41 protein-coding genes are annotated in these 42,437 nt (G+C 72.4%); 15 read left to right on the top strand and 26 right to left on the bottom strand.

Annotation, left to right across the window (positions count from 1 at the left end; translation table 11 throughout):
- Positions 1-144 precede the first annotated feature (144 nt).
- The 4 genes from ACFWGZ_RS13100 to ACFWGZ_RS13085 are packed head-to-tail and all read right to left on the bottom strand — an operon-like array spanning position 145 to position 3,488.
- On the bottom strand, positions 145-660 hold the full coding sequence (locus tag ACFWGZ_RS13100; RefSeq protein WP_382451701.1) for a hypothetical protein: 516 nt from the start codon (positions 658-660) through the stop codon (positions 145-147).
- Positions 653-1,750, bottom strand: a complete 1,098-nt coding sequence (locus tag ACFWGZ_RS13095; RefSeq protein WP_382451700.1) for a hypothetical protein — start codon at positions 1,748-1,750, stop codon at positions 653-655. Before ACFWGZ_RS13095 ends, ACFWGZ_RS13100 begins: the two co-directional genes overlap by 8 nt.
- A 17-nt stretch (positions 1,751-1,767) precedes the next feature.
- A complete protein-coding gene (locus tag ACFWGZ_RS13090) occupies positions 1,768-2,154 on the bottom strand; it encodes a FixH family protein (protein WP_382451699.1) in 387 nt (128 codons plus the stop codon).
- Positions 2,151-3,488: a hypothetical protein gene (locus ACFWGZ_RS13085; RefSeq protein WP_382451698.1), complete on the bottom strand. Its 1,338-nt coding sequence runs from the start codon at positions 3,486-3,488 to the stop codon at positions 2,151-2,153. Before ACFWGZ_RS13085 ends, ACFWGZ_RS13090 begins: the two co-directional genes overlap by 4 nt.
- Positions 3,489-3,624: 136 nt before the next feature.
- On the opposite strand from ACFWGZ_RS13085, the gene ACFWGZ_RS13080 reads away from it, so the two are divergent.
- Together ACFWGZ_RS13080 and ACFWGZ_RS13075 are read left to right on the top strand one after the other, a co-directional pair.
- The gene (locus tag ACFWGZ_RS13080; protein WP_382451697.1) at positions 3,625-4,758 is read left to right on the top strand and encodes a sensor histidine kinase; all 1,134 of its coding nucleotides are present in this window, start codon (positions 3,625-3,627) and stop codon (positions 4,756-4,758) included.
- Positions 4,755-5,420 (top strand): response regulator, encoded by a 666-nt coding sequence (locus ACFWGZ_RS13075; protein ID WP_382451696.1) that lies wholly within the window; start codon positions 4,755-4,757, stop codon positions 5,418-5,420. The genes ACFWGZ_RS13080 and ACFWGZ_RS13075 overlap by 4 nt, the downstream gene beginning before the upstream one ends.
- Positions 5,421-5,487: 67 nt before the next feature.
- On the opposite strand, the gene ACFWGZ_RS13070 is transcribed toward ACFWGZ_RS13075, so the two are convergent.
- Both ACFWGZ_RS13070 and ACFWGZ_RS13065 read right to left on the bottom strand, forming a co-directional pair.
- Positions 5,488-6,849 carry an oxygenase MpaB family protein gene (locus tag ACFWGZ_RS13070; RefSeq protein WP_382451695.1) on the bottom strand — a complete coding sequence of 454 codons (1,362 nt, stop codon included), beginning with the start codon at positions 6,847-6,849 and terminating at the stop codon, positions 5,488-5,490.
- Between the two features lie 82 nt (positions 6,850-6,931).
- Entirely contained in the window at positions 6,932-9,037 is a 2,106-nt protein-coding gene (locus ACFWGZ_RS13065; protein WP_382451694.1) for a discoidin domain-containing protein, read from the bottom strand.
- 183 nt (positions 9,038-9,220) lie between these two features.
- On the opposite strand from ACFWGZ_RS13065, the gene ACFWGZ_RS13060 reads away from it, so the two are divergent.
- Positions 9,221-10,129, top strand: a complete 909-nt coding sequence (locus tag ACFWGZ_RS13060) for a DUF1996 domain-containing protein (RefSeq protein WP_382451693.1) — start codon at positions 9,221-9,223, stop codon at positions 10,127-10,129.
- A gap of 82 nt (positions 10,130-10,211) precedes the next feature.
- On the opposite strand, the gene ACFWGZ_RS13055 is transcribed toward ACFWGZ_RS13060, so the two are convergent.
- The 3 genes from ACFWGZ_RS13055 to ACFWGZ_RS13045 all read right to left on the bottom strand — a co-directional run bounded on the left by ACFWGZ_RS13055 (position 10,212) and on the right by ACFWGZ_RS13045 (position 16,688).
- Positions 10,212-12,407, bottom strand: coding sequence for a discoidin domain-containing protein (locus tag ACFWGZ_RS13055; RefSeq protein ID WP_382451692.1), 2,196 nt, complete (start codon positions 12,405-12,407; stop codon positions 10,212-10,214).
- A gap of 92 nt (positions 12,408-12,499) precedes the next feature.
- Complete coding sequence (locus tag ACFWGZ_RS13050) at positions 12,500-13,513, bottom strand: LacI family DNA-binding transcriptional regulator (RefSeq protein WP_382451691.1); 1,014 nt, start codon at positions 13,511-13,513, stop codon at positions 12,500-12,502.
- Between the two features lie 40 nt (positions 13,514-13,553).
- Complete coding sequence (locus ACFWGZ_RS13045) at positions 13,554-16,688, bottom strand: LamG-like jellyroll fold domain-containing protein (protein ID WP_382451690.1); 3,135 nt, start codon at positions 16,686-16,688, stop codon at positions 13,554-13,556.
- Positions 16,689-16,946: 258 nt separating this feature from the next.
- On the opposite strand from ACFWGZ_RS13045, the gene ACFWGZ_RS13040 reads away from it, so the two are divergent.
- Positions 16,947-19,592, top strand: coding sequence for an AAA family ATPase (locus ACFWGZ_RS13040; RefSeq protein WP_382451689.1), 2,646 nt, complete (start codon positions 16,947-16,949; stop codon positions 19,590-19,592).
- Here ACFWGZ_RS13040 and ACFWGZ_RS13035 read toward each other — a convergent pair.
- From ACFWGZ_RS13035 to ACFWGZ_RS13020, 4 genes are read right to left on the bottom strand one after another with little or no spacing between them, the layout of a single operon-like run.
- Complete coding sequence (locus ACFWGZ_RS13035) at positions 19,585-19,959, bottom strand: ester cyclase (protein WP_382451688.1); 375 nt, start codon at positions 19,957-19,959, stop codon at positions 19,585-19,587. The two genes, ACFWGZ_RS13040 and ACFWGZ_RS13035, sit on opposite strands and share 8 nt — an antisense overlap.
- Positions 19,956-20,378 (bottom strand): Dabb family protein, encoded by a 423-nt coding sequence (locus tag ACFWGZ_RS13030; RefSeq protein WP_382451687.1) that lies wholly within the window; start codon positions 20,376-20,378, stop codon positions 19,956-19,958. Before ACFWGZ_RS13030 ends, ACFWGZ_RS13035 begins: the two co-directional genes overlap by 4 nt.
- Complete coding sequence (locus ACFWGZ_RS13025) at positions 20,375-21,493, bottom strand: MFS transporter (protein ID WP_382451686.1); 1,119 nt, start codon at positions 21,491-21,493, stop codon at positions 20,375-20,377. Before ACFWGZ_RS13025 ends, ACFWGZ_RS13030 begins: the two co-directional genes overlap by 4 nt.
- A gap of 45 nt (positions 21,494-21,538) precedes the next feature.
- On the bottom strand, positions 21,539-22,567 hold the full coding sequence (locus tag ACFWGZ_RS13020) for a TDT family transporter (RefSeq protein WP_382451685.1): 1,029 nt from the start codon (positions 22,565-22,567) through the stop codon (positions 21,539-21,541).
- Between the two features lie 70 nt (positions 22,568-22,637).
- On the opposite strand from ACFWGZ_RS13020, the gene ACFWGZ_RS13015 reads away from it, so the two are divergent.
- Entirely contained in the window at positions 22,638-23,567 is a 930-nt protein-coding gene (locus ACFWGZ_RS13015; RefSeq protein ID WP_382451684.1) for a LysR family transcriptional regulator, read from the top strand.
- Positions 23,551-23,913, top strand: a complete 363-nt coding sequence (locus ACFWGZ_RS13010) for an HNH endonuclease (protein ID WP_382451683.1) — start codon at positions 23,551-23,553, stop codon at positions 23,911-23,913. The genes ACFWGZ_RS13015 and ACFWGZ_RS13010 overlap by 17 nt, the downstream gene beginning before the upstream one ends.
- Positions 23,914-24,003: 90 nt before the next feature.
- Here the strand turns inward: ACFWGZ_RS13010 and ACFWGZ_RS13005 are convergent, their stop codons facing one another.
- The 4 genes from ACFWGZ_RS13005 to ACFWGZ_RS12990 form a co-directional block, all read right to left on the bottom strand.
- Complete coding sequence (locus tag ACFWGZ_RS13005; protein WP_382451682.1) at positions 24,004-24,648, bottom strand: hypothetical protein; 645 nt, start codon at positions 24,646-24,648, stop codon at positions 24,004-24,006.
- The gene (locus ACFWGZ_RS13000) at positions 24,645-24,929 is read right to left on the bottom strand and encodes a hypothetical protein (RefSeq protein ID WP_382451681.1); all 285 of its coding nucleotides are present in this window, start codon (positions 24,927-24,929) and stop codon (positions 24,645-24,647) included. The genes ACFWGZ_RS13005 and ACFWGZ_RS13000 overlap by 4 nt, the downstream gene beginning before the upstream one ends.
- 82 nt (positions 24,930-25,011) lie before the next feature.
- Positions 25,012-25,458 (bottom strand): hypothetical protein, encoded by a 447-nt coding sequence (locus ACFWGZ_RS12995; RefSeq protein ID WP_382451680.1) that lies wholly within the window; start codon positions 25,456-25,458, stop codon positions 25,012-25,014.
- Positions 25,459-25,532: 74 nt separating this feature from the next.
- Positions 25,533-26,294, bottom strand: a complete 762-nt coding sequence (locus ACFWGZ_RS12990) for a hypothetical protein (RefSeq protein ID WP_382451679.1) — start codon at positions 26,292-26,294, stop codon at positions 25,533-25,535.
- 292 nt (positions 26,295-26,586) lie between these two features.
- On the opposite strand from ACFWGZ_RS12990, the gene ACFWGZ_RS12985 reads away from it, so the two are divergent.
- Entirely contained in the window at positions 26,587-27,990 is a 1,404-nt protein-coding gene (locus ACFWGZ_RS12985) for a YdiU family protein (RefSeq protein WP_382451678.1), read from the top strand.
- The gene (tsaA, locus tag ACFWGZ_RS12980; RefSeq protein ID WP_382451677.1) at positions 27,990-28,385 is read left to right on the top strand and encodes a tRNA (N6-threonylcarbamoyladenosine(37)-N6)-methyltransferase TrmO; all 396 of its coding nucleotides are present in this window, start codon (positions 27,990-27,992) and stop codon (positions 28,383-28,385) included. Before ACFWGZ_RS12985 ends, tsaA begins: the two co-directional genes overlap by 1 nt.
- 18 nt (positions 28,386-28,403) lie before the next feature.
- Here the strand turns inward: tsaA and ACFWGZ_RS12975 are convergent, their stop codons facing one another.
- The gene (locus tag ACFWGZ_RS12975; RefSeq protein WP_382451676.1) at positions 28,404-30,965 is read right to left on the bottom strand and encodes an ABC transporter substrate-binding protein; all 2,562 of its coding nucleotides are present in this window, start codon (positions 30,963-30,965) and stop codon (positions 28,404-28,406) included.
- Between the two features lie 156 nt (positions 30,966-31,121).
- Here ACFWGZ_RS12975 and ACFWGZ_RS12970 point away from each other — a divergent pair, with 156 nt between their 5' ends.
- Positions 31,122-31,295: a hypothetical protein gene (locus ACFWGZ_RS12970; protein WP_382451675.1), complete on the top strand. Its 174-nt coding sequence runs from the start codon at positions 31,122-31,124 to the stop codon at positions 31,293-31,295.
- Between the two features lie 68 nt (positions 31,296-31,363).
- Complete coding sequence (locus tag ACFWGZ_RS12965) at positions 31,364-31,555, top strand: DUF3040 domain-containing protein (RefSeq protein WP_382451674.1); 192 nt, start codon at positions 31,364-31,366, stop codon at positions 31,553-31,555.
- Here ACFWGZ_RS12965 and ACFWGZ_RS12960 read toward each other — a convergent pair.
- The 5 genes from ACFWGZ_RS12960 to ACFWGZ_RS12940 are packed head-to-tail and all read right to left on the bottom strand — an operon-like array spanning position 31,480 to position 36,166.
- The gene (locus ACFWGZ_RS12960) at positions 31,480-32,568 is read right to left on the bottom strand and encodes a pyridoxal-phosphate dependent enzyme (protein ID WP_382451673.1); all 1,089 of its coding nucleotides are present in this window, start codon (positions 32,566-32,568) and stop codon (positions 31,480-31,482) included. The genes ACFWGZ_RS12965 and ACFWGZ_RS12960 overlap by 76 nt on opposite strands.
- The gene (locus ACFWGZ_RS12955) at positions 32,565-33,359 is read right to left on the bottom strand and encodes a Rossmann-like domain-containing protein (RefSeq protein ID WP_382451672.1); all 795 of its coding nucleotides are present in this window, start codon (positions 33,357-33,359) and stop codon (positions 32,565-32,567) included. The genes ACFWGZ_RS12960 and ACFWGZ_RS12955 overlap by 4 nt, the downstream gene beginning before the upstream one ends.
- Positions 33,356-34,141, bottom strand: a complete 786-nt coding sequence (locus tag ACFWGZ_RS12950; RefSeq protein WP_382451671.1) for an ABC transporter ATP-binding protein — start codon at positions 34,139-34,141, stop codon at positions 33,356-33,358. The genes ACFWGZ_RS12955 and ACFWGZ_RS12950 overlap by 4 nt, the downstream gene beginning before the upstream one ends.
- Positions 34,138-35,196: a FecCD family ABC transporter permease gene (locus ACFWGZ_RS12945; RefSeq protein ID WP_382451670.1), complete on the bottom strand. Its 1,059-nt coding sequence runs from the start codon at positions 35,194-35,196 to the stop codon at positions 34,138-34,140. The genes ACFWGZ_RS12950 and ACFWGZ_RS12945 overlap by 4 nt, the downstream gene beginning before the upstream one ends.
- On the bottom strand, positions 35,189-36,166 hold the full coding sequence (locus ACFWGZ_RS12940; RefSeq protein WP_382451669.1) for an ABC transporter substrate-binding protein: 978 nt from the start codon (positions 36,164-36,166) through the stop codon (positions 35,189-35,191). The genes ACFWGZ_RS12945 and ACFWGZ_RS12940 overlap by 8 nt, the downstream gene beginning before the upstream one ends.
- Before the next feature lie 115 nt (positions 36,167-36,281).
- Between ACFWGZ_RS12940 and ACFWGZ_RS12935 the strand changes: the two genes are divergently transcribed.
- Positions 36,282-37,460, top strand: a complete 1,179-nt coding sequence (locus tag ACFWGZ_RS12935; RefSeq protein ID WP_382451702.1) for an MFS transporter — start codon at positions 36,282-36,284, stop codon at positions 37,458-37,460.
- Positions 37,457-38,179, top strand: a complete 723-nt coding sequence (locus ACFWGZ_RS12930; protein WP_382451668.1) for a TauD/TfdA family dioxygenase — start codon at positions 37,457-37,459, stop codon at positions 38,177-38,179. Before ACFWGZ_RS12935 ends, ACFWGZ_RS12930 begins: the two co-directional genes overlap by 4 nt.
- Here ACFWGZ_RS12930 and ACFWGZ_RS12925 read toward each other — a convergent pair.
- From ACFWGZ_RS12925 to ACFWGZ_RS12915, 3 genes are read right to left on the bottom strand one after another with little or no spacing between them, the layout of a single operon-like run.
- Complete coding sequence (locus ACFWGZ_RS12925; RefSeq protein ID WP_382451667.1) at positions 38,176-38,730, bottom strand: hemerythrin domain-containing protein; 555 nt, start codon at positions 38,728-38,730, stop codon at positions 38,176-38,178. The genes ACFWGZ_RS12930 and ACFWGZ_RS12925 overlap by 4 nt on opposite strands.
- 15 nt (positions 38,731-38,745) lie before the next feature.
- Positions 38,746-39,408: a hypothetical protein gene (locus ACFWGZ_RS12920; RefSeq protein ID WP_382451666.1), complete on the bottom strand. Its 663-nt coding sequence runs from the start codon at positions 39,406-39,408 to the stop codon at positions 38,746-38,748.
- A 1-nt stretch (position 39,409) separates the two neighbouring features.
- Positions 39,410-39,736, bottom strand: a complete 327-nt coding sequence (locus tag ACFWGZ_RS12915; RefSeq protein ID WP_382451665.1) for a plasmid stabilization protein — start codon at positions 39,734-39,736, stop codon at positions 39,410-39,412.
- Between the two features lie 80 nt (positions 39,737-39,816).
- Between ACFWGZ_RS12915 and ACFWGZ_RS12910 the strand changes: the two genes are divergently transcribed.
- The 3 genes from ACFWGZ_RS12910 to ACFWGZ_RS12900 are packed head-to-tail and all read left to right on the top strand — an operon-like array spanning position 39,817 to position 42,388.
- Complete coding sequence (locus ACFWGZ_RS12910) at positions 39,817-41,001, top strand: cytochrome P450 (RefSeq protein ID WP_382451664.1); 1,185 nt, start codon at positions 39,817-39,819, stop codon at positions 40,999-41,001.
- On the top strand, positions 40,998-41,792 hold the full coding sequence (locus ACFWGZ_RS12905; protein ID WP_382451663.1) for an SDR family oxidoreductase: 795 nt from the start codon (positions 40,998-41,000) through the stop codon (positions 41,790-41,792). Before ACFWGZ_RS12910 ends, ACFWGZ_RS12905 begins: the two co-directional genes overlap by 4 nt.
- Positions 41,792-42,388 carry a flavodoxin family protein gene (locus tag ACFWGZ_RS12900; RefSeq protein WP_382451662.1) on the top strand — a complete coding sequence of 199 codons (597 nt, stop codon included), beginning with the start codon at positions 41,792-41,794 and terminating at the stop codon, positions 42,386-42,388. Before ACFWGZ_RS12905 ends, ACFWGZ_RS12900 begins: the two co-directional genes overlap by 1 nt.
- Positions 42,389-42,437 lie beyond the last annotated feature (49 nt).

Genomic DNA, 42,437 nt, shown 5'->3' with positions numbered 1-42,437 from the left:
CCCATAAGACGGAATACGCGATTTCGCTCGTTCTCGTGGGCTGGGTTTTGTGTATAAGACACAGACCGCACTTTTTCGGCCCGGAATTCACCGGGTCTGGTGGTGGCTCCGGGGGTCCGCATCCCGCGGAGCCACCAGGTCCTCCTAGACGACCGCGCGCGTCCGGCGCCACGCGACCACGATCAGCGCGATCAGGCCGAACAGCGGGATCGTGCTGATCGCCCACGACAGCCCCATCGGCGGTCCGGGCTGTTCCATGACCTGCAGGTTCGCCAGCTCGCCGGTGGCCGGCCCGGAGGGACCGTCGATGTCGAACCGCAACGCCCAGGTGCCCGGCTCGGGCAGGGCCTGGATGTCGAGGCCCCACACCTCCCGCTTGCGGGGATGGCGGGCCAGCGGGTCGTCGTTGAACTCCTTGCCGCTGTGGATCAGGGTCAGCGTGCCCTTCTTGTCCTCCACGCCGCCTTCCGGCGCGAACGTGAAGTCCAGGGACTGCATGGCCTTGATCGGCCAGGTGCTGAAGCCGACCGTCAGGTCGTACGGGCCGGCCTCGACCTTCTCGGTGTGCACGACGTTCACCGGTTCGAAGGCGAGGGCGGGGGCGGTGAGGCCGAGCAGCAGCGCGACCGTGCCCGCGAGTCCCAGCAACGTCCTACGCATGGGTGTTCTCCTTGACCGGGGCGAGGTGGCGCAGCATCTGCCCGAACCGGCGGCCGAGCATCCCGGCCAGCGCGCCGAGCACGGCACCCGCGACGACGGTGGCGAGGTACCGCTGCATGGCCGGGAAGCCCGCGCCGTACACGAGGATGCGCTGCACCGGCGCCAGGCCCGTGATCATCACGCCGCCGACCAGGCCGGGAATCCACGCGGGCAGGCCGCGCAGCAGTTCCACGGCGATCGCGACGAGCAGCAGGCTCATCGGGATCATGTTGGGCAGACCGGGAATGCCGTCGACGTAGTCGCGCAACGGCAGGCCCGTCGCGGTCGCGTAGACCTCGGTCGCCCACGGCGAGAACCACCAGAAGAGCGCCTGCAGCGCCGCGACCACCACGCCGACGGCGAGCGCGCCGCCCCGGCGGTTCAGGACGTAGGCGCCCATGAACAGGATCATCACCGAGAAGAACGCGCTGCCGGCGTTGACCGTGTTGACCGGTCCGCCCGGCAGGGCGCGCAGGCCGAGCACGGTCACCATGCTGAACGTGAGCAGCGTGGCCGCGGCGCCCGCGACGCCGTAGGTGCCCCACCTCTGGTCCCGGGCGACGGCGAAGATCATGACGGCGCCGACCATGGTGATCGAGATCGACAGCAGCAGCCCGATGTGCGGCGGCGAGTCGATCACGGCGTCGAAGCCGTACAGGCCGTGCCACCACTGGTCCCACAGGCCGTACACCAGGAACAGCGCCGCGCCGGTGCCGGAGACCAGGTAGCCCACGGGGGCGGCGAAGGTGCGGCCGAACACGCCGACCGCGCGGCCGCCGACGACCGGGTCGACCTCCTTGGCGCGCTTGCTGTTCGCCGTCGTCACGAGCACGACGACCAGGCTCGCGAGGCCGGAGATGGCGCTGCCCGCGTACAGGAACAGGTGCGGCAGCGTGAAGAACGTGTCGGGACCGACGTCGGTGTGCCACTGGATGTCCCAGGTCAGCCCGATGAGCGAGGTGACGGCGCCGGCGAGCACGACGCTCGCGGGCACCAGTCCCCTCGGGACGGCGACCCTCGCCGACGGCGCGGCGACAGCTGTGATGTCCACTTGTGGTTCTCCCCCTCCTAGGTGAGCAGCAGCGGGATGACGACCCGCTCCGCGCTGAGTGACACCGTGATCTCCCACTGCCCGGCCATGGTCAGGCCGACGCCGCCGACCCGGTAGTGGCCGGGCTCGACCGGTGCCGCGGTGATCGGGGCCAGCGCGTGGCCCATCTGCGGCATCGCGGGCTCGACGGTCACCTCGCCGCTCGCGGCGTTGCCGGAGCGGTCGGTGACCACGAGGTCGAGGGTGGTGGTGCCGGATTTCGTGCTGCCAGGCGTCAGTTCGAACCGGAACCGGCCGCTCTCGGCGACCTGGGGCCGCACCTCGACGCCGCGCGGCCACAGCACGACCAGTGCGGCCACGAGCGCGACGGCGACGGCCAGGGCTCCCAGTGCTCGGCGCTTCACTTCGTCGTGGCTCCCTTCGGCGCCGGCACGTCGACCTCGCGCGGGACGGTGACGACGGAGTAGTTCCGTTCGACCTGGATCCACACGAGGTACTTGCCGGGCAACGGGAACGAGTACGTGAACGGCACGTCCGGCCCGTAGGCGGCGACGCTCTCGTCCGGTTGGCCGGGCATGCCCGGCACGGGCGGGATCATCGAGTGCACGTGCGCCCAGATCGGCGCGCCCACCGGGTTCGTGCCGGTGACGGGGCCGACGACGATCATGTGCCCGAGCATCCCGAGCCACGGCTGCAGGTCGCGTTCGCCGAACTTCGCCGTGATCGTGGTCGGCCGGCCCGCCTCACGGACCTCCGTGGTCACGTCGGCCTTCCCCGGCTCCGGCGCGGTTCCCGTGCCGGTGACGTCGACGGTGGCCCGCAGCAGCTGCACTCCCCCGCCGCGCCGGGCGATCTCGGCGGCGACGGCGTGCGCGCCCTGTTCCGGCGCCTTGAGCCGGGCCCGGTACTCGCCGGGCGCGGTGCGGACCGGGTGCAGGTGGCGGAGGGCGCCCGTCGGCGACACGACCACCAGGTGCACGAACGCGTTGTCGTGCACCAGGAGGTCGTCGACCGGCCGTCCGGACGAGCCGTCGGTGAGGCCGAGCACGAGGTCGGTGCCCTCCATCCGCGGCACCAGGTTCACCGGTGGCCGCGAGAAGTCCGTTGTGGACGTTCGCTCCCACGGGTTCGTGACGCTGTCGAACGTCGGGTCGAGCTGGGTGCCGGGTGCGGCGACCGGGGGGATGGAGGGCGACAGCAGCGCCGCCGTGGCCCCGACCGAGATCGCGGCCACCACGCCCGCCGTCGGCACGAGCGCGAGTCCGGGTCGGCCGGACACCGCGGCCAGCAACGCCAGCAGCAGCAACATCCCCGCGGCGATGAACCCGCCGTAGGTGGCGTTCTCCCACGGCGACGCCACGAGCGCCGGGACGACGAACGGGATGGTCGCCTCGTCGACCGCGAGCTCCCACGGGCCGGGCCGGTCGACCCGCACGACGGCGGGGTGGAACCCGGGCTCCTGCCCGAGGACGACCCTGGCCGAACTGGTCTGCGCGCCCACGGCCCGGGCGGTCAGCGTGATCTCGCCGGGCGGCGACCCGGCGTGCGTCACCACGTCGACGTGCACCGGGCCCGGCACCTCCGCGACCCGCCGGATGATCACCGTGAGGTCGCGGTCGCCGAGGCTCTGCGCGACGTGGAGGTCCGCGCCGGACTGGGCCCCGTCGGCCGCCGCCGGGCCGACGGCCCCGAGGACCGCGCCCAGCAGGAGCAGCAGAATCGCACCACTTCGCTTCATCGCGGCAGAACCTATCGATCACCGCCGGTCGTGCGCGTCACTGCGGGGGCTGAACTCCTCTCCCCCGCACGGGGGATCTCCGGCCCCTGCGGAGCGGGAGGAACTCGGGGCCGCGATCCGGCAGGATTGCCGTGCGATGGACTCGATCAGAATGCCCCTGAAGCACCAGTCGTGGCTGGTGGCCGCCGTGTGCATGGTCGCGGACGCCGGCTTCGTGGTGCTCGAGCACAAGACGCTGTGGCAGACCGCCCTGGTCCTGGGGCTGACGCTCGCCGTGGACGCGGCGCTGGCGGGCCCCGCGAAGTTCTCCGGCTGGGTGGCGGCGGCGCAGGCGGTGCTGCCGGTGCTGGTGCTGTTCGCGTTCGGCAGGAACGTCGACGCCAACGAGGCCGGCCTGCTGATCGCCGGGTACCGCGCGGGAGCGTGGTTGCGCGGCAGTCCCGCGTTCCTGTCGCTGGGCCTGCTGGTGGCGAGCCTGATGACGTGCTCGCTGTTCGTCGGCCACACCTTCGTGACGGCACTGCTGGTGGCGGCCAAGGCGGGCGTGCTGCCGTGGCTCGTCGGCCGCTACACCACCGCGCGCCGCGCGTACCTCGCCGAGTTGGAGAAGCGGTCGGAGATGGAACAGCGCGACGCCACGGCGGCCGTCACCAAGGCCGTGAGCGAGGAGCGCAGCGCGATAGCCCGCGACCTGCACGACGTGATCGTGCACCACGTCAGCGCGATAGGCCTGCACGCGGGCGCCGCCCGCCTGGGCCTGCCCTCCGGCGACACGCGCCTCGCGCTCTCCCTGCGCTCGGTGGAGATCGCGAGCCGCGCGGCCATGGTCGACCTGCGGCACCTGCTGGACCTGTTGCACGGAGCCAAGTCCGAGGGCGCCCGTCAGCCGGGCCTCGACAACCTGGACGAACTGCTCGACGGCGTCCGGTCGGCCGGCGTCCCCGCCCGGCTCGTGGTGAGCGGCCGGCAACGCGAGGTGCCGGAGTCGTTGGACATCACGGTCTACCGCATCATCCAGGAGATGCTGACCAACGCCCTGCGCCATGGCGACGCCTCCGGCGTGACAGTGACCCTGGAGTACGCTCCGGCGGCGCTGGTCGTCGCCGCCGAGAACCCGGCGGGAGCCCGCGACGGCACCGGTTCCGTGCGCAGGGGCCTGGTGGGCATCCGCAACAGGGCGTCGATGTTCGCCGGCACCACCTGCTCCGGCCTGGAACCGGACGGCAGGACGTGGCGCACGGCCGTCACGTTCCCCCTGGAGGCGTCATGACCCTGACGGTGCTGCTGGCCGACGACCACGCGATGCTGCGCTCGGGCATGCGCGCCATCTTCGACACCCAGCCGGACCTCGAGTGCGTGGCGGAGGTGGCGGACGGCCGCGCGGCCGTGACCGAGGTGGCGCGCCTGCGCCCGGACGTCGCGGTCCTTGACATCCGCATGCCGAAGCTGGACGGCCTGGGCGCCACCGAGCTGATCCTGACCGACCCGGCGAACCGCACGAAGGTGTTGCTGCTGACCACCTACGACTCGGACGAGTACGTGTACCGGGCGCTGAAGGCCGGGGCCTCGGGGTTCCTGCTGAAATCGCTGCCGCCGGAGGAGCTGATCTCCGCGGTCCGGGTGGCGGCCCGCGGCGACGCGCTGATCGACCCGTCGGTGACGCAGCGGCTGATCGCCCGGTTCGCGGTCAGCCTCGCGCCCCCCGCCTCACCGCCGGAGCTCGCGTTGCTGACGGCCCGGGAGCGGGAGGTGCTCCACCTGGTCGCGGCCGCCTACTCCAACGCGGAGATCGCGGCGCTGCTGCACGTCGGGGACGAGACGGTGAAGACGCACGTGTCCCGGGTGCTGGCGAAGCTGGGGTTGCGGGACCGGGTGCACGCGGTGGCGTTCGCGCACATGAACGGGCTGGTGCAGGCGCGGCCGATGCCGTGACGCCCCCCGGCGGGGACGGGTTCCCGGCAGGGACGGATTCCGGCGAAGCCGCCCCCGCCGGACCGGCCTAGATCCGGCCCAGCAGCTGCCGCGCCGCCGCGAAGTCCCGCTCCCCCACCAGGAACTCCCGCACCGCCTGCTCCAGCTCGTCGCCGAGGATGGTCCCGTCCCCGTCGTGGTCGAGCTCCCGCATGGCCGCGATCAGCTCGTGCCGCCGCGGCGAGTGGTCCAGCAGCCGGGCGTACTCGTCCTGCCGCACCTCGCCGTTGCCGTCGCGGTCGACCAGGCCGCGCACCACCGCGGCGACCGCCCCGACGCCGTCCTCCCGCGAGGGCACGCCGGGATAACGCCCGTCCGCCAGCGCCACGGCGTACGCGGCGGCGGTCACCGTGCCGTCCGAGGTCGTGCGGGTCGCCGCGCAGAGCTGCTCCCACCACGACCGGAACGCCTCGTGGACCTGGTCCTCGTCCTTCTCGTCCAGGTCGAAGTGGGTGCTGATCTCCCTGGCCATCGCCAGCAGGTCCGGCCAGCGCAGGTGGCCGTCGCCGTTCTGGTCCAGCACCGACTCGAAGAACGACTCGGGGGCGGTGGTGACGCGCGGGGCCGCGGCGGCCCTGATCGACGCGGCGGCCAGCGGCATGTAGCGCCACGGTTTCGGCAGCAGCTCGAAGGCCAGCCGGGTGGTCAGGTGCAGGCCGTCGACCAGCAGGCCCAGGCCCGGCACGGTGGTGAGGCGCAGGCGCTCGCGGTAGGCCGGGGGCAGCGTCACGGCGGTCGCCTGGACCGCGGCGGTCACCACGGCGTAGCGCAGCGGCGCCCAGACCAGGCCCGGCAGCGGCAGGGCCGCGGGAGGCGGCACGCGGTAGATGCTGCCGGACAACAGGTCGCGCACCGTCGCGTTGTCCTCCAGCACCTCGGCGACCACGTGGGCGAAGTAGGTCTCGAACTCCTCCGGCGTGGCCGGGAGGTCCTGCGGCGCCAGGCCGAACTCGTGGCCCAGGCGGCACCACTCGCGGTAGAAGCGCGCGGTCTCCTCGGACGACAGCGGTTCGCCGCCCAGGCGCTGCATGGTCAGCACGCCCTCGAACAGCGTCAGGTGCACCCACGCGCGGGCGGTCGTGTCGCCCGCGTCGTAGGACCGGCCGTAGCCGTCGGTGCCCTGCATGCGGCGGTGCAGCCGTTCGAGGCGGGCGAGCTCGCGGCGTTGTTCGGCCGCGCTGCCGTAGACGTAGGTGTGCAGGCTGTCCAGCGTGCGCAGCAACCTCCGCCACGGGCGCGCGTTGTAGACGGAGTACTCGGCCACGGCCGCGCCCACGGCGGGGTGCGCGGCCTGCAGCACCAGCGTCCGGTGCATCACCAGCAGGTACCGCCACTGACCGAGCCTGTCCCACGTGCTCGATCCCGGTCCCAGCGCCACTTCGACGGTCATTGCGCCGAAGGTAGTCACGGCGCCGGGGCCGGAGATCGGGATTCACCTCATGCGGTGGCGAAATCCACCCGGTAGCCGGACATCAGCGCCGGTACACGCCGAACTCGTACAACGAGTAGCCCCAGCCGGTCCCGCGCTGGGTGGCGTACATCCGCACGTACCTGCCGGTGGCCGTCACGTCGATGGAGTCCACGCCGCCGTTGCCGGACGTGGTGGCGTAGACCGGCCTCCAGGCGTTGCCGTCGTCCGACACCTGGATCTCGTACGCACGGCCGAACGCGCCCTCCCACACCAGTTGCACGTGCTGGAAGGTCGTGACGGCGCCGAGGTCGACGCGGATCCACTGCGGATCGGCCCAGTCCGCGGCCCAGCGCGAGGAGGCGTCGCCGTCCACCGCGTTCGACGGCGGGTAGGGCGCTCCGTCGCCGGTCTGCTGGTACGACGACGCGGTGACGGCCTTGCCCCGCGCCACGTCCACCCCGGCCGGCCGCGGCGCCACGACCCGCACGGACCGGGTCTCGATGCCGATGTTGCCGCGGCCGTCCTCGGCCATGACGTAGACCTTCCACACGCCGAGCCGATCGGGTGCGGTCACGGTCAGACGGCCGCCGTTCACCTGCACGGGCGCACCGGCCAGGCCGCCGCTGCCGTCGACGTACCTGCTGTTGAACGCCGCCGACCACGTCAGCGCGTCACCGTCCGGGTCGGACGCCGCCACGTCGATCGCCAGCGGCGCGCCCGCGGCGACCGTGGCCGGCACGGTCATCGAGGAGATCACCGGTGGCGTGTTGGCGGGCGTGGCACCGCCGAAAGCCCGTTGCACCGCGTAGAACGACAGCCGCTTCTTGCCCGCGGGGGTCAGGTTGAACCAGACGGCGCCGAAGTCGTACTCGGTGCCGTAGTGGAAGAGCGTGCCGCCGAAGGAGACGCCGGTGTGGCCCACGATGCAGTTCCACGCCTGGGTGTAGCCGTCGCGCTTCTGCACGTCGGTCGGTTCGAGAGGCACGCCGTTCGCGTCGTTAGGCACCTCCCACTCCCCCGCAGGGCCGGCCTCGGTGAGGATGTACGGCTTGGTGTAGCCGCCGTTAATCCAGTCCTGGCGCACTTTGCAGACGTTGCCGTAGGAGTTGACGGCGTAGAGGTCGAGGTCCGGCGTGTGCGCCTTGAGGTAGACCCACGCACCGGTCCACGCGTCCGTGCTCGTCACGGGGTGGTTCGCGTCGATGGCGTGGATCGCCCGTGCCGCTTCGTTGAGGTACTTGGCGCAGGCGATGCGCTGGTTCTCCAGCTCGGTGCCGGAGTAGCAGTTCTGCAGGCCGAGGAGGGACTCGTTGCCGACGTTCCACATGAGCACGCCGGGGTGGTCGCGGTAGGTGGTGACCCACTGCCGGATCTGGCCGAGCACGTCGGCCTTGTACCGGGTGTCGGTCACGTAGTCGACGCAGCCACCGGAACCGGGACCGCCACCGGGTTGCAGCCAGAAGCCGTTGATGACGCGCAGCCCCTGAGCCGCCGCCGCGTCCAGCAGCGGACGGGTCGAAGCGTCGGTGCCCCAGGTCCGCAGGGTGTTGGTGCCCATGGACTTGAGCTCGGGCATGTACCGCGCGGCGTCCGCGGCGGGCGGGCCCCAGGTCAGGCCCTTCACCGTCCACGGCTTGCCGTCCACCAGCAGCTGCCAGTTGCCCTGCGAACCCGTCACGTGGACTCCGCCGGGGGCCACCGCGCCCTGCTCGCCGAAGACCCGGAGCTCCCACAGCGAGACGCCGTACCCGTTGGCGCGCTGGGTGGTGTAGATGCGGACGTACCGGCCACTTCCGTTGACGTCGTAGCTCTGCCGGCCCCCGGTCGCGCGGGTCACCGAGCGGATCGTCTGCCAGGCGGAGCCGTCGGCCGAGACCTGGATCTCGAACGCCGTCGCATACGCGGATTCCCAGTCGAGCTCGACCCGCGTCACCGACGACGGCGCGCCGAGGTCGACGCGCAGCCACTGCGGATCGCTCCACGCGCTCGACCAGCGGGTGCCGCCGTCCCCGTCGACGGCGGCGGACGCGGGGGTGCCACCGTTCTCGGCCGACGACGCGACCGCCGGTCTGCCCCGGGAGAGCAGGGCGGGAGCGGCCTGCGCGGGGAGCACCGCCAGGCCGAGCAGCACGGCGACGACCGTGCCGATGGAGCGGACGCGGAGCATCGCGCCTCCTGCGACGAGTAGGGGTGTGTGCGTGGAGAGCGCTCTCACGACCCTGCCGGGGGACGTTACGACCAGACGTCGGCGGTGTCAAAAGAACCGGTCTTGACACCTCCAGGAGGGGACGGGACGCTGTCTGGGAGAGCGCTCTCCCAGCCGGTTCCCCACATCGGCAGGAGGACACAGGTGTCCCGGAAGCTCAGCTCACTGGCGGCCGCGGCCGCACTCGTGGCGGCGGTCGTCGCCGTCGCGAGCCAGTCGGCCCAGGCCGACGACCTCGTCACGCACCACGAGTTCCAGGCGAACTGCTCGGTCACGACCCACCTCCCGGACGACCCGATCGTCTTCCCGGGACTGCCGGGCGCGTCGCACATGCACACGTTCCTGGGCAACCCGTCCACGAACGCCCGCAGCACCAACGACTCCCTCAAGGCGGCGCAGACCAACTGCAAGACGCCGGACGACAAGTCCGCGTACTGGTTCCCATCGGTCTACAACGGCGACCAGATCGTGCCGCCGAACTTCCCGCAGGTCATCTACTACAAGTCCGGCATCCTGAGGTACCAGGACGTCGTGCCGTTCCCGCCGGGGCTGAGGTTCGTGGTCGGCAGCGCCGCGGCGACGCAGGAGCAGTTCCGCACGGCGCCCGGCGCGGTCGAGGGCTGGGAGTGCGGCGACAGCTCCCACAACTGGGACATCCCCGCGCACTGCCCGCCCGGCACCCAGCTCAACGTCCGCTACCAGGCGCCGAGCTGCTGGAACGGCCGCGACCTCGACTCGGCGAACCACCAGTCGCACATGGCCTACCCGGACCGCGCGAGCCTGGTCTGCCCGTCGTCGCACCCGGTCGCGGTGCCGATGATCGAGTTCAAGATGGCGTTCCCGGTGTCCGGTGACATGTCGCGCGTCCGGCTCGCCAGCGGCCGCGGCTACACCTGGCACTACGACTTCATGAACGCCTGGGACGCGCCCACGCAGGCAGCGCTGGTCCGCCACTGCATCAACGGCGGCCTGCAGTGCGACCCGCGCGGGTTCGACCTCTACAAGCCGGATCGAGGAGCGGCGCTGGGACCGGACTACCGGTTGCCGCGGTGACGTTCTCCTCCTCATGCACCCCGGGGCGGCGCGTGCCCCGGGGTGTCGAGTCGTCACACGAGAAGCAGCGGAACCGCCTCGATCACGGGTAGTTCACGACGTAGCGGACCTGGTTCGCCTGGTCCGCCTGACCGCCCGTGCCGTTGATGACGTTGGCGATCGTGCCCACTCCGCCCAGCGACACCGCGACCAGGTGCGTGAACCGCACGCCCGGCCGGTTCGGCGCCTCGAAGGCGTTGTCCGTCACGATGCTCGGGTCGGCCTGGTTGAAGGCGTAGACGCCGACGCCGAACGCCTGGTGCGTCGTCACCGGGTCGGCCACCTTGTAGCCCGCCCAGCCGCGCTGGGAGCCGTTCATCCACGCGGCCTGGTTCGGCGGGTCGTACGGCAGCTCGTTCTGGTACAGGTACACGCGGCCGCCGTTGGCGTTCCACACCAGGTTGTGCTGCTGGTAGTGCTCGACGAACAGCCCGTACGCGGTCACGTTCTCGCCGTTGACGACCACGCCGTTCTGGCCGGGGTTCGCCGTCCAGCTCACGCCCGCGCCGTGGTCGGCCCGCCACACCCAGGTGTGGTCGATGATCGTGTTGCGGCTGTTGACCCGCATGCTGACCGTCGCCTTGCCCGCCTGCGACCCGCCGACGCGCAGGTACACGTCGTGCAGCGACGTCGGGTTGGCCGAGTGGTCGGCGGTGGTCGCGTCACCGATCTCCAGCAGCACCGGGGAGTTCCGCACGCCGGCGTCGACCAGGAACCCGGCCAGCTTCACACCGTCCACATCGGACGTCGTGAGCGCGGCCTTCCCGGTGGTCGGGGTCAGCGTGGCGAGCCCGAGGCCCAGCACGACCGTGTTCGGGCGGGTGACCCTGATCGTGTCGTCGAGCTGGTGGATGCCCGGCGTGAGCAGCAGGTGCTTGCCCTGCGCCAGCGCGGAGTTGATCGTCGCGACCGGCGTGCCGGGTTTGACGACGAAGAAGTCCGCGAGCGAGATCGACGAACCGGGGTTGCCGTTCTCCCAGCTGGTGCCGCGAGAGTTGGTGCGCAGCGCCGGCACGAAGACCCGGTACGAACCGGAGCCGTCGACGTAGAGGTACGGCTTCTCCCGCGTCACCGGCGAGGTGTCGACCGTGGTGTGCGACGGGTTCGGGAAGTGGTCGGCCGGGGCGCCCTGCGTGCCCGCGAAGACCATGTTCCACACCGAGCCCGACCAGCCGCCCGCGAGGTTGCTGTTGCGGGTGAGGAACTGCTGCTGCGAGCCCGACACCACGACGCCGTCGATCTTGCTGTCGACGATCAGGCCGCCGCTGGCCCAGCCGTCGTAGCCGTTCCACAGGTGGGCCTGGCCGCGCAGGTGCATCCGCCGGTACGCGGTGGCCTGCGAGACCGCCCAGCGCTCGATCTGGTTGGCGGGCAGCGTGACCGAGAGGTTCTCGGCGCCGCGCCAGAAGTTCTGCGTGGCGTTGCCGAGGTTGTTGGGGTCGTTGCCCTGCTGCAGCCAGTCGGCCTCGACCCGGATGTGCCCGTTGATGTTGACGTCGTCCGGGTTGAGGCCCAGCCCGGCGATCTGCGTGTAGAAGCGCAGGTTGACGTCGGCGTTGTAGGTGCCGGGCTTGAACAGCACGGCGTGGCGCTGCGGCCCGAACTGGTTCGTCTTCATCTGCGCGGCGATCGAGTCGAGCCTCGACTGCATCTCCGCCTGCGACGAACCCGGCCCGTAGACGTGCACGTCGGGACCGAAGTCCGGGTTGCGCGGGTCGGTCGGCGGCACGGTGGTCGTGTCGCCCTCGGTGAACACGCCGAGCTCCCACAACGAGTAGCCGTAGCCGGTGCCGCGCTGGGTGCCCAGCACGCGCACGTACCGGCCGGAGCCGTTGACGTCGAGGTTCTGCGTGCCGCCGGTGCCGGTCGTGGTCGAGTACACGTTGCGCCACGACGACGGGTCGGCGGCGTTGTCGGTCACCTGGACCTGGAAGGCCTTGCCGTACGCGCCCTCCCAGGCCAGGGAGACGCGGCAGACCTGCTGCGTGGACCCGAGGTCGACCTGGACCCACTGCGGGTCGGAGAACTGCGACGACCACCGGGTGCCCGCGTCGCCGTCGACAGCGGCGGAGGCGGGCGTGCCGCCGTTCTCGGTGGAGGACGCGGTGGCCGTGCGGCCGAGTGCGACGTTCGTGGTGCCGCACGCGGCGGCACCGGCCTGGGAGGTGGCGCTGACGGTTGTCACCAAACACAGAGCGGCAGCGGCGAACGCGGCGGCCCTGGACAGGGGTGAGCCCATGATCCTGCCTGACGGGAGAAGGGGGAAGCCTTGGACAGGGGCGTGAGAGCGCTCTCCCAAGCGACGTTAACGCCGGGTGCCGGGCAGGTCAATCAGGCGGAGGCCCGGACGACGAGTTCCGGTTCGAAGATGACCGATCTCGGCCGTTGTCCCGGTTTTTCGAGGTCCGCCAGCAGCAGGTCGGCCATCTGCGCCGCCATCCGCTCCACGGGCTGGCGCACGGTCGTGAGCTGCGGGCGGCAGGCCCGCGCGGGCGCGCTGTCGTCGAACCCGACCACGGCCACGTCGTCGGGCACGCGCAGCCCGTGCTCGTGCAGCACGTCCACGGCCGCCTGCGCCATCAGGTCGTTCGCGGCGAACACCGCGTCGAGGTCGGGGGTCTCGGTGAGCAGCCGCCGCATCGCCTCCGCCCCGCTCTCGGCGGTGAACCCGCCCTCCGCGGTCGGCACGTACGGGAACCCGTGGCGGGCCATGGCGTCGCGGAAACCGGCGTGCCGGTCCTGGCTCGCCAGCACGTCGAGCGGGCCGGAGATGGTGGCGATGTTGTACCGCCCCGCCGCCACCAGGTGGTCGGCGGCCAGCGTGCCGCCGGCGCGGTGGTCCATGTCCACGTAGCTCACCGGCATCGGCCTGCCGGGCCGCGCGTAGAGCACGGCGGGCACCTCGGCCGCGAGCAGCTGCGCGGGCAGCGGGTCGAACGGGTGGGTGGAGACCAGGAGCGCGCCGTCGGCGCTGCCCTGTCTGAGGAACTCGACCACCTCGGTCCGCGAGTGGCCGGAGTCGGCGAGCATGAGCACCGGGTGCACGCCGTGCAGCCGCAGGAAGTCGACGACCCCGGCGGTGACCCGGCCGAAGAACGGGTCGGTGAAGACGTCCGATCCCCCGCCGGCGCCGGAGATCACCAGCGCGACCGTGCCGGTCCGCCGGGTGACGAGAGACCGGGCCACGCGGTTGGGCGTGTACCCGGTCTGCTCGATCGCGTTGCGCACCGTCTCCTGGAGCTGCGGATCGACGTTGCGCGTCCCGTTGACGACCCTGGAGACCGTCGCACGGGACACGCCCGCCACTCTCGCCACATCCTCCAGCGTGGGTGCGCTCTTGCTCATGCACCAGGTTGTACCACGCCGGGAGAGCGTTCTCCCACCATCAGGAGAGCTGCGCGACCTCCGCGTCCGACAACGCCTTGCCGACCACCTCGACGTCGTCGACCGCACCACGCCAGAAGTCGACGTTCTGACCGTTGTACTTGGCCCTGCCGACCGTGAACGCACCCGTGCTGACGAGCGCGGGACCGGCCGCGGCCGTCGCGACCTTCACGCCGTCGACGTAGAGCCGGATCTCGTTGCCGGCCCGCACGCCCGTGAGCTCGTACCAGCGGCCGACCTCCGGCACGACCTCGAACCGCGCGCGGTTGCCGCCGGGCGTGCTGAACGCCCAGGCGCCCTGCCCGTACTGGAGGTAGAACGGGTTCTCCCGCTCCCGGCCGTCCTGGCTCACCGCGGTCGCGTAGTTGCCCGGCACCTCGTCGAGCTTCACCTTGGCGTGCACCGTGTAGTCACCGGTCGTGTCGACGACCGGGCCGTAGGTGTCCGCCGAACCGCCGGAGAACTGCAGGGCGCCGTCCTTGAACGTCACACCGGACGGGGTGAGCGTCAGCGGGTTCTTGCCGCCGCTCGAGTCCTTCGCGGTGTTCCCCTTGCGCTCGTCGAGGTTCCACTCGCCCTTGCCCGCGTACGGGTAGGGCTTGCCCGCGTTGGCACCGGCCTCGATCACGCGCCGGTTGATCTCGCGGACGGGACCGGGGTCGACCTTGATCTCCTTGCGGTCGTAGGTCCACAGGCCGTTGAGCTCGCCCTCGAGGTCGGTCACCTGCGTGTAGACCGACGCGGACATCTCCTGGCGCGCCTGGCCCAGGTAGAAGGTGCGGGTGTTGTCGACGTACTTCGCCGTCAGCGCCGCCTTGTCCGCCACGCCGCTGTAGATCGCGATCGGCGCGCCGGGCCACTGGTGGCCGGGCGTGCGCAGCGTGAAGCCGCCGTGCTCGCCGTCCATCACGACCCGCTTGCCGTCCGGGCGGGCCGGGTCGGTGTTGTTGTAGTCGTGGTGGTCGATGACGTCGCCCTTGCCGCTGTCACCCTTGGAGGCGCAGCAGTTCACGCCGCTGTGGGCGCTGACGACCCGGCTCGGGTCGATCGCCTTGACCTCGTCGGTGATCTGCCCGGTGACGGTCTTGTCCCACTCGCCCCAGCCCTCGTTGAACACGATCCAGGCGTAGATGGACGGGTAGTTCTGGAGCTGGTGCATCAGCTCCTTGCCCTCCTTGACGAACCGCTCCTGCGAGAGGGGGTTGTTGCCGTCCTCGAGGGCCACGAAGTCCTGCCACACGAGCAGTCCGAGCCGGTCGGCGTGGTAGTACCAGCGGGCGGGCTCGGCCTTGATGTGCTTGCGGACCGCGTTGAAGCCGAGGTCCTTCTGCGCCTTCAGGTCGAAGACCAGCGCGTCGTCGCTCGGCGCGGTGTTCAGGCCGTCCGGGTAGAAGCCCTGGTCGAGCTGCATCAGGTTGAAGATCGGCTGGCCGTTGAGCGTGAGCTTGGGCGTGCCGCCCACGTCGGCGATGCCGGTGGAGCGCATGCCGAAGTAGCTCTTCACCCTGTCGCTGCCCAGCTTGATCTCCAGCTGGTACAGGTAGGGGTCGTCCGGCGTCCACAGGTGCGGGTTCGGCACCGGCAGCGTCAGCGGCGAGTTCGCCGGTCCGGTGACCGTGCCGACCTGCTTGCCGCGCGCGTCCTTCGCGACCGCGGTGACGGTCGAGCTGCCCGCGGACTTGACGGTGAGCGCGAGCGAGCTCGTGGTCAGGTCGGGCGTGGTCTTGATCTCGTCGATGCCCTTGTCGGCCACCGGCTCCAGCCACACCGTCTGCCAGATGCCCGACGACGGGGTGTAGAAGATGCCGCTGGGGTTGGGCGACTGCTTGCCCTTGGGCTGGTTCGGACCCGTCGTGTCGGTGGCGGCGACGATGATCTCCTGCTCGCCACCGCGCTTGAGGGCGTCGGTGATGTCGGCGCTGAACGCCGTGTAGCCGCCGGTGTGCTCCGCGACGAGCTTGCCGTTCACCCAGACCTTGGCCTGGTAGTCGACCGCGCCGAAGTTGAGCTTGAGGCGCTGCCCGTTCCCGATCTTCCAGTCGTGCGGGACGGTCACCGTGCGGCGGTAGAACATGTGGTCCTCGTGCCGCTCCAGGCCCGACAGCTGCGACTCGACCGGGTAGGGCACGATGATCTTCTCGGGCAGCTTCCTGCCGAACTGCGGCTGCTGGCCCTCCTCGGCACCGGAGAACTCCCACGGGCCGTTGAGGTTGAGCCACTTGTCGCGCTCGAGCTGCGGCCGCGGGTACTCGGGCAGCGGGTTGCGCGTGTCGACCTTCTCGCCCCACGGCGTGCGGAGCCGTTCGGTGGAGGTGTTCGTGATGACCCGCGCGGCCTTGTCGACCTTCTTGCCGCCCACCGCCAGCGAGCCGGCGCCGTCGTAGTAGATGCGGACCAGCTGGCCCTTGAGCACCCGCTCCGCGAGCCGGATGGTCACGCGCTCACGGCTGCTCGTCACGACCGAGACCGGCATCGGCGTCGCGTCGACCTCGACGCGCAGGTGGTCCTTCAGGTCACCGGTGCCCGAGACCCGGCCGTCGAAGTCGGCGGTGAGGGTGCGCCCGTCCCGGGAGATGCTCGCCGCGCGCGGCACGGCCTGGAAGCCCGCCGGCGGGGTGAACGCCGACTCCGGCACGATCTGCTTCGCGATGCCCGCGCTCGACCAGCGCAGGAACATGTTCGCGCCGCCGACGTCCTGGAACATCTCGAGCTTGAAGTCGTACTGCTTGCCCGCGGTCAGCGTGACCGGAGCGCTGGTCTGCTCCCTGTCCCAGTCCGGGACCCAGTGGTCGATCACCGGCTGGCCGTCGATCAGCAGGCGGAACCCGTTGTCACCGATGGCGTAGAACGTGTAGTCGCCGGTCTGCGGCACGGCGATCTGCCCGGTCCAGCGCGCGGTCGTGTGCTCGGTCCGGCCGTTCAGGAAGCTGAACACACCGGTCAGGTCGGACTGGTTGACCTGGTTGTCGAGCACGGTCCCGCCGAGCGTCGCGAAGTCGCGCGCGCCCGGCTGGGACATGGCGAAGTACTCGCCCTTCAGGCCGTGCACGGGCTCGGCGGCGCCGGCGGGCGGCGTGCCCTGCACGACGCCCAGCGCCGTCAGCAGCGCGACGAGTACGGGGGCGGCTTTTCTCATCGACGAGGTTCCCCTTCGTTTTACAACGTTGTAAGAGCGCTCCTCTACATCCACGCACACGCATCGGAGAGCGGGCTACGGCCGAACGGAGGTATCCGGCATGTCAAACCGGACAAGTTTCGTCGAAATGGCCGTGACGTAATGCCGTGACTGGACGCGTTCCAGACCAGGCGGTCCCGGCGGGCCCCGGGCGGTGCGCCTGCGGGAGCGGCGTCTCAACAGCCTGGTTCGCGCCCGCTCGCCGGTACCGTTCGAGCTGTGACGACCCCACCACGCCTGCTGGGCCGCGCCGCCGAGCTCCGCTGCCTCGACGGCCTGGCCGCCGGCGCGCGCGAGGGCCGGGGCGGTGCCCTGGTCCTGCGCGGCGAGGCGGGCATCGGCAAGAGCGCGCTGCTCGCCCGCGTGCGCGAGACCGCGGCCGGGTTCGAGGTCCTGGAGGCGTCCGGGTCGGAGTTCGAGACCGAGTTCCCGTTCGCCGCGCTGCACCAGCTGTGCGTGCCGCTGCTCGGCCGGCTGCCGGAGCTGCCCGCCGGGCGGCGCTCGGCGCTGGAGGTCGCGTTCGGCCTGGCCACCGGCACGCCGGACGTGCTGCGGATCGGCCTCGCGACGCTCGACCTGCTGGCCGCGGCGGCCGCGGAGAGGCCGTTGCTCTGCCTGGTCGACGACGCGCACTGGGCGGACGAGGCGTCGGCGAAGGTCTTCGCGTTCCTCGGGCGGCGGCTCGGCTCCGACGCCGTCGCGATGGTGCTCGCCGTCCGGGAGCCCGCCGACGGGGTGCTCGGCGGCGGGGTGCTCGGCGCGGTGCCAGCCCTGCGGCTGGAAGGCCTGTCCGACGCCGAGTCCCGCGCGCTGGTGGCCGACGAGTCGGTCGACGCCAAGGTGCGGGAGCGGCTGCTCGCCGAGGCGCGCGGCAACCCGCTCGCGCTGCTGGAGCTGCCGAAGGCGGGCGGGTTCGCGCTGCCGGAGGTCGCGTCGGCGTCCGGGGCGGTCGAGGCGAGCTTCCGCGGCAGGGTGGCCGCACTGCCCGCCGACGCGCGGATGCTGCTGGTCGTGGCCGGTGCCGACCCCACGGGCGAACCGCGGCTGCTGTGGGCGGCGGCACGCGAGCTGGGCCTCGACCTGACGAGTGCGGGGGCGGTGGCCGAGGCGTCCGGGCTCGTCAGCCTGTCAACCCGCGTGCGGTTCTGCCACCCGCTGGCGCGCTCGGCCGCCTACCTGGCCGCCGGCACCGCCGAACGGCAGTCGGCGCACCTCGCCCTCGCCGCCGCCACGGACGCGGCCGCCGACCCGGACCGCCGGGCGTGGCACCTCGCGCAGGCCGGCACCGGGCCGGACGACGCCGTCGCGGCCGAGCTGGAGCGGTCGGCGTCGCGCGCGCGGTCCCGCGGCGGGGTGGCGGCCGCGGCGGCGTTCCTGGAACGGGCGGCGGCGCTGTCGCTCGACCCGGTGCTGCGGGCGGAACGCACGCTCGCCGCCGGGCAGGCCAAGTTCGAGGCCGGTGCCGTCGACGCGGCGGCCGCGCTGCTCGGCACGGTCGACGTCGCCGCGCTCGCACCGGCCCAGCTGGCCCGCGCCGACGTCCTGCGCGGGCAGGTGGCGCTGGTGTGGCACACCGAGAACGACGGGCCCGAGTTCGTGCTCAGGGCCGCGCGGCGGATGAGCGGCACCGAGGCCCGGCGGTGCGTGCTCGACGCGTTCGAGATGGCGCTGATGGTCGGCCGCGCCAGCGGTGTGATGGACGTCGTCGTCCGCGAGGCCGCGACGTTGCCGCCGGCGCGGGACGTGCTGAACGCGCTCGCCGTGCTCACCACCGACGGGCACCGGGCCGCCGTTCCCCTGCTGCGCCAGGTGTTCCGCGGCCTGGAGTGGACGGAGCACCCGGCGCTCGCCGTCATGCTCGCGGGCGAGCTGTGGGACGCCGACGTGCACGCGACCGTCACCGGGTGGCTGACGAGGACCGGGCGCGAGGCGGGGTCGCCGTTCGTGCTGCGGCTGGGGCTCGCGCAGACGGCCGTCATGGCGGTGCACGCCGGCGACTTCGGCGCGGCGCTGTCCGCCATCGCGGAGGAGGAGGCCGTAGCGGACGCGCTCGGCGTCGACCCGTTCCCGTTCCCCCGCCTGCACGTCGCCGCGATGCGCGGCCGTCGCGCGGAACTGCTCGACCAGGTCGAGCGCGGAACCCGGGCGGCGGCGCGGCGGCCGGGACTGCTGGTGGCCAACGCGCACTGGGCGTCCGCCGTGCTGCACAACGCGATCGGCGACTACCCCGGGGCGCTGGAGGCCGCCCGCCAGGCCGTCGAGCCGGGAGACCTCTACCTCGCGGGCATCGCCCTGCCCGAACTGGTCGAGGCCGCGGTCCGGTGCGGTGAGGAGAAGGCCGCCGTGGTCGCCCTGGAGGACCTCGCCGAACGCACGTCCGCGGCCGGCACCGACTGGGGCCTGGGCATCGGGGCCTACGCGCGGGCGTTGGTCTCCAACGACGAGGACGACTACCGCGAGGCCGTGCAACGCCTTTCGCGCACACCGGCGAAGCCCTACCTGGCGAGAGCGCACCTGCTGCACGGCGAGTGGCTGCGGCGCGCTGGCCGCCGGGTCGACGCCAGGGAACAGCTGCGCACGGCCCACGAACTGCTGTCCGGCATGGGGATGGAGGCGTTCGCGGCCAGGGCGGCGCAGGAGCTGCAGGCCACCGGTGAGGTGGCCCGCAGCCGGTCCGCGCCGGCCGCCGACGACCTCACCGCGCAGGAGCAGCACATCGCGCGGCTGGTGGCGACCGGGGCGACGTCCAAGGAGGTCGCCGCCCGGCTGTTCCTCAGCCCCCGCACGGTCGACGCCCACCTGCGCAACATCTACCGCAAGATGGGCATCAACTCGCGCCGCCGGTTGAGGGAGCGGTTCAGCTAGGGACCATGCCGAGCTGCTGCGCCGCCCACAGGCTGTCGGCGTTCAGCCAGTACTCGGCGATCCGGCCGTCCCGCACCCGCAGGACGTCCGTGCCGTGGAACGAGACCCCGTTCGCCTCGGCGAGCCAGCGCACCGCGTGGAACGGCTCCTGCGAGATCGGCCCCACGTCGACGGAGAACTTCAGCCCGGCCATCACCTGGTGCGACTCGCGCACCCACTCGACCAGTTCGTCGCGTCCCGCGCGGTTCTGCTGCGGGCCGCCGCTCAGCGGCGCCACGTGCCAGACGAAGTCGTCGTGGACGATCTTCCCGGCGAGCTCCAGGTCGCCGTTCCAGAAGTCGAGCCAGTGCTGGACCAGGTCGTTCATCGGGTCACCCCGTGGTGTCCGGGGGCGGCGCTGCCCGAGTACTCGCCGAGGCCGGTCACGAGCTGCGTCAGCTCGGGGTCGCTGTCGTAGCGCTTGCGGTGCAGGGCGGCGATCTTCGCGCCCATCTCCGGGTCCTCGTCGTCGGTGATGTCGAACGAGGCGAACCTGTCCACCAGCGGCAGGCCGACGCGGTCGGTGTCGCGGTGCGCGGGGTGGACCAGGTACTCCCAGTAGCCCTCGAGGTCCTCGATGACGAACGTGGCGCCCCACTCGTACTCGCCGCCGTGGTCGCGGCCGACGACGAACGACTTGACCGACGGGATCACGCGGCCCTGGTTGCGGAGGCTTTCGAGCGCCTCCTCCCGTTGGTGCGGCGAGACGTCCTCGCGCAGGGTGAAGCGGTTGCCGTGGTAGATCATCGGTTCTCCTTGTACGTCAGGGCGAGGACCGCCCCTGCGGTGGTGGTGACGACCCCGGTCCAGGTGAACGCGGCGGCGAGGCCCGCCTGGACCAGGGGCGCGAGGACGAGTGGCGACAGGAACTGCCCGAGGAAGATCCCGGCGACGAGGCCGCTGAGCACGCGGCCCCGGTGCGCGGGCGGGGCGAGGCCGGCGAGGCGGAGGTTGAGGTTCGGCACGGCCAGCCCGATCCCGAAGCCGCCGACGAGCAGGCCGGCGGTGACGAGGCCGATGCCGTCCGCGGCGCCGATCACCAGCCAGCCGGCGCCGAGCAGCGCCGTGCTGACCGCGGTGATCCTCCCCCCGGGCAGCCTCGGGAACGCGAGTGCGCCCACGGCGCCCGTCAGCGTGCTGCCGGCGACGACGAACCCGATGACGGCCGGGCCCGCGCCGAAGTCGCGCAGCAGGAACGGCAGCTGCGTCGGTGCCATGTAGAACACCAGCGTGGCCGCGAAGGCCAGCAGGTAGATCCAGACCGCCTGCCGCGGGAACCCCGCGCCGGCGGTCTCCCGCACCGCGCGCGGTTCCTCCTCGAGCCCCACGGCCGCCAGCGCGACGAGTGCCGCGACGGCGTAGAGCCAGAACGGCAGCCGCCAGTCGACGCCCGCGAGCACCCCGGCCAGTGGCAGGAACACCACCCCGCCGAGACTCGCGAAAGCCTGCTGCAGCCCCAGGAACCGCCCGCGTTCCGGCCCGTCGAACCAGTCGGTGATCAACGCGCTGACCGCGGTCATGACGCCGCCGACGGCGAGGCCCAGCACCGTGCGGGTGCCGAGCAGCACCGGCAGGCTGGTGACGAAGAACCCGGCCGTGCCGCTCAGCGCGTAGCCCACCAGGCTCGCCACGAGCAGCGGCTTGCGCCCGAACCGGTCGGCCACGAGGCCCGCGACCGGCGCGCTGACCGCGATGGCGAGCGAGGTGATCGTGAGCGCCAGCCGGACCAGCACGCCCTCGCCGTAGACCTCGCCCATCGCGGGCAGGCTCGGGGCGATGATCGCCGCGGCCATGATGGTCAGCGTGGCGGCTGCCAGGACCACCGCCCTGGCCGTGCGGGTCGGTGCGGTTCGCGTTGTCACACCGCTACCCTCGCGGCGGACGGGCGTTCTTCGCGTCGGCAGGCGTTACGTAGATCGGCGACTTAGGTAGTGCACCGTCCGCACGCCGACGGTCACCCACGCGAGCACCAGCGCGCCGTAGAGCACGACCGCGATGCCACCGAACAGCGCCGACGGCACCCGTGCCGCGAGCGCGCTCGTGCCGGTCACCAGCGTGCCGAGCGGGAAGACGAAGCTCCACCACGACAGCGCGAACGGCAGCCCGCGCCGGGCGGTCCGCACGGTCACCACGGCCGCCATCGCCAGCCAGACCACCGCGAAGCCCCAGGCGGCGGTGCCGTAGAGCACGCCGAACGCGCCCTGTCCCGGCAGCACGGGCACGGCGGCGAGCAGGTTCGCGGCGGTGATCGACTGGCCGAGCGGCCCGAGCACGATCCACAGCGTCGGCACGGTGGCCGCGGCGCCGGGACCGTGCCGCACGAGGCCCTGCCAGATCTGCGGGACGATCGCCAGCGTCGCGAACAGGCTGACGCCGAACAGCGCGTAGCAGCCGAGCACCATCGCCTGGCGCGCCTGGCCCTCCAGGTGCTGGGCGAGCAGCGCCCCCGACGCGGCGGAGACCATCGGCGGCACCACGGGCATGAGCCAGCCGCCGAACGCGCGCTCGCCGCTGCCGATCATCCGCACCGGCACCAGCACCGACGTCGCGAGCCCCAGCAGCGTGCCGAGCGTCCACAGCGTCCAGTCGACGGCGAGTGCGGCGGGCAGGCCGATCCAGTCGGAGCCGAGCAGCAGCGTGCCGGTGCCGACGGTCATCAGCGCCATCGGCGGCGCGCCCCAGAACTGGGCCATCACCGGGTCGCGCAGCTGCGCGCGGACCGTCGCCGGGGTCCAGCTCCGCACCGCCGCGACGACGAGGCCGGCGAGCAGCACGGCGTTGAGCGCCCAGACGACGGTGGCGGGCCCGCGCAGGCCGGGCACGGCGGCGGTCGCGACGATGCCGGTGCCCATCGCGGCGGCGAAGAGGTTGGGGCCGAAGGGCGCCGCTCGTCGCACCTCGGGGGCACGGTGTGGATGAGGTGCGAGAGCGGTCACGACCTGACGATGCTCCCCGCGCGCGGGTCCCGGTAGGCGCCGATCACCGATGAACACATAGGCTTCCCCTATGCCTCTGCCGTCCAGGGTCACCGACCTGACCAGCTTCGACCTGCTGCTGAGCGTCGCGGAGCTGGGGAGCATCGGGCGCGCGGCCCAGGCCCACGGCATGTCGCAGCCCAGCGCCAGCGAACGCCTGCGGACCCTGGAGGCGCGCGTCGGCGTGACGTTGCTCGAACGCACCCCCCGCGGCGCCAAGCTCACCACGGCGGGCCAGCTCGTGGCGGGGTGGGCGGAACCGGTCCTCGCGCGGGCGGCCGACCTCGACGCCGGCATCACCACCCTGCGCGCCGACCGGCAGTGCCACCTCACCGTCGCCGCGAGCCTCACGGTCGCCGAGTACCTGCTGCCCGCGTGGCTCATCGCGCTGCGGGGCGTGAGCGCGGACACCGCGACCGTGCTGACGGCGGGCAACTCCGCGTACGTCGCCGACAAGGTCCTCGCGGGCAAGGCGGCGCTGGGGTTCATCGAGAGCATCGACGTGCCGCCGGGACTCGCGAGCCGCGTGGTCGCCGAGGACGAGCTGGTGCTGGTCGTCGCACCCGGCCACCCGTGGGCCCGGCGCCGCCGCGTGAGCGCCACCAGGGCCGCCGCGACACCGCTGGTCAGCCGCGAGTCCGGCTCGGGCACCCGGCAGGCCTGGGAGCACGCGCTGCTCGCGGCCGGCGTGACGTCCTCCGCCGAGCCGCTGCTCGAGATGTCGTCGACGACGGCGATCAAGGCCGCGGCCACCGGCGGCATCGGCCCGGCCGTGCTGAGCGTGCGCGCGGTGGCCGCCGACCTCGCGACCCGCGCTCTGGTCCGAGTCGAGGTGACCGGCCTGGACCTGCACCGCGACCTGCGCGCCGTCTGGCCCGCCGGTCAGACGCCCCGGGGACCCGCCGCCGACCTACTGACCATCGCGACGCGTAGTCTCACGACCCGTGCCGACCGGCGGTAGCAAACAGGTTCGCGCGGCGCGCAAGCGCAAGAAGCGCATGGCCCGCGTCACCCACGACCTCACCGACGCCCAGTGGGACGCGCTGAAGACGTCGTGGGGCGGCTGCGCCTACTGCGGCGCGCTCGCGGGAGCGGTGCAGAAGGACTGCGTGCAGGCGATCTCGCGCGGCGGCAGGTACACGCTCGGCAACGTCGTGCCCGCGTGCGGGTCGTGCAACGCCAGCAAGTGCAACGCCGAGGTGACGGGGTGGCTGCGGCGCAAGAAGCTCGACGAGCGCTCGTTCCTGGTGCGGCACTACGAGATCTCGGCGGAGCTCACCGCCCGGTTCGCCGAGGTCGCGCCCTAGGGCCTGTCCCGCGCCCCTCGTCCGCGACCGTCGCGGACGAGGCCCACGGGACAGGCCCCAGCTCGACTGCCAGGGCGCTTCCCGGCCGGGTCACTTCTTCGCCGACGTGCCCGCCACCTTCTTGTTGTGCGCGTCGTACTGCTTCTTCGCCTCCCGCACGTCCGCGACCGTGCACCAGCCGTGCGCGGCGGAGGTGCGGATGTTGCGGACGCAGATCATCTCTTCCTTGTTCGCGTTCTCGGCGTCGGCGGTCACCCCGACCGAGGTGAAGTAGTGGCCGGGGTCGCCCTTCTTGAAGATCACGCACCAGTCGCCGTACGGGACGCCGACGAGGCCGGGAACGGCGTAGATGCCGGGCGGGGCGTTGGGGTCGAGGGTGCCGGCGGGATAGCCGGCGTCGATCTCCCGTCCCTCCCACAGCTCGCCGATGGCCCGCACGCTGGTGCGGTGCACCAGGTACTTCCCCTTCTCGTTGATCATCATGTCCAGCAGGGTCGCGACCGACAGCTGCTTCGACTTCGCCGCACGGTCCGGGGGCGGCTCGGGGAGGGGCGGCAGCGACACGGCGATGTCGTCCACCACCTGCTGGACCACCTGGCCGGTCAGGAAGTCCGCCAGCCTGGCCTGGTCGTGCCGGAAGGCGATCCGGGGAGCCACCGTCCCGTACGACCGCAGGGCCGACCGGCGCACCACCAGCCGCATCGTCGCGCGCAGGGCGAACACCATCGAGGTCATCGGGCGTCCTCCAGCGATCCGCCGGCGGCGAGCTCGGCGAGCGCCTCCCTGGTGTCCTCGGCGATCCACGCCAGCAGCTGCTGCCGGCTGACCTGCGCCCACTGCCCTGGATCGGCCCGCACGGCCTCGGCGACGCCGGCGGCGATGCCCGCGGCGATCTGCCCGGCCAGCTCGCTCGCGAGCTTCGACTCGGAGTCCGCGGGCACCTCGCGGCCCTTCACCGCCGGGGTGGCGGCTTCGGCGGGCGTCGAGCTTCGTTTGGGTGAAGATGTTTCGGCCATGCGCGGAGTGTGCCCGGTCGGTGATCCGCGGAGAAGGGCCGGAGGGGCAGCACGCGGGGCACCGCCACGGGCGCCCGTGATCTCAGGCGCTGTTGCGCACCGCGGTGAAGCTCTGGAAGAGCGCGTCCCACGCCTTGCGGCACCGCGTGTCGAGCGGCTCGTTCCCGCTCGCTCCCCCCGCGGCGAACCACGGTTCGCAGGGCTGGACCTCCCCCAGGTGGCGGCGCACGTCGGCGATCGCGGCCACGCCCGCGGGCGTGAGCTTCGACGACTGCTTCTCCGCCGCGTCGATCACGCCGGTCACGTCCGGCAGCAGGTGCACGCAGTTGTCGGCCGGGTCGACGGGTTCGCCGCGCAGGCGGGCCACGCAGTCGGTGAGCAGCACGCCGATGGCGTCGAGGCGCGGTTGCAGGTCCGGCAGGCCTTCGGCGGACGACGAGGGGGCGGCGGGGGTGATGGTGGGCAGCGACGTCGTCGACGTGCCGCACCCGACCAGCAGCAAAGCCAGCGCAAGGGCGGAGTAGCGCATGAAGGCAGCGTAGCGAGACGGCGAAACCGCCGGAGCGGGGGTGCTCCGGCGGCCTGCGCGTTCACCCGATCAGGTCAGGTGTTGATGTACGAACGGGCGCCGTTCGGGAAGCCGAGGGCGGCCGTGTCGCGGACGTCGTCGTCGACGACTGCGGACTTGCCCTTGCAGCCCGGCTCCGACCAGATCTTCACGGCACCGTCCAGCGACAGCGACTGGAACGCGCCGCGCAGGTCGGCGCACTGGGCGGACGGCTTCACGCCGGTGGCGAAGTTGGTACCGCTGAAGTCGTCGAAGTTCTTGCCGGTGAAGAAGGTCACGGACGTCGCCGGCTTGGCACCGGCCGCGGGCGGCGCCGGCTGGGGAGCCGGGGCCTCCGCGGGGGCGACGGCGCGCTTGCCCTCGGGGTTGACGACGAACCACTTGCCGCCGACGTTCTGGCCCTTGATGTCACCGGCCTTCTCGTCCTTGGAGAACAGGTAGACCGGGCGGCCGCCGATCGTCACCTGGACCTGCCCGTCCTGGCGCTTGACGAAGCCGATGTCCTTCCGCTTGATGCCGGGGAAGAACAGCTTCGTGCCCTTGGTGACCGTGATGGGGGGCCACGTCTTCGCGCAGTCACCGTTGCAATTGGACACTCCGCCGCCCACGGGGTCGTCGCTGAACCAGTAGACGCTGCGGCCGTTCCCGTTGACCACGGCGGGTTCCAGGCCGCCGGCGTTCGCGACGCGGAGCTCGACCCACTTCTGCTTCACCTCGGCGGGTGCGGAGGCCGGCGCGAGGTCGCCAGTGTTCTTGTCCGCCTTGTTGGAGTTGGCCGAGCCCCGCAGGAAGTCCACTTCGGACTCACCTGCGGGCGCCTGGCTCTCCTGGACCTGTCCCGACGCCGGAGCCGGCGAACCGGACTGCGCGGTGCCCTGCCCGCAGGCCGTCAACGTGACGGCACCGACCGCGAAAAGGGCAGCAACGATCCCAACTTGCTTGCGACGCATGGGGTTTCTCACTCCTGAGTGGACTGACGTTCAACCTGTTCCACCCCTGTCACGTACCTCCTCCCGGAACGGTTCAGCGGAGTTCGATCTGAGAGCGCGGTCACACCGCCGCTGGACGGCGCCGGGTAGCCTGGAAGGGGTGAACATCAGCCTGAGCAGCGACTTCGCCACCGCGGTCCCGGAGATGGCGGTGTCCTGGACCGCCGCCCCGGTCGCGGAGCCGGACCTCCTCGTCCTCAACGAGCCGCTCGCGCGCGAGCTCGGTCTCGACCCCGCCCGGCTGAGGGGCGACGGACTGCCGTTCCTGGTCGGCACCGGGGCGACCGGCGTGGCCCAGGCCTACGCGGGACACCAGTTCGGCGGCTACTCCCCCCGGCTCGGCGACGGCCGCGCGCTCCTGCTGGGCGAGCTGACCGACCCCGCGGGCCGGCTGCGCGACCTGCACCTCAAGGGGTCGGGCCGCACCCCGTTCGCCCGCGGCGGCGACGGGCTGGCGGCGGTCGGCCCGATGCTGCGCGAATACGTCGTCAGCGAGGCCACGCACGCCCTCGGCATCCCGACGACCCGTGCGCTGGCCGTCGTGGCGACCGGGGCCTCGGTGCAGCGCGAGGAACCGCTCGCCGGTGCCGTGCTGGCCCGCGTGGCCGCGTCGCACCTGCGCGTCGGCAGCTTCCAGTACGCCCGCAACACCGGCGACCTCGACCTGCTGCGCCGGCTGGCCGCCCACGCGATCGCTCGCCACCACCCCGGCAGCACGCCGCTGGAGCTGTTCGACCACGTCGTGGCGGCCCAGGCCGATCTGGTCGCGCGGTGGATGCTCGTCGGGTTCATCCACGGCGTCATGAACACGGACAACATGACGATCTCCGGCGAGACGATCGACTACGGCCCGTGCGCGTTCATGGAGGCCTATGACCCGACGACGAAATACAGCTCCATCGACCACCGCGGCCGGTACGCCTACGGCAACCAGCCGATCGTCGCCGAGTGGAACCTCGCCCGGCTCGCCGAGGCCCTGCTGCCGTTGTTCGACGACGACGAGGACAAGGCCGTCGCGCTCGCGACGGAGACGCTCGGCACGTTCCCCGAGCGGTTCGAACGGGCCTGGATCGGCGGCATGGGCGCGAAGCTCGGCATCTCGGCCGGCGTGAAGCCGTTGCTCGGGGACCTGCTCGAGCTGATGCGGGAGAACCACGTCGACTTCACGTCGTTCTTCCACCACCTGTCCGCCGCCGCCCGCGGTGACGCCGAGCCCGCCCGCTCGCTGTTCCTGGACCTCGCGGGCATCGACGCCTGGCTCGCCCGCTGGCGGGAGCACGGCCCGGACGCCGGCGTGATGGACCGGGTCAACCCCGTCTACGTCCCGCGCAACCACCTCGTCGAGGAGGCGCTGGCGGCCGGTGCCGCCGGCGACCTCGGCCCGGTGCGCGAGTTGCTGAAAGCGGTTACCCACCCGTTCGGGGCGCGGCCGGGTCTGGAACACTTCTCGGCTCCTGCGCCGCAGGACTTCAGCGCCACCTACCGGACCTTCTGCGGGACTTGATGAAACTGCAGCCCATCGGGCACGTCGAATCCTCCTTGCTGGACCGCGCCTCCGCCCCGAAGCAGGGCGACGAGGGCGCGCCGGACGCCTGGCTCGTCTTCGCCCCCGAGTACGCGCGGGCGATGCGGGAGCTCGAGGCGGGCCAGGACGTCCTCGTGCTCACCTGGCTCGACCGCGCCGACCGGTCGGTGCTCGCCGTGCACCCGCGCGGCGACCTGGACCGGCCGGAGACGGGGGTGTTCTCGACGCGGTCGCCGGACCGGCCGAACCCGGTGGGGCTGCACCGCGTCACGATCCTCGGCGTGGACGGGGTGAAGGTGCGGGTCGCACACCTCGAAGCGCTCGACGGCACGCCGATCGTGGACGTGAAACCGGTGCTGGGCGGCGAACGCTGACCTGCCGCCCGCCCCCGGTCACCGGGGGTCGTCCGGGCACCCGCCGTCCGGCTCCAGCCCCGGCACGAGGTCGGCGCGGAACGGCAGCTCCCCGCACAGCAGCCGCGGTGTCGAGGTCGTGTCGGTGTTGCCCTGCAACACCAGCACGGCCTTGTTCGCGGGCAGCCGCGTGCTGGCGCTGAACCCGATCGTCCCGGTGGCGCCCTGGATCGCGTTGTCCGGCCGGATGCTGCCGATGCCCGCGAGCAGCCCCTCCCGCACCCGTGCCGCCGGGTCGGTCCGGCGCACCTGCCGCACCCCCTCGGCCAGCACCTGCATCGCGTCGTAGGCGGCGGCCGACCGGCCGTCGCCCAGCGTCGGGCACGTCCTGCGGAACACGTCGAGGTACACCTTGTAGAACGGCACCTTCGCGCAGTCGGTCCACGCGGCCGGGCTCGCGAACGACAGGTAGTCCAGGCGCACGTTGGGGAACTGCGCCATCGTGCCCTCCAGGATGAACCGGGTGGACGAGTCGCTCGCGAGCACCGGCGGCGTGCCGCCCTGGCAGCGGCTGTTCATGCCGCGCAGGAACTCCGCCAGGTACTGCGCGCGCCCGGCGTAGAAGACGGCGTAGCCCGGCTTCTCCCCGCTCGGGCACGCGCCCTGGCCCAGTGAGGCGGGCGCGAGGCCTTCGTCGTCGTTCGCCACGCGGTAGGGCCGGTACTGGCTCACGGTGATCCCGCGTTCGGCGAACGCGGCCCGCGCGTCCTCGGCGAGGTTCTGGCTGTAGCGGTCGGTCGGGTCGCCGGAGTGGAAGATCGCCACGTCGGAGACGCCGAGCCGGGTCTGCGCGTAGTAGGCGGCCACCTTCGCCTCGCGCAGGTTGTTCGGGCCGACCTGGTAGTAGTACTCGTTGACGCCCGCCATGTCGTCGGCCGAGGTCAGCGTGCCGATGACCGGCAACGCGCTGCCGCCGAGGCGTTTCACCACCGAACGGGCCGTGTCGGTGCTGATCGACAGGCCCGTCACCGCGACCACGCTGCGGTCGCGCGCGGCCAGGTCGACGATCTTGCCGGCCGCGATGTCGCCGGAGGCCAGACCGCGCCCGCCGGGCCCCTCGCCGCCGTTGGCCAGCAGCATCCTGATGGGCACGTCGCTGGTCTTCTGCGCCACCCACACCCCGCGCAGCTCCTCGACCAGCGCGTAGAAGCTGTTGGCGGTGCTGGGGGTCAGCACGCTCAGGAACACGATGGTGACCGCGTCCGGGCGCGCCGCCGCCCTGCGGTTCTCCTCCACGATCCGGCCGTAGACGTCCTCCAGCGCGGGCCGGATGTCCGCGGGCACCCACTCGGGGACGAAGTGCCGCACCGGGTCCGCGGACACGCCGATGCACTCCGAGCCGACGCGTTCCAGCGGCGAGTGCGCCGACACCGACCACCAGTCGTCGCACCGGGCGGCGTTCAGGAACGGCACCGCCACGAGCGACGCGGCCACCAGCAGGAGCACCAGCGGCGCGGCGAGCGCCCGGCGCAGGCGCAGGGCGGGGAGCTCGGACAGCCCGCCGACCACGCCCCGTGCGGGCTCGGACGCGTCGGTGTCGAGCTCCAGCACCCAGTTCTCCGACCGCGACAGCTGCCGCAGCCAGTCGTGGTACCCGGCCAGCGCGTCCGCGACGTGCGTGCGCGGCACCTCCTCCGACTCCCGCGCGGCGACCACGAGCAGCGGATCCGGGCGGCTCAACGGGTTCGCGCGCCACGACTGTCCACTGCGGACGCCGCTGCGGGCCCGGCCGATCGCGTCGACCAGCCACGGGTCGGACGACTCCACCAGCAGCCAGGGGTTGCCGGTGCGCCGCCGGCCCGTGCCCCGCACCGTCCACCGCCGGTGGGCGCGCCGCAGGTCCTCCAGCAGCGCCCGCACGAGCAGGTCGCCGACCTCGTCCTCGTGCCGGTCCGCCAGGCGTTCCTTCACGACGGCGCGCGCGAGCCGGTAGAGCCCGTGCCGCGAGCGCCCGCCCAGCTCCTGCTCGCCCACCCACGTCGCGGGCCGCCACAGCAGGGCCATCAGCGCGAGGCCGATCCGCGGCATCAGCCCGATCACGAGCCGGATCCACCACGGGAAGTCCCGGGCGAGGTCTTGCGCGCCGTCCGCGGTCATCCGCACGCGCCGGCGCAGGTGCTGCCGGAACTCGCGCGCGATCTCGCGCTCCTCCTCGTCGGCCTCGACACCGGCGGGCAGCGTCAGGTCGAGCAGCCACCCGACGAGCGCGTAGTGCGGGAACCGCAGCCGGGCCGCGCCCCGCACGTCCCCCGCGAGCTGGCCCACGACGTCGTCGAGCAGCCGCCGCGCCGGCTGACCGTCCTGGACGTGCGCGAACGCGACCCGGCGGCCGCGCGCGGTGGCGGGCCGGTTCGCCAGGGCCTCGAGCGGGCTCGGCACCCCGGGCGGGCGGCGCAGCAGCACGATCGGCACCGGCACGTCGCGGGCGGGCCAGCGGGGACGGGTCGCGAGGCGGTCCAGCAGCCGCACGAGTTCGAGCGCGCCGCTGAACCGCAGGCCGCGCGTCTGCTCCGAGCCGAGGAACCACCCCTGTGACGTCATCCTGGACAGCGCCATGTCCCCCGCCCGTTCTGCCGGTCCCAAACAGAATCTCGACGGATTGTCGGGCAGGGGCCGCGGCGCATTAGCGGAAACCGCGGTATTCGAACCGGTGGAGAATGCGGTGATCCCGGCCCCGGCACCGGGTACCCGGTGGTCATGAGCCAGCCGATACCGCCGCCAGGACAGCCGCCGACCACGCCGGGACCCGACCAGCCGCGGCCGCCCGGCCCGGACACCGACCCCCTGCACCCGCCGGGCCCGGACCCCGACCCGCTGCGCCCGCCCGGCCCGGACCCGGACCCGCTGCCGCCGGCACCCGAACCGCTCTAGTGGTTTGGCCGGCTGTCGCACGGGGTACAGCCTGCGAGCGACAGCCGACCGACCCCGGGGAGCGCGCCATGCTCAGTCATCAGGAACAGCAGCGGCTCCTCGACATCGAAGAGCACTTCCGCGCCGCCGACCCCGATCTCGCCCGCGAGCTGAGCGCCGGTCCCGACGCGCGGCGGATCCGCCGTCAGCTCGCGGCGGCTCTCGTCTCCGTCCTCGCCGGCGTGGTGCTCGTCGCGCTGGGCGTGCTGATCCTGAGCTGACCGTTCGGCGGTGCCTGCGCGCGGTTCCAGCGCATCCGCGACCAGGGCAGGTCCATGTCCTCCAGCGCGCTGATCTGACGGGGAACCAGCTCCTGCGGCGCCATCGCCTCGGCGTGGCGGGAGTAGGCCGCGTCGACGTAGCGGTGCCCGGTGTCCGGCGCGAGCACGACGACGTGCCGGTCCGGGTCCAGGTGCTGCTCCCACCGCGCGGCCAGGTAGGCCGCGCCCGCCGACAGCCCGGCGAAGATCGCGTGCTCGCGCAGCAGGGCCACGCCGCCCGTCAGCGCCGCCTCGAAGCCGAACCAGTGCACCGTGTCGTAGAGCGCGTGGTCGACGTTGCCGAACGGGATCGAGCTGCCGATCCCGGCGATGATGATCTCCGGGTCGTGCACGTGCTCGCTGCCGAACGTGACGCTGTCGAACGGCTGCACCCCGACCAGTTCCACGTCCGGGTCGGTCTCGCGGAGGAACCGGGTCAGCGCGCCGGTCGACGCGCCGGTGCCGACCCCGCCGACGACGCTGAGCCGCGCGCAGTCGGCGTGCTCGCGCACGAGGTCGGCGATCGGCCGGTAGCCGCGGTAGTGGACGTCGTCGTGGTACTGGCGCATCCAGTGGTGCCGCGGGTGGTCGCGCAGGATCTCCCGCACCCGTGCCACCCGCCGGCTCTGGTCGAGCTTGAGGCTCGCGGATGGCGGCATCGGCTCGACGGTGGCGCCGAGGATCTCCAGCTGGGTGCGCAGGGTCGTGTCCACGGTCGTCGAGGCGACGATGTGGCAGTGCAGGCCGTAGCGGTGGCACGCGAGCGCCAGCGCGTGGGCGTAGATGCCGCTGGAGCTGTCGACCAGCGTGTCCCCGTGCCCGATCGTGCCGCGTTCGAGCAGGAACCGGACGGCTTCGAGGGCGGAGGCGACCTTCATGGTCTCGAAGCGCAGGCACAGGGTGCGGGAGTCGAGGCGTACCAGGGCGGGACGGCTGAGGGCGTCGGCGATGTGGTGGTCCACGTCTTCTCTCATGCTCGGTAGCGGTACAGCGCCGTCTCGTCGGCGCTGAACTGGGAGAACGGGAACGGCTCCGCGGACAGGGCGGTGACGCCCGCGCCGAGGAAGTGGCGGGCGACGGAGCTCGCGGTCTGGGCGTACACGACCAGACCGATGTCCCGGTCCCGGCAGGTGCGCAGAATCTCGTCGAACGTGCCGTTGCCGACGGTCATGCCGGTGGCGACGACGGCGTCCGCGACGCCGAGGACCTCCCGCATGTCCGGGGTCACCGGGTCGCCCCACTGCGTCGTGCGCAGCTGCAGGTCGCACGGCAGGCATTCGGCGCCGCGCTCGCGGATCGCGGCCACGAGCGGGTTCACGACGCCGATCAGCGCGACCTTGGCGCCGGGTGCCACGTCGAGCAGACCGGCGACGGCGGCGTCCCTGGCGCGCGCCCGTTGTTCCGGCGTGCCGGCGGGCAGCACGACGCGCTCGGCGTCCGAGGTCCGATGTGGACGGACGCTGCCGAGGTAGGCGTCGAGCGCCGCCACCCGCACGGGAGCCGGCGCCTCGGCGAGCAGGGTCGCGACGGGTGCGCCGGAGTAGTCCGCGCACAACGCCGGATCGGCGTCGCCCTCCGCGAACGCGCAGGCGCCGAACGCCGTCCCGACGCGGGCCAGCACGTACTGGTTGCGGTAGGTCGTGTCACCGCCCGCGAGCCTGGTCCCGTGGTGCGCCCAGAACACGCTGGTGACCGGGATCTCGCGCGGATCCGGTCCGTGCCGTCCCTCCAGGACCTCCGCTATCAGGTCGTCCACAGTGGTCACTTCGTCGCCCCCTCCTGTCGGACCGGCTCGCGGTAGCCCACGGCCAGGTGGCCCAGGCCGTCGCGGCCGATCTCGGCTTCCACTTCGAACACCTCGCGCAGCAGCGGCGCGGTCAGCACCTCGGCGGCGGGGCCGTCGGCGACGACACCGCCGCGGTGCAGCAGGACGAGCCGGTCGCAGTACCGGGCCGCCAGGGCGAGGTCGTGCAGTGCCACCACCACGGTCTGCGGCGTGCGGCTCGCCAGGTCCATCAGCTCGAGCTGGTGGCGCACGTCCAGGTGGTTGGTGGGCTCGTCCAGCAGCAGCGCCGACGTGCGTTGCGTCAACGCCCGCGCGAGGTGGGTGCGCTGGCGTTCGCCGCCGGAGAGCTGCTTCCACGGCCGGTCGGCCAGACCGGTGAGGTCGAGCCTCGTCAGCGCCTCCCCGACGATCTCGTGGTCGGCGGCGTCCGGGCCGCGCCACCGCGACCGGTGGACCGTGCGGCCGAGCATGACGACCTCGGCGACCCGCAGGTCGCTCTCGGTGTCGGCGGTCTGCTCGACGAACGCCAGCCTGTGCGCCCGGTCCCGCGCCGGCCACCGGGTGATGTCCACGTCGTCGTAGCGCACGTGGCCCGCGGTGGGCGTGCGCAGACCGGCGATGCACCGCAGCAGCGACGACTTGCCGGACCCGTTGGGCCCGATCAGGCCCACGGTCTCCCCCGGCGCCACCGCCAGCGACACGTCGCGCACGATCGTCTTGCCGGGCACGCCCCAGCTCAGGCCCTCGACGTCGATCCTCACAGCTCTCCCCTCCTGCGCAGCACCAGCAGGAAGAGCGGCACGCCGACGAGCGCGGTGAACACGCCCACCGGCACCTCCAGCGGCGCGAAGACCACGCGGGTGAGCGCGTCGGTCCAGACCAGGAACACCGCGCCGACCACGGCCGAGAGCGGCAGGAGCTTGCGGTGCAACGGACCCACGAGGAACCGGACGCCGTGCGGCACGATCAGCCCGACGAACCCGACCGCCCCCACCGCGGCGACGGCCACGGCGGTCAGCACGGAGGTCGTGACCAGCAGGACGATCCGCGTCGCGCGGACGTCGATGCCGAGCGAGGCCGCCGTGTCCGTGCCGAACGCGAACCCGTCCAGCGCGGCCGAGCACAGCCACACCACCAGCAGTCCGGCGGCCAGCACGACCGCGCACACCGCCACGGAGGTCCAGCGCGCCGACGCCAGCGAGCCCAGCAACCAGTTGGTGACAGCGCGGATGCTGTCGGCGTCACCCGAGGACAGCAGGATCAGCGAGGTGAGCGCGGCGAACAGCTGCCCCACGACGACCCCGGTGAGCACGATCCGCGACGAGTCCAGCCCGGTGCGGCGCAACAGCACCAGCAGCAGCCCGAACGCCACCAGCGCGCCGACCAGCGCGCCGCCGGTCATGCCGAGCTGCGAGCCAGCGAACCCGAGCACCACCACGACGACCGCGCCCGTGGAGGCACCGGAGGACACCCCGAGCAGGTAGGGGTCCGCGAGCGAGTTGCGGGTGATGCTCTGCAGGGCCGCCCCGCACACCGCCAGCGCCGCTCCGACCAGTGCCGCGAGCAGCACGCGGGGCAGCCTAAGGTCCCAGATCAGCGAGTCGAGCAGCCGGGGCAGCGGTACGACGGGCAGCCCGAGCCGCGCTCCCGCGGCACGGCCGATCTCCTCCCAGCTCGCCCCGACGCCGATGCGGACGGACACCACCAGCGACACCGCGAGGACGACGAGGCCGAGCACGACCACGAGCGCGTCCTTGCCGCGCCGCAGGGACTTCCGGGGTGTGAGGACGGGGTCGAGCAGTGCCGCCTCAGCCACGGCCGGCGATCTTGTCCAGGCCCGCCCCGAACGCCTTCAGCGCGTCGACCGTGCGCACCGACGGGTCCATCTCGATGCCGGGGATCTCGATGACCTTGTTCTGCCGCAACGCCTCCAGCTGCGAGACCACCGGGTGCTCGCGCATCATCGCGATCTTCTCGCTCGCCTTGTCACCGGGGTTGCCGCGCTCGGACAGGTCGCCGACCACCACCACGTCGGGGTTGCGGCGGGCGATCTCCTCCCAGGAGGCTTCCGGCCACTCCTGGTTCACGTCGTCGAACACGTTGACCGCACCGGCGATCTTGCTCATCTGGCTCGCCATGCCGTCCTTGCCGGCCACGTACGGCACGCCCTTGAACACCGAGTACACCCAGACGACCTTGACCGGTTCCCGGTGGACCGCCTGGACTTCGGCGAGCGCGGCGCGCTGGTCGTTCGCGAGCTGCGTGGCCCTCTCCGCGGCGCCGAAGATCTTCCCGAGGTTCTCGTAGTCGCGGAACAGCCGCTCGAACGGCGCGGTCGTGCCGTCCGGGCAGTTCACGGCGCTCACGAACGTCGGCACGCCGAGCGAGGCCAGCTCGTCGCGCGTCCCGGCGCGGTCGGGGGTGAACTGCTCCTGGAACGACGACACCACCACGTCGGGGTTCGCCGCGCGCAGGGGTTCCGAGGTGATGACCTTGGGCGAGAGCACCGGGATCTTCGCGTAGGCGTCGGCGAACTTCGGCGACACCTTGGTCTTGAGGTTCGCGGTACCGGCCATGCGGTCCTGCAACCCCAGTGCCAGCAGGGTTTCCGTCGAGCTCTGGTCCAGCGTGACCGCCCGCTGCGGGGCGCCGGCGAACGAGAGCTGCCTGCCGCAGCTGTCCACCACCACCGACTGGGCCGTCGGCGCCGAAGCGCTGTCCGGGGTGGCGCAGCCCGCGGCGAGCACCGCGACCAAGGCCAGGCCGAGACGGGCGGGGTGGTGCATCGGATCCTCCAGAGATTCACTCGAACGGCTTGCGCTACTGTAACGACAATCATTTTCATTGCAAGCCTGCCGGAAGGTCGAACGCGTGGTCCACGACACAGTGCGCAGCCCGTCGGTGCTGCGCAGCACCACATTTCTCCGTCTCTGGACCGCGACCACGGCGTCGGGCATCGCGACCTGGGCGCTGCCGTTCGTGCTGGGCCTGGCCGTGCTCTCGCGGTCGTTGACGGCCGTCGAGCTGGGCGTCCTGCTGGCCGCGCGCACCGCCGGTTTCCTCGCCGCCGTGCCGGTGAGCGGCGTGCTGGCCGACCGCTACGCCCGCCGCCGGGTCGTGCTGGTGTCCGGCCTGGTGTCCGCGCTCGCCGCACCGGTGCTGGCCCTGTCCGCGGGCGGTTCGCTGATGGTCGCCGCCCTCGCCGCGGCGGCGATGGGAGCGGGCCAGGGCGCGTGCCGCCCGGCGTTCCAGGCGCTCACGGCCGAGGTGGTCGCCCCGGACCAGCGCCAGCAGGCCAACGCCGCGATGACGCTGTCGGTGCGCGTGACCACGCTGGTGGCGCCGGGACTGACCGCGCTGCTCGCGCTGGTGCTGAACACACAGGCGCTGCTGCTCGGCATCGGCGCGCTGTGGCTGGTCGCCGCGCTGGTGCCGCCGGCCGGGACCGGTGCCGTGGCGGGTGCGTCCGGTTCCGGGTTCGTGGCCGACTTCTGGGAGGGCGTGCGGGAAGCGCGCCGCCACCCGTGGTTCCTCGCGGGACTGGGCGCGCTGACCGCCGTCATCGCCACCGGCTACTCGGCCACGGGCGTGGTGCTCCCCCTGGTGAGCCGCGACCGCTACGACACCGAGGCCGTGCTCGCCGGCGCCCTCACCGCCTACACGCTCGGCGCGCTCGCCGGCGCGCTGCTGATCGCCCGGTGGCGGCCGCGGCGCGCGGGCTGGACCGCGCTGGCAGGCCTGGCGCTGTACGGGTTCGCGCCGCTGAGCCTGCTGCTGCCGGTGCACCCGGTCGTCGTGATCGCGGCCTACGTCGTGGCGGGCCTCGGGATCGAGCTGTTCAACGTCCCGTGGTTCACCGCGACCCAGCGCGAGGTCGAGCCGTCCAAGCTGGCCCGGGTGTCCTCTTTGGACTTCCTGATGTCGTACGGGCTGGCGCCGGTCGGGCTCGCGCTGATCGCACCGGCGATCGCGGCGTTCGGCGCCCCGGCGGTGCTGCTGGTGTGCGCGCTGATCTGTTTCGCGGCACCGGCCCTGGCGGCCCTGGTGCCGTCGTCGCGCGACTTCGGGCCGCGCCGGTGATCCCGGCTCGGGTACCGGCCCTGGACCCCGCGGCACGGCGTGCTCTGGCGGACACGGATGCCGTGGTGCTGACCGGCCTGCCGAACTCCCCCGCGTCGTTGCCGGTGGCCGCCGCCCGGCTGTTCGGCACGTCGTTGCGCGAACTGTTCCCCCACCGCACGAGGACTTCCGTCGACGGCGGGGTCGTGGGCCTGCACGCGGACAGCTTCGACGTCGTCGTGGACGTCGGCGGGAGGCAGGTGCGGCGCAGGCACCCGGACGAGGACCACGTGCTGATCTCGCTCGCGGCCGCGGCACCGGAGGGCGGCCTGTCCTTCGTGCTCGACGCGCACGAGTTCACCGACTCGCTGGACGCGGAGCTGATGGACTTCCTCACGGGCACCGACGTCGACCTCTACGGCCGCTGGGCGCAGACGCGCGGCCTGCCCGCGGCACCGCGGGTGGCGCGGCACGTCGAGTACACCCGCACCGGCCGGCGCATCACCCGGCGGTCGGACGGGGCCACGGCCCTGCACCGCGACCCCGCCGCCGACCGCGTCGAGGCCCTGCTCGCCCGGTTCGACACCGAGGTCGGCCGGGTGCAGCGGACGCTGCCGAGGTTCGGACTCGAGGAGGGCGACGTCCTGGTGCTCGACAACTACCGCTGCTGGCACGGCCGGGACGCCCACGTGGGGTCCCGGACCGTGCACGTCCAGACGATCAGAACCGACGAGGCCTAGGAGGAAGCGGCCTTCTCCAGCTCCTTCTTCAGCTGCGCCTTGCTCATGCTCGCGGCCCCGGCCAGCCCCATGTTCCTGGCCTGCGTCAGCAGCTCCTCGCGCGTGGCCTGGCCGGGCATCTCACCGAGGTGGTCGGCCCGGCTGCGGGCGAACAGCTCGCCGAGCTCGTAGCGGCGTTCGGCGCTCAGGCGCTGACGCATCCCGGGCAGGACGGTCTTCTCCTCCTCCTCGACGTGGTGCGTGATGGAGTCGACGACCTCCTTCAGCGCCTTGTCGTACTGCGGCGAGTCGTAGTCGCAGTCCAGGAGCTTCGCGAGCAGCTGCTCGGCCTCGGCGTGCTCCTCCTGGCTGTGCTCGACCTCGTCGTCGCCGCCCGCGTCCTTGGCCGCCGGGTAGACCTCGGACTCCTCGGCGCGGCTGTGGGCGACGAGCAGGCCGCAGAGCACCGGGGTCAGCAGCGGCCGCTTCTCCGGGTGCTTCTCCAGCTCGTCGAACAGGCGCTCGACCTCGCGGTGGTCCTGCATGATGAGGTCGACGACGTCGTACTGCATGGTGGTGGTTCTCCTTCAGTTCGGGTTGTTCCTCGGGAAACGCGTGGCGATGGGGGCGAGACCGCGCCGGCCGATGCGGCCGAGCGCGACGCCGAAGGCGCTGATCACGGCCGCGGAGACCAGGACGCCGAGGACGATCGACCAGGTCAGGCCGACGCCCAGCAGTCCGGCGGCGGCACCGGCGACCACGCCCGCGACCAGGCCGTTGACCAGGTTCACCAGTCCGGACACGCCCAGTGCGGTACCGATCAGGCGGGGACGCCTGGCCCCGCGCCAGCCGGTCTGGCCGCTGTCCGCCTCCACGCCCGGGGTGTCGTCGTGCATCTGGCGCACGAAGACCTCCCTGGTCGACGGCTCCAAGTCGGCGTAGACGTGCCGGATGCGGTTGATCCCCAGGCCCGCTTGGACGTCCTCGATGGTCAGCTCGACCGTGCGGAACAGGGTGGCGAGACCGATCAGGAACAGCGCGCCGAAGAGGACGAGCACCAGCGTCAGCAGCACGGTCGGCGAGACCACCTGGGCGACGAAGCCGAGGGCGATCATGGCCGCGGAGATCGCGGTGAGCAGGTGTCCGGCCCGGCCGGTCGCGTCCGTGATCGTCGCGGTGCGGATCATCTGCAGCGTGTTGTGCTCCATCGTGAGGATGGTCAGCGCCGCGTTCTTGTCCACATCGGACACGTCAGTGCCCCAGAGCGCTCGCGAGCTCCTTCTTGGTCATCGTCGAGCGGCCCTTGACGTTCTTCTTCTTCGCCTCGTTGTAGAGCTGCTCCTTGGTGAGGCCCTTGGGGCGGTTGGTGCCCGACCGCTGCCCGCCGCGCCTCTGCGGCGACATGTCCTCTGTGGACGACCTGCTGGCCGTTTTCGACTCACCGGCCTGAGCGCGGTTCTTGTTGACCGTCCGCGCGGCGATCTCCTTCGCCCGCTTCGGCGACGCGCCGCGTTCCTCGGCGGAGTCCTTGATGTGCTTGTACTGGCGTTCGCGTTTCGCGTTCGATCCCGCTGGCATCACGACCTCCTGGTTCGAGCTGACCCGCGAATACCCCCGGCCGGGACGGTTCACACACCACCGGCCGGGTAGCCGGGCGCATGGCCATCTCCTCCCGCCTCGACACCGCCCGCGTGCTCTCGACCGTGCTGCTGCCCACTCTGGCGAAGGGTGTCATCGTCCGCCGGCCAGGCGTTCTGTCCGTCGCGGAGAAGCTGCAGTCGGACGCGAGGGCCGTCGGGACCATGCGCGCGCTGCGCGACCGCTACGGCCCTGAACCGGTTCGGCTGCGCGTCACGGGACGCAGCATCGCGATGCTCGTCGACCCCGCCGACGTGGGTCGCCTGCTCGACGGGTCACCGGAGCCGTTCGCGCTGGCCACCAGGGAGAAGAAGGCCGCGCTCGCGCACTTCCAGCCGCACGGCGTGCTCATCTCCGAGGGCGCGGAGCGGGAACGGCTGCGGGAGGTCAACGAACGCGCGTTGCGCCCGGAGAACGTGCCGGTCGAGGCGATCGTGCGGGACGAGGCCGACCTGCTCACCAGGCACGTGATGAGCACCGGCGAGCTGACCTGGGACTCGTTCACCCAGACGTGGTGGCGGATCGTGCGCCGGATCGTTCTCGGCGACGGCGCTCGCGGCGACGACCAGCTCACCGACGACCTGCGGGCTCTGCGCGGCAACGCGAACTGGGCCTTCCTGCACCCGAGGCGGGACGAGCTGCGCGACCGCTTCCAGCGCAGGCTCGACGGCCACCTCGCGCGCGCCGAGCAGGGCAGCCTGGCCGCCCAGCCGGGTGACATCGCCGGCCAGGTCCCCCACTGGCTGTTCGCGTTCGACGCCGCCGGAATCGTCACGATGCGCGCGTTGGCCATCGGTGGCCGCGGCACGCACGGCGTCCTGGAGTCCGCGCGGTTGTGGCCCACGACCCCGGTCATCCTGCGGGAGAGCACCATCGCGACCCGCTGGCACGGCACGTGGCTGCCGGAGAACACGCTGTTCGTGGTGTTCACGCCGTTCTTCCACCGCGACCCCGACCGGCTGCCGTTCGCCGACCGGTACGCCCCGGAGATCTGGGACCGGCCGCTCGCCCCGGCGATCGTGCCGTTCAGCGGCGGTCCCGGCGTCTGCCCCGGTCGCGACCTGGTCCTGGCCACCGGCAGCGCGATGCTGGACGCGCTGGGCGAGCACCTGTCGTTCCCCGTGCTCGACGCGCCGCTGCCCGCCACGCTGAACCACTTCGCACTCCGCATGCCCGCGTCTTCCGCGGGTACACGCGTGTCATGAACGCACCCCTGCACGCCGTGGTGACCGGGGCCGACTCCGGCATCGGCAAGGCCGTCGCCGTCGCACTCGCGGGCGGTGGCGTCGACGTGGGCATCACCTACCACCGCGACGCCGGCGGAGCCGCGAGAACGGCGGACGAGGTGCGCGGGAAGGGCGTCCGGTGCGCCGTCCGGCAGCTGGACCTGACCGGCCTGCCGGCCGCCGCGTCCGTCGTCGACGAGCTCGCCGCCGAACTGGGCGGGCTCGACGTGCTCGTGAACTGCGCGGGCACCGGCAGCAGCGAGAAGTTCCTGGACATGTCCTTCGAGAAGTGGCGCGAGGTGCTCTCGGTCGACCTGGACGGCGCGTTCCTGTGCTGCCAGCGCGCCGCCGCGCACATGATCGCCGCCGGACGGGGTGGCCGGATCATCAACATCACCTCCGTCCACGAGCACCTGCCGCGCGTGGGCGCCGCGCCCTACTGCGCGGCGAAGGCCGGGCTCGGCGCGTTGACCGAGGTGCTCGCGCTCGAACTGTCCGAGCACGGCATCACCGTGAACTCCGTGGCGCCCGGCGAGATCTCGACGCCGATGACGGGTCAGGAGGACGTCGACCCGCACACCGAGCCGCGTCCCGGCGTGCCGCTCGGCCGTCCGGGCAGCGCGCACGAGGTGGCGGCGGTGGTGGCCTTCCTGGCCACGCCCGCCGCGTCGTACGTCACGGGCGCCTCGGTCGTGGTGGACGGCGGAATGTCCCTGATGGGACCGCAAGCCAGTGGAATGCTCGCCGACGAGAAGTGGAGGCAGCCCTGATGCGTGCCGTGGTGCTCAACTGCACCCTCAAGAAGTCACCGGAGGAGTCCAACACCGAGAAGCTCGCCCAGGTCGTGATCGACGAGCTGGTGCAGAAGGACGTCCAGGTCACCACGTTCCGCCTGGCGAACCACAACATCATGCCGGGCGTCGTGACCGACGCGGGTCCCGGCGACGACTGGCCGCAGGTCCACGCGGCGCTGCTGGAGGCCGAGATCCTGGTGTTCGCCACGCCGACGTGGGTGGGACACCCGTGCTCCATCGCGCAACGGGCGCTGGAGCGCATGGACGCGATGATCTCCGAGACCGACGACGAGGACCGCCCGGTGGCCTACAACCGGGTGGCGGGCGTCGTGGTGACCGGCAACGAGGACGGCGCGCACCACGTGATCAGCGAGATCAACGGCGGTCTGTGCGACATCGGGTACACGATCCCCGGCCAGTCGTGGACGTACTGGAACCGCGGTCCCGGCCCGGGCCCGAGCTACTCGGAGACCGGCGAGGGTCACGAGTGGTCGGAGAAGACCGGCCGCACGATGGCCGCCAACCTGCACGCCGTCGCCCTCGCCCTGGCGGAGCGCCCGATCCCCGCCTGAGCCGGCGCGACCGGTGCACCGGGCCCCGGAGTCCGCCCAGGGCGGACTC

Source organism: Lentzea sp. NPDC060358 (assembly GCF_042725365.1).
Lineage (GTDB): Bacteria > Actinomycetota > Actinomycetes > Mycobacteriales > Pseudonocardiaceae > Lentzea.
The sequence above is the reverse complement of the archived record's forward strand: the minus strand, read 5'-3'. Positions and strand labels throughout refer to the sequence as shown.

Bases quoted from the DNA above. Each gene is read 5' to 3' on its own strand.
- ACFWGZ_RS13015 (WP_382451684.1), top strand. From the start codon at position 22,638: ATGCCTCTGCCGTCCAGGGTCACCGACCTGACCAGCTTCGACCTGCTG.
- ACFWGZ_RS12995 (WP_382451680.1), bottom strand. From the start codon at position 25,458: ATGCGCTACTCCGCCCTTGCGCTGGCTTTGCTGCTGGTCGGGTGCGGC.
- ACFWGZ_RS12975 (WP_382451676.1), bottom strand. From the start codon at position 30,965: ATGACGTCACAGGGGTGGTTCCTCGGCTCGGAGCAGACGCGCGGCCTG.
- ACFWGZ_RS13100 (WP_382451701.1), bottom strand. From the start codon at position 660: ATGCGTAGGACGTTGCTGGGACTCGCGGGCACGGTCGCGCTGCTGCTC.
- ACFWGZ_RS12965 (WP_382451674.1), top strand. From the start codon at position 31,364: ATGCTCAGTCATCAGGAACAGCAGCGGCTCCTCGACATCGAAGAGCAC.
- ACFWGZ_RS13045 (WP_382451690.1), bottom strand. From the start codon at position 16,688: ATGAGAAAAGCCGCCCCCGTACTCGTCGCGCTGCTGACGGCGCTGGGC.
- ACFWGZ_RS13070 (WP_382451695.1), bottom strand. From the start codon at position 6,849: ATGACCGTCGAAGTGGCGCTGGGACCGGGATCGAGCACGTGGGACAGG.
- ACFWGZ_RS13050 (WP_382451691.1), bottom strand. From the start codon at position 13,513: ATGAGCAAGAGCGCACCCACGCTGGAGGATGTGGCGAGAGTGGCGGGC.
- ACFWGZ_RS12915 (WP_382451665.1), bottom strand. From the start codon at position 39,736: ATGCCAGCGGGATCGAACGCGAAACGCGAACGCCAGTACAAGCACATC.
- ACFWGZ_RS13005 (WP_382451682.1), bottom strand. From the start codon at position 24,648: ATGACCTCGATGGTGTTCGCCCTGCGCGCGACGATGCGGCTGGTGGTG.
- ACFWGZ_RS13065 (WP_382451694.1), bottom strand. From the start codon at position 9,037: ATGCTCCGCGTCCGCTCCATCGGCACGGTCGTCGCCGTGCTGCTCGGC.
- ACFWGZ_RS13035 (WP_382451688.1), bottom strand. From the start codon at position 19,959: ATGAACGACCTGGTCCAGCACTGGCTCGACTTCTGGAACGGCGACCTG.
- ACFWGZ_RS13030 (WP_382451687.1), bottom strand. From the start codon at position 20,378: ATGATCTACCACGGCAACCGCTTCACCCTGCGCGAGGACGTCTCGCCG.
- ACFWGZ_RS12910 (WP_382451664.1), top strand. From the start codon at position 39,817: ATGGCCATCTCCTCCCGCCTCGACACCGCCCGCGTGCTCTCGACCGTG.
- ACFWGZ_RS13080 (WP_382451697.1), top strand. From the start codon at position 3,625: ATGGACTCGATCAGAATGCCCCTGAAGCACCAGTCGTGGCTGGTGGCC.
- ACFWGZ_RS12940 (WP_382451669.1), bottom strand. From the start codon at position 36,166: ATGCACCACCCCGCCCGTCTCGGCCTGGCCTTGGTCGCGGTGCTCGCC.
- ACFWGZ_RS12970 (WP_382451675.1), top strand. From the start codon at position 31,122: ATGAGCCAGCCGATACCGCCGCCAGGACAGCCGCCGACCACGCCGGGA.
- ACFWGZ_RS12925 (WP_382451667.1), bottom strand. From the start codon at position 38,730: ATGCAGTACGACGTCGTCGACCTCATCATGCAGGACCACCGCGAGGTC.
- ACFWGZ_RS12905 (WP_382451663.1), top strand. From the start codon at position 40,998: ATGAACGCACCCCTGCACGCCGTGGTGACCGGGGCCGACTCCGGCATC.
- ACFWGZ_RS13055 (WP_382451692.1), bottom strand. From the start codon at position 12,407: ATGGGCTCACCCCTGTCCAGGGCCGCCGCGTTCGCCGCTGCCGCTCTG.
- ACFWGZ_RS12960 (WP_382451673.1), bottom strand. From the start codon at position 32,568: ATGAGAGAAGACGTGGACCACCACATCGCCGACGCCCTCAGCCGTCCC.
- tsaA (WP_382451677.1), top strand. From the start codon at position 27,990: ATGAAACTGCAGCCCATCGGGCACGTCGAATCCTCCTTGCTGGACCGC.
- ACFWGZ_RS12900 (WP_382451662.1), top strand. From the start codon at position 41,792: ATGCGTGCCGTGGTGCTCAACTGCACCCTCAAGAAGTCACCGGAGGAG.
- ACFWGZ_RS13075 (WP_382451696.1), top strand. From the start codon at position 4,755: ATGACCCTGACGGTGCTGCTGGCCGACGACCACGCGATGCTGCGCTCG.
- ACFWGZ_RS13000 (WP_382451681.1), bottom strand. From the start codon at position 24,929: ATGGCCGAAACATCTTCACCCAAACGAAGCTCGACGCCCGCCGAAGCC.
- ACFWGZ_RS13085 (WP_382451698.1), bottom strand. From the start codon at position 3,488: ATGAAGCGAAGTGGTGCGATTCTGCTGCTCCTGCTGGGCGCGGTCCTC.